The 57,671-nt window shown below is 71.3% G+C and carries 48 protein-coding genes and 1 pseudogene (1 of these 49 running past the window's edge); 25 read left to right on the top strand and 24 right to left on the bottom strand.

Annotated elements, in window-relative coordinates; all coding sequences use genetic code 11:
- The 4 genes in view from KUM49_RS42765 to KUM49_RS42750 are tightly spaced (at most 59 nt apart) and all read left to right on the top strand, a layout consistent with a single transcriptional unit that may run on beyond the window.
- A protein-coding gene (locus tag KUM49_RS42765; RefSeq protein WP_217242341.1) for a 5-(carboxyamino)imidazole ribonucleotide synthase crosses the window boundary here: on the top strand, positions 1-629 show its 3' portion. Its footprint begins 523 nt before the window's first position; only the last 629 of its 1,152 coding nucleotides appear in the window; its start codon lies off the left edge, out of view; its stop codon occupies positions 627-629.
- On the top strand, positions 626-1,150 hold the full coding sequence (gene purE, locus KUM49_RS42760; RefSeq protein WP_217242340.1) for a 5-(carboxyamino)imidazole ribonucleotide mutase: 525 nt from the start codon (positions 626-628) through the stop codon (positions 1,148-1,150). Before KUM49_RS42765 ends, purE begins: the two co-directional genes overlap by 4 nt.
- 5 nt (positions 1,151-1,155) lie before the next feature.
- The gene (locus KUM49_RS42755) at positions 1,156-2,334 is read left to right on the top strand and encodes a dipeptidase (protein WP_217242339.1); all 1,179 of its coding nucleotides are present in this window, start codon (positions 1,156-1,158) and stop codon (positions 2,332-2,334) included.
- Between the two features lie 59 nt (positions 2,335-2,393).
- Positions 2,394-2,753 carry a MerR family transcriptional regulator gene (locus tag KUM49_RS42750; RefSeq protein ID WP_217242338.1) on the top strand — a complete coding sequence of 120 codons (360 nt, stop codon included), beginning with the start codon at positions 2,394-2,396 and terminating at the stop codon, positions 2,751-2,753.
- Positions 2,754-2,761: 8 nt separating this feature from the next.
- On the opposite strand, the gene KUM49_RS42745 is transcribed toward KUM49_RS42750, so the two are convergent.
- A complete protein-coding gene (locus KUM49_RS42745; protein ID WP_217242337.1) occupies positions 2,762-3,445 on the bottom strand; it encodes a response regulator transcription factor in 684 nt (227 codons plus the stop codon).
- 138 nt (positions 3,446-3,583) lie between these two features.
- Between KUM49_RS42745 and KUM49_RS42740 the strand changes: the two genes are divergently transcribed.
- Complete coding sequence (locus KUM49_RS42740) at positions 3,584-4,711, top strand: dipeptidase (RefSeq protein ID WP_217242336.1); 1,128 nt, start codon at positions 3,584-3,586, stop codon at positions 4,709-4,711.
- A 41-nt stretch (positions 4,712-4,752) separates the two neighbouring features.
- Here the strand turns inward: KUM49_RS42740 and KUM49_RS42735 are convergent, their stop codons facing one another.
- On the bottom strand, positions 4,753-5,145 hold the full coding sequence (locus KUM49_RS42735) for a VOC family protein (RefSeq protein WP_217242335.1): 393 nt from the start codon (positions 5,143-5,145) through the stop codon (positions 4,753-4,755).
- Positions 5,146-5,191: 46 nt separating this feature from the next.
- Positions 5,192-5,551: a VOC family protein gene (locus KUM49_RS42730; protein WP_217242334.1), complete on the bottom strand. Its 360-nt coding sequence runs from the start codon at positions 5,549-5,551 to the stop codon at positions 5,192-5,194.
- A gap of 106 nt (positions 5,552-5,657) precedes the next feature.
- Between KUM49_RS42730 and KUM49_RS42725 the strand changes: the two genes are divergently transcribed.
- Positions 5,658-6,149 (top strand): CGNR zinc finger domain-containing protein, encoded by a 492-nt coding sequence (locus tag KUM49_RS42725; protein WP_217242333.1) that lies wholly within the window; start codon positions 5,658-5,660, stop codon positions 6,147-6,149.
- 1 nt (position 6,150) lies between these two features.
- Here KUM49_RS42725 and KUM49_RS42720 read toward each other — a convergent pair whose 3' ends face one another.
- The 6 genes from KUM49_RS42720 to KUM49_RS42695 all read right to left on the bottom strand — a co-directional run bounded on the left by KUM49_RS42720 (position 6,151) and on the right by KUM49_RS42695 (position 12,332).
- Positions 6,151-6,894, bottom strand: coding sequence for a cupredoxin family copper-binding protein (locus KUM49_RS42720; protein WP_217242332.1), 744 nt, complete (start codon positions 6,892-6,894; stop codon positions 6,151-6,153).
- Positions 6,895-6,908: 14 nt separating this feature from the next.
- Positions 6,909-7,442, bottom strand: coding sequence for a hypothetical protein (locus KUM49_RS42715; protein WP_217242331.1), 534 nt, complete (start codon positions 7,440-7,442; stop codon positions 6,909-6,911).
- A 113-nt stretch (positions 7,443-7,555) separates the two neighbouring features.
- Positions 7,556-8,539 carry a plastocyanin/azurin family copper-binding protein gene (locus tag KUM49_RS42710; protein WP_217242330.1) on the bottom strand — a complete coding sequence of 328 codons (984 nt, stop codon included), beginning with the start codon at positions 8,537-8,539 and terminating at the stop codon, positions 7,556-7,558.
- A 27-nt stretch (positions 8,540-8,566) separates the two neighbouring features.
- Positions 8,567-9,904, bottom strand: coding sequence for a copper resistance protein CopC (locus KUM49_RS42705; RefSeq protein ID WP_217242329.1), 1,338 nt, complete (start codon positions 9,902-9,904; stop codon positions 8,567-8,569).
- Positions 9,901-10,569 carry a hypothetical protein gene (locus KUM49_RS42700; protein WP_217242328.1) on the bottom strand — a complete coding sequence of 223 codons (669 nt, stop codon included), beginning with the start codon at positions 10,567-10,569 and terminating at the stop codon, positions 9,901-9,903. The genes KUM49_RS42705 and KUM49_RS42700 overlap by 4 nt, the downstream gene beginning before the upstream one ends.
- Before the next feature lie 419 nt (positions 10,570-10,988).
- Entirely contained in the window at positions 10,989-12,332 is a 1,344-nt protein-coding gene (locus tag KUM49_RS42695) for a UDP-glucose/GDP-mannose dehydrogenase family protein (protein ID WP_217242327.1), read from the bottom strand.
- A 199-nt stretch (positions 12,333-12,531) separates the two neighbouring features.
- On the opposite strand from KUM49_RS42695, the gene KUM49_RS42690 reads away from it, so the two are divergent.
- Both KUM49_RS42690 and KUM49_RS42685 read left to right on the top strand, forming a co-directional pair.
- Positions 12,532-13,689 (top strand): acyl-CoA dehydrogenase, encoded by a 1,158-nt coding sequence (locus tag KUM49_RS42690; protein ID WP_302185579.1) that lies wholly within the window; start codon positions 12,532-12,534, stop codon positions 13,687-13,689.
- A gap of 175 nt (positions 13,690-13,864) precedes the next feature.
- Entirely contained in the window at positions 13,865-14,227 is a 363-nt protein-coding gene (locus KUM49_RS42685) for a four-helix bundle copper-binding protein (protein WP_217242326.1), read from the top strand.
- A 59-nt stretch (positions 14,228-14,286) separates the two neighbouring features.
- Here the strand turns inward: KUM49_RS42685 and KUM49_RS42680 are convergent, their stop codons facing one another.
- A complete protein-coding gene (locus tag KUM49_RS42680) occupies positions 14,287-15,600 on the bottom strand; it encodes an LCP family protein (RefSeq protein WP_217242325.1) in 1,314 nt (437 codons plus the stop codon).
- A gap of 119 nt (positions 15,601-15,719) precedes the next feature.
- Between KUM49_RS42680 and KUM49_RS42675 the strand changes: the two genes are divergently transcribed.
- A complete protein-coding gene (locus tag KUM49_RS42675) occupies positions 15,720-16,277 on the top strand; it encodes an acyl-CoA thioesterase (RefSeq protein ID WP_217242324.1) in 558 nt (185 codons plus the stop codon).
- Positions 16,278-16,779: 502 nt separating this feature from the next.
- On the opposite strand, the gene KUM49_RS42670 is transcribed toward KUM49_RS42675, so the two are convergent.
- On the bottom strand, positions 16,780-18,255 hold the full coding sequence (locus tag KUM49_RS42670; RefSeq protein WP_217242323.1) for an LCP family protein: 1,476 nt from the start codon (positions 18,253-18,255) through the stop codon (positions 16,780-16,782).
- 121 nt (positions 18,256-18,376) lie between these two features.
- On the opposite strand from KUM49_RS42670, the gene KUM49_RS42665 reads away from it, so the two are divergent.
- Entirely contained in the window at positions 18,377-19,420 is a 1,044-nt protein-coding gene (locus KUM49_RS42665) for a glycosyltransferase family 2 protein (RefSeq protein WP_217242322.1), read from the top strand.
- Between the two features lie 43 nt (positions 19,421-19,463).
- Here the strand turns inward: KUM49_RS42665 and KUM49_RS42660 are convergent, their stop codons facing one another.
- The 6 genes from KUM49_RS42660 to KUM49_RS42635 form a co-directional block, all read right to left on the bottom strand.
- Positions 19,464-21,074 carry an LCP family protein gene (locus KUM49_RS42660; RefSeq protein WP_217242522.1) on the bottom strand — a complete coding sequence of 537 codons (1,611 nt, stop codon included), beginning with the start codon at positions 21,072-21,074 and terminating at the stop codon, positions 19,464-19,466.
- A gap of 143 nt (positions 21,075-21,217) precedes the next feature.
- Positions 21,218-22,912 (bottom strand): LCP family protein, encoded by a 1,695-nt coding sequence (locus tag KUM49_RS42655; protein ID WP_217242321.1) that lies wholly within the window; start codon positions 22,910-22,912, stop codon positions 21,218-21,220.
- 113 nt (positions 22,913-23,025) lie between these two features.
- Complete coding sequence (locus KUM49_RS42650) at positions 23,026-24,720, bottom strand: LCP family protein (RefSeq protein ID WP_217242320.1); 1,695 nt, start codon at positions 24,718-24,720, stop codon at positions 23,026-23,028.
- Between the two features lie 76 nt (positions 24,721-24,796).
- Positions 24,797-26,542 (bottom strand): LCP family protein, encoded by a 1,746-nt coding sequence (locus tag KUM49_RS42645; protein WP_217242319.1) that lies wholly within the window; start codon positions 26,540-26,542, stop codon positions 24,797-24,799.
- Between the two features lie 231 nt (positions 26,543-26,773).
- Positions 26,774-28,066 (bottom strand): LCP family protein, encoded by a 1,293-nt coding sequence (locus KUM49_RS42640; RefSeq protein WP_217242318.1) that lies wholly within the window; start codon positions 28,064-28,066, stop codon positions 26,774-26,776.
- A 194-nt stretch (positions 28,067-28,260) separates the two neighbouring features.
- Positions 28,261-29,016: a TIGR03089 family protein gene (locus tag KUM49_RS42635; protein WP_217242317.1), complete on the bottom strand. Its 756-nt coding sequence runs from the start codon at positions 29,014-29,016 to the stop codon at positions 28,261-28,263.
- 126 nt (positions 29,017-29,142) lie between these two features.
- On the opposite strand from KUM49_RS42635, the gene KUM49_RS42630 reads away from it, so the two are divergent.
- Entirely contained in the window at positions 29,143-30,666 is a 1,524-nt protein-coding gene (locus KUM49_RS42630; RefSeq protein WP_254402646.1) for an N-acetylmuramoyl-L-alanine amidase, read from the top strand.
- A gap of 196 nt (positions 30,667-30,862) precedes the next feature.
- On the top strand, positions 30,863-31,945 hold the full coding sequence (locus KUM49_RS42625; protein WP_217242316.1) for an NDP-sugar synthase: 1,083 nt from the start codon (positions 30,863-30,865) through the stop codon (positions 31,943-31,945).
- 809 nt (positions 31,946-32,754) lie between these two features.
- On the opposite strand, the gene KUM49_RS42620 is transcribed toward KUM49_RS42625, so the two are convergent.
- The 4 genes from KUM49_RS42620 to KUM49_RS42605 form a co-directional block, all read right to left on the bottom strand.
- A complete protein-coding gene (locus KUM49_RS42620) occupies positions 32,755-33,780 on the bottom strand; it encodes a DNA-3-methyladenine glycosylase (protein ID WP_217242315.1) in 1,026 nt (341 codons plus the stop codon).
- Positions 33,781-33,963: 183 nt separating this feature from the next.
- A complete protein-coding gene (locus tag KUM49_RS42615; RefSeq protein WP_217242314.1) occupies positions 33,964-35,274 on the bottom strand; it encodes a coenzyme F420-0:L-glutamate ligase in 1,311 nt (436 codons plus the stop codon).
- Positions 35,271-36,230, bottom strand: coding sequence for a 2-phospho-L-lactate transferase (gene cofD, locus KUM49_RS42610; protein WP_217242313.1), 960 nt, complete (start codon positions 36,228-36,230; stop codon positions 35,271-35,273). The genes KUM49_RS42615 and cofD overlap by 4 nt, the downstream gene beginning before the upstream one ends.
- A 67-nt stretch (positions 36,231-36,297) precedes the next feature.
- Positions 36,298-36,810: a cysteine dioxygenase family protein gene (locus KUM49_RS42605; RefSeq protein WP_217242312.1), complete on the bottom strand. Its 513-nt coding sequence runs from the start codon at positions 36,808-36,810 to the stop codon at positions 36,298-36,300.
- Between the two features lie 674 nt (positions 36,811-37,484).
- On the opposite strand from KUM49_RS42605, the gene KUM49_RS42600 reads away from it, so the two are divergent.
- The 3 genes from KUM49_RS42600 to KUM49_RS42590 all read left to right on the top strand — a co-directional run bounded on the left by KUM49_RS42600 (position 37,485) and on the right by KUM49_RS42590 (position 43,078).
- The gene (locus KUM49_RS42600) at positions 37,485-37,748 is read left to right on the top strand and encodes a WhiB family transcriptional regulator (protein WP_010034659.1); all 264 of its coding nucleotides are present in this window, start codon (positions 37,485-37,487) and stop codon (positions 37,746-37,748) included.
- A 186-nt stretch (positions 37,749-37,934) separates the two neighbouring features.
- Positions 37,935-41,591, top strand: coding sequence for a glycosyltransferase (locus KUM49_RS42595; protein WP_217242311.1), 3,657 nt, complete (start codon positions 37,935-37,937; stop codon positions 41,589-41,591).
- Complete coding sequence (locus tag KUM49_RS42590; protein ID WP_217242310.1) at positions 41,588-43,078, top strand: DUF5719 family protein; 1,491 nt, start codon at positions 41,588-41,590, stop codon at positions 43,076-43,078. Before KUM49_RS42595 ends, KUM49_RS42590 begins: the two co-directional genes overlap by 4 nt.
- 24 nt (positions 43,079-43,102) lie before the next feature.
- On the opposite strand, the gene KUM49_RS42585 is transcribed toward KUM49_RS42590, so the two are convergent.
- On the bottom strand, positions 43,103-43,552 hold the full coding sequence (locus KUM49_RS42585; protein WP_217242520.1) for a metallopeptidase family protein: 450 nt from the start codon (positions 43,550-43,552) through the stop codon (positions 43,103-43,105).
- A gap of 253 nt (positions 43,553-43,805) precedes the next feature.
- Here KUM49_RS42585 and KUM49_RS42580 point away from each other — a divergent pair, with 253 nt between their 5' ends.
- From KUM49_RS42580 to KUM49_RS42550, 7 genes and pseudogenes are all read left to right on the top strand, one after another.
- Positions 43,806-44,267: a DUF3499 domain-containing protein gene (locus KUM49_RS42580; RefSeq protein ID WP_217242519.1), complete on the top strand. Its 462-nt coding sequence runs from the start codon at positions 43,806-43,808 to the stop codon at positions 44,265-44,267.
- Positions 44,268-44,437: 170 nt separating this feature from the next.
- Positions 44,438-44,872: pseudogene (locus tag KUM49_RS49480) on the top strand (L-lactate permease); the annotation flags it as partial.
- A gap of 131 nt (positions 44,873-45,003) precedes the next feature.
- Positions 45,004-46,368 (top strand): phosphomannomutase/phosphoglucomutase, encoded by a 1,365-nt coding sequence (locus tag KUM49_RS42570; protein WP_217242308.1) that lies wholly within the window; start codon positions 45,004-45,006, stop codon positions 46,366-46,368.
- Positions 46,369-46,511: 143 nt separating this feature from the next.
- Positions 46,512-46,682, top strand: coding sequence for a Trm112 family protein (locus tag KUM49_RS42565; protein ID WP_020940431.1), 171 nt, complete (start codon positions 46,512-46,514; stop codon positions 46,680-46,682).
- 64 nt (positions 46,683-46,746) lie between these two features.
- On the top strand, positions 46,747-47,874 hold the full coding sequence (locus KUM49_RS42560; RefSeq protein ID WP_217242307.1) for an SIS domain-containing protein: 1,128 nt from the start codon (positions 46,747-46,749) through the stop codon (positions 47,872-47,874).
- Between the two features lie 64 nt (positions 47,875-47,938).
- Positions 47,939-49,090 (top strand): mannose-6-phosphate isomerase, class I, encoded by a 1,152-nt coding sequence (manA, locus tag KUM49_RS42555; RefSeq protein WP_217242306.1) that lies wholly within the window; start codon positions 47,939-47,941, stop codon positions 49,088-49,090.
- Positions 49,091-49,199: 109 nt separating this feature from the next.
- Positions 49,200-50,180, top strand: coding sequence for a cation diffusion facilitator family transporter (locus KUM49_RS42550; RefSeq protein ID WP_217242305.1), 981 nt, complete (start codon positions 49,200-49,202; stop codon positions 50,178-50,180).
- A gap of 90 nt (positions 50,181-50,270) precedes the next feature.
- Here the strand turns inward: KUM49_RS42550 and KUM49_RS42545 are convergent, their stop codons facing one another.
- On the bottom strand, positions 50,271-52,379 hold the full coding sequence (locus tag KUM49_RS42545; RefSeq protein WP_308406997.1) for a fructose-specific PTS transporter subunit EIIC: 2,109 nt from the start codon (positions 52,377-52,379) through the stop codon (positions 50,271-50,273).
- A gap of 467 nt (positions 52,380-52,846) precedes the next feature.
- Between KUM49_RS42545 and ahcY the strand changes: the two genes are divergently transcribed.
- A complete protein-coding gene (gene ahcY, locus KUM49_RS42540) occupies positions 52,847-54,304 on the top strand; it encodes an adenosylhomocysteinase (protein ID WP_217242304.1) in 1,458 nt (485 codons plus the stop codon).
- Between the two features lie 156 nt (positions 54,305-54,460).
- Entirely contained in the window at positions 54,461-55,075 is a 615-nt protein-coding gene (locus KUM49_RS42535) for a hypothetical protein (protein WP_217242303.1), read from the top strand.
- Positions 55,076-55,150: 75 nt separating this feature from the next.
- Here KUM49_RS42535 and KUM49_RS42530 read toward each other — a convergent pair whose 3' ends face one another.
- The gene (locus KUM49_RS42530) at positions 55,151-56,203 is read right to left on the bottom strand and encodes an RDD family protein (RefSeq protein ID WP_217242302.1); all 1,053 of its coding nucleotides are present in this window, start codon (positions 56,201-56,203) and stop codon (positions 55,151-55,153) included.
- Between the two features lie 133 nt (positions 56,204-56,336).
- Between KUM49_RS42530 and KUM49_RS42525 the strand changes: the two genes are divergently transcribed.
- Entirely contained in the window at positions 56,337-57,344 is a 1,008-nt protein-coding gene (locus KUM49_RS42525; RefSeq protein WP_217242301.1) for a stage II sporulation protein M, read from the top strand.
- Positions 57,345-57,671: the final 327 nt, after the last annotated feature.

The following is a 57,671-nucleotide window of genomic DNA, read 5'->3' as shown; positions in this document are numbered from 1 at the left end:
TCGCCGAGGAGAAGGTCGACTTCGTCCGGGAGCTCGCCGCGAACGTCGTACGGTCGCCGCACGGCCAGGCCGTCGCCTACCCGGTCGTCGAGTCCCAGCAGGTGAACGGCGTCTGCGACACCGTGATCGCGCCCGCCCCCGGCCTCGACCGGGCGCTGGCCCTGCGCGCCGAGGAGATGGCGCTGCGGATCGCCAAGGAGCTGGACGTCGTCGGCCACCTCGCCGTCGAGCTGTTCGAGACCCGCAATGACGACGGGTCTTCCGGCGTCCTCGTCAACGAGCTCGCGATGCGCCCGCACAACTCCGGTCACTGGTCGATGGACGGCGCGATCACGTCCCAGTTCGCCAACCACGTCCGGGCCGTGCTGGACCTCCCTCTCGGTGACCCGCGCCCGCGCGCCGAATGGACGGTCATGGTCAACGTCCTCGGCGGCGACTACCCGGACATGTACTCCGCGTACCTGCACTGCATGGCCCGCGACCCCCAGCTCAAGATCCACATGTACGGCAAGGACGTGAAGCCCGGCCGCAAGGTCGGCCACGTCAACACCTACGGCGACGACCTCGACGACGTGCTGGAGCGCGCCCGTCACGCTGCCGGCTACCTGAGAGGCACGATCACCGAATGAGCCCCGTTGTTGGCATCGTGATGGGTTCGGACTCCGACTGGCCCGTCATGGAGGCCGCCGCCCAGGCCCTCGACGAGTTCGAGATCGCGTACGAGGTCGACGTCGTCTCCGCGCACCGCATGCCGCGCGAGATGGTCGCGTACGGCGAGCAGGCCGCCGAGCGCGGCCTGAAGGTGATCATCGCGGGCGCCGGGGGCGCCGCACACCTCCCGGGCATGCTCGCCTCGGTCACCCCGCTGCCGGTGATCGGCGTGCCCGTGCCGCTGAAGTACCTCGACGGCATGGACTCGCTGCTGTCGATCGTGCAGATGCCGGCCGGTGTGCCCGTCGCGACCGTCTCCGTCGCCGGTGCCCGCAACGCCGGACTGCTCGCCGCCCGCATCCTCGCCACGCACGACGAGGAACTCCTCGGCCGGATGCGGGAGTTCCAGCAGGAGCTGAACGACCAGGCCACCGAGAAGGGCAAGCGGCTGCGCGCCAAGGTCGACGGAGCGGGCAACGGCTTCGGCTTCGGGAAGTGACGGCGATGACCTCGCTGGAGGCGGCCCGGGAACTCCTCGCCGAGTTCCCGGTCGCAGACGGGCACAACGACCTCCCCTGGGCGCTGCGCGAACAGGTCCGGTACGACCTCGACGCCCGCGACATCGCCACCCACCAGGGCGCCCACCTGCACACCGACATCCCCCGCCTGCGCGAGGGTGGGGTCGGCGCGCAGTTCTGGTCGGTGTACGTCCGCTCGGACCTGCCCGACGCGGTCCCGGCGACGCTGGAACAGATCGACTGCGTACGGCAGTTGCTGGCGCGCTACCCGCAAGACCTGCGGCCGGCCCGGACGGCCGCGGACATGGAGGCGGCGCGCGCGGAAGGCCGTATCGCCTCGCTGATGGGTGCGGAGGGCGGCCACTCCATCGCCAACTCCCTCGCCACGCTGCGGGGGTTGTACGCCCTCGGTGTCCGCTACCTGACCCTCACCCACAACGACAACGTGGCCTGGGCGGACTCCGCGACCGACAAGCCGGGCGTCGGCGGGCTGTCGGCCTTCGGCCGTGAGGTCGTGCGGGAGATGAACCGGGAGGGCATGCTCGTCGACCTCTCGCACGTGGCGGCCACGACGATGCGGGACGCGCTGGACACCACGTCCGCGCCGGTGATCTTCTCCCACTCCTCCTCGCGGGCCGTCTGCGACCATCCGCGCAACATCCCGGACGACGTCCTGGAGCGGCTGCCCGCCAACGGCGGTGTGGCGATGGTGACGTTCGTACCGAAGTTCGTGCTCCAGGCGGCCGTCGACTGGACCGCCGCGGCCGACGAGAACATGCGCGCGCACGGCTTCCACCACCTCGCCACCACCCCCGAGGCGATGACGGTGCACCGCGCCTTCGAGGAGCGCACCCCGCGCCCCGTCGCGACGGTCTCGACGGTGGCCGACCACCTGGACCACATGCGCGAGGTCGCGGGCGTCGACCACCTCGGCATCGGCGGCGACTACGACGGCACCGCCTTCACCCCGGACGGCCTCAGCGACGTCTCCGGCTATCCGAACCTCATCGCCGAACTGCTCGACCGCGGCTGGTCGAAGCCCGACCTGGCCAAGCTGACCTGGCAGAACGCGGTACGGGTGCTGGGCGCGGCGGAGGACGTGGCGCGTGACCTCCAGGCCACGCGCGGGCCGTCCAACGCGACGATCGACTCGCTCGACGGCTGACCGGGCCGGCCGGATCCAGGTGCCCGCGAACCCAAGTCCCCCGAGGCCCGGAGGCAGTCGTGCGGATCGGTGAACTGGCCCGGCGTACCGGGGTGAGCGAGCGGTCGTTGCGGTACTACGAGCAGCAGGGGCTGCTGGCCGCCGGGCGCACGGCCGGCGGCCACCGCGACTTCGCCGAGGCGGCCGTCGACCGGGTCATCCGGATCCAGGAACTGTTCGCGGCCGGACTGCACAGCGCGAAGATCGCGCGGCTGCTGCCCTGTATGCGGGACGCGGACGGCGGCCCCTCCGTCGTCGCCACCCCGAGGCTCGTCGCCGACCTCACCGAGGAACGTGACCGCATCGACCGGATGATCGCCGAGCTGGTGCGGTCCCGGGAGACGCTCGACGAGGTGATCGACGCGGCTCGGGAGCCCTGAGCCGTGCGTCAGCCGCGCGGCATGGTGTAGCCGACGCCACGCACCGTTCTGATCAGCGACTGGTCCTCGTCCTTCAGCTTGCGGCGCAGGTAGTAGACGTACGTCTCGACGGTCCCGGTGCGGAACGGCACGCCCCAGACGCGGTCCAGGATCTGCTTCTTCGTGACGACCTGGCCCGCGTTGTCCAGCAGGTAGCCGAGGAGCGCGAACTCGCGGGCCGACAGCTCGATGCGGGCCTCGCCCCGCCAGACCTCGCGGCGCCACGGGTCGACCGCCAGGTCCCCGTGCCGCAGCAGCCGGCTCTCGTCGGCCCGGTCGCGGGCCAGGAGTGCCCGCACGCTCGCGATCGCGCGGGGGAGCTCGAAGGGCTTGGTGACATGGCCGTCCGCGTCCGTCATCAGGCGCCGCGCCCGCGCCCCGGCCGCGCTGTCGTCGCGGGCGGAGAGGAACAGCAGTGGCGCGTGGACGCCGACGGCGCGCAGCCCGTCGTACGTCTCGACGGCGTCGCCGTCCGGCAGGGCCATGTCGAGGACGACGAGGTCGGGCCGTACGGAACGGCCGACGGGGGTCGCGAAGCGGCCGCGGCCGGCCGCGTACGTCTCGAAGCCGAGTTCGCCGAGCGCTGCTATCAGGGGCCGGGTGCCGGGGTCGGCGTCCACGACGAGGACACGGACCGGTCTAGGAACGTTCACAACCTGAAGGACGAAGATCCATGGCCAAAGGTGCCCGTTCCTCATACCCCGAACGCCCCGCCCACCAGGAAGGCGCCCCGCCTCCGTGCGACGGTGACCGTACGGCGATCAGGACGATCACGACGTACGGAGCCCGCCATGGCAGACCTCCAGGACGAACTGCACACCACCACAGAGGTCGGCGAGTTCGACGACCTGCCGGAGCCCCTTCCCGAGCCCGTCCCGGCGGAGCCGTACGTCCCCGTCGCCGTCCCCGGCTCTACCCGGCTCGAGCAGGCCCGGGCGATCCTCGGGGCCCACCCCGTCGCCGACGGCTACAACGGCCTGCCCTGGGCGCTGCGCCACCTGCCCTGGTACGACCTGGAACTCGGCGAGAGCGCCGTCGACACGGACGTGCCGCGGCTGCGCGAGGGCCATGTCGGCTCACTGCTGTGGTCGCTGCACCTGCCCGAGGGTCTCGACGGAGACCGGGCCGTCGGCGCCACCCTGGACCAGCTGGACCTGGTCAACACGGTCGTGCGCAACCACCCCGAGGGCCTGCGCCTCGCCTGCACCGCCGGCCAGATGGCCGACGTACGCAACTGCGGCCGCGTCTCCGTCCTGCTGGGCCCCGCCGGAGCCGCCGCACTCGGCGACTCCCTCGGCATCCTGCGCGCCCTGCGCGCCCTGGGCCTGCGCTTTCTCACCCTGACGGGAGTGTCCTGGGCGAGCGAGCCCGGACTCACCCGGTTCGGCGAGGAGGTGCTGCGCGAGATGAACCGGCTCGGCGTCATCGCCGACCTCTCGGGCGCCTCCGCGGACACCGTCCGCCGCGTGCTGGCGGCGTCCAAGGCGTCGGTGGTGTGGACCCGGTCCGCCGCCCGCGCCCTGCGCCCGCACCCGGCGAACCTCCCCGACGACCTGCTCGCCGAGCTGGGCGAGGCCAAGGGCCTGTGCATGGTGCCGCTGACCGCCGAGCAGACCGGCCCGACCGTCCGGGACGTCGCCGACCACCTCGACCACGTCCGTAAGGTCGCGGGCGCGGAGTGCGTGGGCCTGTCCGGCACCTTCGACGTCGGCACCGCCCACCCCCAGGAGCTCGGTGACGCCTCCTGCTACCCGCAGCTCATCGCCGAACTCCTGCGCCGCGGCTGGCCCGAGGCCGACATCGCCCTGCTGACCTGGGGCAACTTCCAGCGCGTGCTGCGCGGCGCGGACTTCACCGCCCGCGCGGCACAGATGCGCCGGGAACCGTCCACGGCGAAGATCGCCGACCTGGACGGATAGACGGGACGGACAGACGGGACGGACGGACCGGGGCCCGCGACCTACAGCGGGTCGATCCGGCAGAGGCAGAAGGGGTGGCCCGCCGGATCGGCGTACACCCGGAAGTCCTTCTTCTCGAAGTCCTCCCGGTCCAGGATCCGCGCCCCCAGGGCCAGCACCTTCTCCTCGGCCGCGTCGATCTCCTCCCAGGTGGTCCCGCCGTCGAAGTCGACGTGGAACTGCTGCGAGTTGCGGTCCGCGCGCGGCCACTCCGGCGGGATGAAGCCGGGCGCCCGCTGGAAGGCGAGCCGAGGCCCGTCCGGGATCCGCAGGACGACCCAGTCGTCGTCCTCGGCCTCCGGCGTGCCGCCGCCGACCTGGGCGTAGAACGCGGCGAGCGCGTGCGGGTCGGGGCAGTCGATCACGACGGAACGGAAGCGGGCCACGGGTGCCATGGAATCCTCCTGGCTCGACGGAACGATCAGGGCGTCGATGGGTCGGTCAGCCGGCGCAGAGACAGAACGGGTGCCCCGCCGGATCCGCGTAAACCCGGAAGCTCCGCGAGCGGTCCTCCGCGTCCAGCGGCTTCGCACCCAGCGCCAGCACCTCCTTCTCGGCCGCGTCCAAGTCCGGCACGTCCAGATCGAGGTGGAACTGCTGCGAGTGGTCGGGTGCGGGCCACTGCGGCGGTACGTACCCGGGGGCGGCCTGGAAGGCCAGCGTCTGGCCGTCCGGCAGCTTCAGGTCCACCCACTCTCCCTCGTCCTTGACGGTGCCGCCGAGCACGTCGGCGTAGAAGCCGGCGAGGGCGCGCGGGTCGGGACAGTCCAGGACGACGCAGCCCAGCTTGGCGAGAGCCATGACTTCCTCCTCGAAGTCGGAGTTACCCCCCTCGGGGGTTACCTGTAGAGCAGAGTAACCAGTAACGGTTACTGCATGCATCCCTATTGGCGGTAACGTCGCTGGCATGAGTGAGAGATCCCCCGCGCCCGGGGGTCTGGCCCTGATCCAGTCCCTGGTCAACACACTGGACATCGAGTCGGGCGTCGACTCGCTGGGCGGGGCGGAATTCGGGCTGCCGGAGGACGGTCTCCCCGCCGCCCGCGAACTGCGCGAGTCCCTGCGCGCGGCCCTGCTCGCCCACGCGGGCCACCCGCCGCACCGCACGGTGACCCCGCTGGGCGAGCTGCTCGCGCGGGCGCCCCTGGTGGTGACGGTCGACGAGGGCGACGGCTCCGCCGCCCTCGCCCCGGCCGACGAGGGCCCGCTGCTCTCACGGGTCGCGGCAGCCGTCGCCCACGCCCTCGTCGAGGGCACCTGGACCCGGCTGAAGGCCTGTGAGGCCGCCGACTGCCACTGGGCGTACTACGACCGCAGCCCGGCCGGCCGGGGCCGCTGGTGTTCGATGCAGGTGTGCGGGGCCCGCGCGAAGATGCGCCGCTACCGGGCCAAGGACTGACCTACGCCCCCGCCTCCTCCTCACCCCGGGGCACCGCCGCCCGGGACCCGACGACCAGCAGACACAGCACGGCGACGCCGGCGACGATGCCGGCCAGCACGAGCAGCGGGTCGAGCGGGCGGACCGAGGAGGCGGCGGCCTGGGGCTGGGCCAGCTGTCCCGGCTGCGGTGACGTGGGTGCCTGCGGTACGGCCGCCCCCGGGGCGGTGGACGCCGGCGACGACGCCGGCATGCTCATCGTCGGCGTCTTGCCGCCCGCCGTCGTACGGCTGGGTGAGGACGCCTCGTGCTCCGCGTGACCCGCCGAGGAACCCGAGGAACCCGACGTACCGGATGAGCCGGATGAGCCGGATGACTCCGAGTGGTCGTGCGTGGGCGCGGCCGTCGTCGCTGGTGCCGCCGCCCTGACCGTGATCCGGGCTGTCATGTCCGGATGGACCGTGCAGTAGTAGCCGTAGGACCCTGGCGTGCCGAAGGTGAAGCTCCAGCTCTGCCCCTTGTTCAGCATGGGCGAGTGGATCGAGACCGGGCCCGAGGTGGTCTTCACGTCGTGCGGTGCCGTGTCCTGGTTGGTCCAGGTCACCGTGGACCCGACGGGGACGCTCAGGGCCGCGGGCGAGAAGGCGTACCCCTTCATCGCCACGCTGTACGAGGCCGCCGACGCCTGCCCGGACGGCAGCAGCGGCAGGGCGAGGAGGGCGAGGGCGGCGGACGCGGCGGCACCGCGGGCCGTACGCCGTGTCATGAGCCGGGCCGCCCTCACGCGAACTCCGCCGCGACGAGCAGCCGCAGCCGGGTGGCCGGCAGCCGCCACGGCAGCCGGAAGCCGGTGGCCCGGCGCAGCAGCCGGTACGGCAGCCGGGCGGTGCCCACGGTGAGCAGCCGGTCGTCGGCCCGCTCGACCACGCGCAGCCGCAGCAGGACGGGGAAGGCGACGCCGTCGAGGTCGAGGTCGCCGGTGACCTGGAGACGGCCGTCGGACTCGTCGACCCGTTCCGAGGCGAACGCGGCCTTGAGGTGCGGGCCGTCGAACCCGAAGCGGAAGAGGGGGGTGTCGGCTTCGGTGAAGACGGTCTGCGGGTCGATGCCGGACCGGGGGTCGGACACGGTGAGGGAGGCCCCGGTGAGCGGGACACGACGACGTCGGGTCGGCAACGGGCCGTACCAGGCGGTGAGTTCGACGAGTGAGCGGCCGGGGGCGACCGTGTACCGGCCGGGCAGGGGCAGCAGCCGGCCGGTGCCGGCGCGGGCTTCCGGCGGGGGAGGGACGGTGGGCAGGGTGACGGTCGTCATCCCGGACTCCTTGGAAAGCGGTTCCCGAAGCGTGGTGAAGGCGTGGAGAATGGGAGGGCGCCGCTCCGGCCGGCTGAGCCCCGGCCGGAGCGGCGTCCCCGTGTCACGGATCGTCAGCAGCTGGTGGTGAGGAAGTCCGTGGTGGGCGTGAGCATCTGCCCGGCCCAGACGGTGTGCATCTTCACGTAGCTGTCGACATCGAGCAGGTCGGTGACCTGCTGTCCGAGCGATTCCTCCAGGTGCGCCTTGTTGACGTGGTTCAGCAGCACGCCGAGCGTGTCGTCGAGCACCGAGCCGCCGCCTTCGAGGGCCGGCTTGAGGATGCTCTCCACCCACACCGTGTGCATCTTGAGGTACGAGTCGAGCGCGAGCGCGTCCTGCACCTGCTCGCCCGGCGACCGCTCCAGGTGCGCCACGTAGAGGTGCTGGAGGATCGGCAGCAGCACGTTCTGGACGCTGGCGCACTGCTCGTCGTCACCCGAGCCGCCGCCGGAGCCGCCTGTGGGAGTGGGAGTGGGAGTAGGTGTGGCGGTCGGCGGCGTCGTGGGTGTGGGGCCGGTCGTGGGCGGGGCCGTGGGGGTCGGCGTGGGCGTGGGGGCCGGTGTCGACCCGCCGCCGTCGCCGGCGACGACCTTCACGGACGCCACCATGTCCGGGTGCACCGCGCAGTAGTACTCGTACGTCCCCGCCTTGGTGAAGGTGTAGGACCACGAGTCGCCCTGCTCCAGCGTCCCGGAGTCGAACTTCACCGGGGCCTTGGTGGTGGTGACCGTGTGCGGCACGCTGTCGTGGTTGGTCCACTGGACCGTCTGGCCGACCTCGACGACGAGTTGCTTCCCGTCGCCGAACTTGTTGCCCATGATGTCGACCTGGTAGTCGGCCTTGGCGGCCGCCACGGGCTGCGCCTCGGCGGCGGCAGCGGGCGCCTGAGCCGCGCCCGCGGCCTGCTCCGAGGAGCCAGTGGAACCCGAGGCCGCGTTCAGCAGCCCGAGACTGAGCACGGCGGCCAGCGCCGCGCCGAGTCCGGCGACCAGCAGGCCCCGGTTCCCGGCCGGCGGCCTGCGCCGCCGCTCACCGGTGTTGTTGCTCTCTTTCACTTCGACTCCTTTGTGCATGGGGGAAGTTCAGCGGCCGGGGTCGGCCGTGACCAGCAGACTCGTCACGACGAGCACGACGAGGACGAGCCCCGTCTCGGCCGCGACCGAGTAACCGAAGGGCCGCACGGTCGCGGCGTCACCGCGCAACAGCACGGCGAGATCGAGGCGCGTACGCACCCATTGACGGCTGGCGTACGCGGCGAGGAGGACGGTGGCGAGGACGGCCGTCTTGATGAGCAGGAGGTGTCCGTACGAGCTGTGCAGCAGGGCGTCGTACGACCCCACCACCTGCCAGGTGAGCACCAGCCCCGCGGCGACGATGCCCGTGACGCTCACGGCCGCGAGCCGCGAGTAGCCCGGCAGCACCGCGGCCAGCTCACCGACCCGCCGGCGCGGCAGCACGGCCAGGGTGAGCATGGTGAGCCCGCCGATCCACAGCGAGGCGCCGAGCAGATGGACGAAGTCGGCGACGGCGCCCCAGGTGGGCTCGCTGCCGTCGGAGTTGTGGCCCGCCATGCCGGTCGTCCGCAGCAGCCCGAACGTCACCGCGAGGGCGCCCACCCGCCAGCCGGGGGAGCGGGAGGTGCCCGGACCGCCCTGCATCAGCGCGCCCAGCACCACGGCCGCCAGCACCCACAGCAGGCCGCGCGCGGCGAGCACCACGCCGGGTTCGGTGGCCAGCACGTCGGCGTACGCCGCCGGGCGCAGCGCGTCCCGCAGGCCGCCGAGCGCGGTGTACGCGCCCTGCAGGCCGACGGCGGCGACCGTCGTCAGCATGCCGCCCGTCCAGGCGAGCGTGAGCAGTGCCCGGGCCCGTGGCTCGTGCGCGCCGCGCGGCCACAGCAGGGTGACGAAGGCCAGCCCGCCGACGAACAGCGCCAGTGACAGGTAGCCGGCCCATCGGACGGCGACGAGGCCCTTGCGGACCGAGGGGGACGGTGCGGGAGCGGGGGACGCGGCCTCGTCACCGGCTTCGGCGGCCACCGGCTGTGCGCCGACGCCGAAGGCGATCCGGCCGGAGGAGGCGTGCCCGTCCTCCTCGTCGACCACCGACCAGACGACCGCGAGCCGGCCTCCCGCCGGGGCGGCGAGGGCGACCTGCACGCTGTCGGTACCCGCGCCCGGGGTCCGGGACACCGGAAGCCGGTTGCCGTCGATGGTCAGCACGCGCACGTCGGCGAGGTCGACGGGCTCGTCGAAGGTGAGGGTGAGGTGGCCGGGTGCCTCGGCGAGTTCGGCGCCGTCCTTGGGGGAGGAGGCGACCAGGTCGGTGTGGGCGGAGGCCGCCTGGGGCGCGCCGGCCAGGGCGTACAGGAGCGGGGTGAGGACGAGCAGGAGCAGGGCGCGGCGGAGGTTCCGGGTCACGGGGTCGCCTCCGGCAGCGGGGAGGCGCTGATGCCGAGAAGCCCGGTGACGGAGACGGGGGCGAGCCCGACACAGGGAGAGGGCTGCGGCTCGGGCGTTTCCTCGGTGCCGGTGCCGGTGCCGGTGCCGGTGTCGATGCTGCCGCTGCCGTTCAGGATGCCGAACAGGGGCTCGGAGAGTCCGTCGAGGAGCGGCCGTACGAGGGTGACCTCGCCGTCCTGGCAGGTGCCGGCGTCGGGGACGGTCGGCGACAGGGTGGGCGTGGGGGTGGGGGTGGTGCTCCCGGGGGGCGGCGAGGTCTCGTGACCGGAGTGGCCGGAATCGCCCGTGCCGCCGCCGGTGTAACCGCCCTGGCCGCCGGTGCCGTAGCCGGTGCCTGGGCCGACCCCGCCGACGCTGCCGTGCGACGGCAGCTCACCCGTACCGAATCCGCCGCCCGAGCCGGTGCCGGTGTCCTGCGCGCCGGAGCCGCCCGGAGCGACAGGGCTCGCCGGGGCCGTGGCCGCGGGTGGCGAGGTGGGGGGAACGGCGGCCTCGGCGGTTCCGGAGGGGGCACCGATGCCCGAGGCGTATCCCAGCACGATCACCACGGCGCCGACGAGCGCGCCCGCCACCACTTCGTCGCGATGGTCGCGTGGCCACTCCACCCTGCGGAACAAGGGCATGAATCACTCCTGGCATGGTCTGGTCAAGCCAATGGAAGGTGTGGCGAATGACGACCAGTGGAGTGGAACGTAAATTCCGCTTGGCTACGCGTTTGTTAAGCCGCCGTTGCTTACCTCTCTTTCACAGGGGCCCCCTGTGTGAGAACGGTCAATTCCGCATGGTGCTCGAAAGGGAATCGAACTCGTGTTGAGGATTTCGGGGACGACGGGCATATGCGGCCCTCGGAAAGCGTGCACACCATGTGGGACATGGTCCGGGCGGGGGTCGGTGCGGGGCCGTGGACGGGGTTTCCCGCGACGGTCCTCCAGAAAATCACCGTAATTGCAGCCGGTCCTTCACCGATCCTGTGGGAATTCCCGGAGTTTCATCGAACCCGTCCGGAATTCATGGAACCGGCCTTTCGGGGCCCGAATTCCTTTCAGGCGGTCGGCCGGCCCATCGCCCGGTACCGCCACCCGGCCCGCCGCCACACCTCGGGGTCGAGCGCGTTGCGCCCGTCCAGGATCACCCGGTCCGTCGCGACCTCGCCGAGCGCCGCCGGGTCCAGCTCGCGGAACTCGCGCCACTCGGTGAGGTGGAGGACGACATCGGCGCCGCGCACGGCGTCGACGGCCGAGTCGGCGTACCCGAGGGTCGGGAAGAGCCGGCGGGCGTTGCCCATGCCCTTCGGGTCGTACACCGTGACCTGGCCGCCCTGGAGGTGGATCTGCCCGGCGACGTTCAGCGCGGGCGAGTCCCGGACGTCGTCCGAGTCGGGCTTGAAGGTGGCGCCGAGCACGGCGACCCGCTTGCCCAGGAAGGAGCCGCCGCCCAGCGCCTGCCGGGTCAGCTCCACCATCTGCCCGCGCTGGCGCATGTTGATCGAGTCGATCTCGCGCAGGAAGGTCAGCGCCTGGTCGGCGCCCAGCTCACCGGCGCGGGCCATGAAGGCGCGGATGTCCTTCGGCAGACACCCGCCGCCGAACCCGATGCCCGCCCGCAGGAACTTCTTCCCGATCCGGTCGTCGTACCCGATCGCCTCGGCCAGCTTGGCGACGTCGCCGTCGGCGGCCTCGCACACCTCCGCCATCGCGTTGATGAAGGAGATCTTGGTGGCCAGGAAGGAGTTCGCGGACGTCTTCACCAGCTCGGCGGTCGGGAAGTCGGTGACCACGAAGGGCGTGCCGTCGGAGAGCGGCGTCGCGTACACCTCGCGCATCAGCTTCTCCGCCCGCTCGCTGCGCACGCCCGCCACGATCCGGTCCGGGTGCAGCGTGTCCTGCACGGCGAAGCCCTCGCGAAGGAACTCCGGGTTCCAGGCCAGCTCGGCGTCCTCGCCGGCCGGGGAGTTCTCGGCCAGGTAGCGGGCCAGCCGGTCGGCGGAACCGACCGGGACGGTCGACTTGCCGACGACCAGCGCGGGACCGGTGAGATGCGGTGCGAGCGAGGCGATGGCGGATTCCACGTACGACATGTCGGCGGCGTACTCGCCGTGCCGCTGCGGAGTGTTCACGCAGACGAAGTGGATGTCGCCGAACGCCGCCACCTCGGCGAAGTCCATGGTGAACCGTAGCCGCCCGCTGGACCCCTCGATCCCGGCGACGTGCTTGCGCAGCAGATCCTCCAGCCCCGGCTCGTACATCGGGACCTCGCCCCGCTGGAGTTTCTCGATCTTCTCCGGTACGACGTCCAGCCCCAGCACCTCGAACCCCAGTTCGGCCATGGCGGCGGCGTGCGTGGCGCCGAGATAGCCGGTGCCGATCACGGTGATCTTGAGGCTCATGTGGTGCTCCAGGGGGACGGCCGGGGGGTGCGTCGGGTGCGCGGGAAGAGCATAGTCGGGGCATGGCACGGCCTCTCGGCGGGCAACTTTCCCCTTGTCGCCAAGCTCACGTATCACTCCGGTGGGCGGGCCCTTAAAATTTGAGTTACTTAACGGTAATTAGCGCCAGCACCGCAGCGTTTTTTGGAGCGTGAGCACCTTGGCCGGATCGGCTGACTTCGACCTGTACCGCCCGTCCGAGGAGCACGACATGCTCCGTGACGCGATCCGTTCGCTGGCCGAGGCGAAGATCTTGCCGTACGCCGCATTGGTGGACGAGGAGTCCCGCTTTCCCCGGGAGGCGCTGGAGGCCCTGGTGGCCGGCGACCTGCACGCGATCCACGTACCCGAGGAATACGGCGGCGCGGGCGCGGACGCGCTGGCCACGGTGATCGTGATCGAGGAGGTGGCGCGGGTGTGCGCCTCCTCCTCCCTGATCCCGGCCGTGAACAAGCTGGGCTCGCTCCCGGTGATCCTCTCCGGCTCCGAGGACCTGAAGAAGAAGTACATGACCCCGCTCGCCAAGGGCGACGCGATGTTCTCGTACGCCCTCTCCGAGCCGGACGCGGGCTCGGACGCGGCCGGCATGAAGACGAAGGCGGTCCGCGACGGCGACCACTACGTCCTGAACGGCGTGAAGCGCTGGATCACCAACGCGGGCGAGAGCGAGTACTACACGGTCATGGCGGTGACCGATCCCACCAAGCGCTCGAAGGGCATCAGCGCCTTCGTGGTCGAGAAGTCCGACGAGGGCGTCTCCTTCGGCGCCCCGGAGAAGAAGCTCGGCATCAAGGGCTCCCCGACGCGCGAGGTCTACCTCGACAACGTCCGCATCCCCGCCGACCGCATGATCGGCGAGGAGGGCACCGGCTTCGCCACGGCGATGAAGACCCTCGACCACACCCGCATCACCATCGCCGCCCAGGCCCTCGGCATCGCCCAGGGCGCCCTCGACTACGCCAAGGGCTATGTCCAGGAGCGCAAGCAGTTCGGCAAGCCCATCGCCGACTTCCAGGGCATCCAGTTCATGCTCGCCGACATGGCCATGAAGATCGAGGCGGCCCGTGCCCTGACGTACCAGGCCGCGGCGAAGTCCGAGCGCGTCGACGCGGACCTCACCTTCCAGGGCGCGGCGGCGAAGTGCTTCGCGTCGGACGTGGCGATGGAGGTCACCACGGACGCGGTTCAGCTGCTGGGCGGGTACGGCTACACCCGTGACTACCCGGTCGAGCGCATGATGCGCGACGCGAAGATCACCCAGATCTATGAGGGCACGAACCAGGTCCAGCGGATCGTCATGGCCCGCAACCTGCCCTGACGCCCGCCCGTCCGCCGTACCCCGTCGCCCTTCGCCTCCCATCGAGGCGGAGGGCGACGCGCGTGCGGCCCCCGCTGCGGAATTTCCGCGCCCGCCCGATGGCGCGGTCCGGTGGACAGGCGTAGGACGGAAGGGCACGGGGCCCGCCCCGGGCTCCCGCACCCCAGGAGGAGCCATGACCCAGCCCGGAACCACCACGGCGATGAGCAGGCAGATGCAGGATTGCGTCGAGGCGTGCATGTCCTGCCACACCGTCTGCGAGGAGACCATGAGCTCCTGCATGCAGATGGGCGGCCAGGCCCAGATGCAGATCATGCGCACCCTCATGGACTGCGCCGAGACGACCCGCATGTGCGCGGACATGATGATGCGCCGCTCGCCCATGTCGGCTCAGATGTGCGCGATGTGCGCCGAGGCGTGTGCCATGTGCGCCGAGGCGTGTATGTCCATGCCGGACGATCCTCAGATGATGCGCTGCGCGGAGGCGTGTCGCCGCTGCGAGGCAAGCTGCCGCGCCATGGCGGGCGCCACGATGTGATCCCCGCACCCGACCGCGTTCAAGGGCACCCGCGCACGGGTGCCCTTGTCCGGGGCGCTTCAGCCGTCAGCTGCCCTGACCGTGACCTTCTCGTCGTTCTTCAGCTCGTCCACCAGGGTCTTCAGCTTGGTCTTGTCCCAGATGAGGTTGCCGGAGCTGGTGGAGCCGGAGGTCGGCATGTTCATCGACGTGCCGTCGCCGCCGTTGACGCCCTTCATCGCCCAGAACATCGAGGCCAGGTCGTACAGACCCATGTCCTTGTCGACGATCAGCGAGTCCAGGCCCGAGCCCATGGTCGGGTACAGCTTGAACGGGTTGAGGATCGTGCTCGGGGTCGCGACCTGGTTGGCGAGAGCGTTGAGGAACTTCTGCTGGTTCTTCGTCCGGTCCAGGTCGGAACCCTTGAGCGCGTACCGGGTACGGACGAAGGCGAGCGCCTGCTCGCCGTCCAGGGTCTGCTTGCCCGCCTCGAAGTCGGCGCCGGACTTGGTGTCCTTCATGCCGCCCTTCGGGATGTCGATCTCGACGCCGCCGACCGAGTCCACGATGTTCGCGAAGCCGGCGAAGCCGATCTCCACGTAGTGGTCGATGTGCAGGCCGGTGTTGAACTCGACCGTGCGGACCAGCAGTTCGGGGCCGTCCTCGGCGTAGGCGGCGTTCAGTTTCACGTGACGGCCGGTGCCCTGGTACGTCTTGCCGGACTCGGATCCCTTGAACGTCGGGATCTCCACGTCCGAGTCACGCGGCAGCGAGATCAGCGTGTCGCCGTTGCTGCCGACGTGCAGGATCATCATCGAGTCGGTGCGCTTGCCCTCGGCGGAGCCGGTGTGCAGCTTCTTCTTCTCCTCAGCGGACATACCCGCGCGGCTGTCGGAGCCGACGATCAGGTAGTTCGTGCCCTCCCCCGCGTCCGGCCGGTCGATGACCTTGGACAGGTCGACCTCGCGGTTGAGCTTGGAGTCGGCCCAGAAGTACGTGCCGACGGTCGTCACGACCAGCACGGTCAGCACGATGACCGTGGTCAGCTTGATCCGGCGGCGCCAGTTCGGCGCGGGGCGCGGGCCACGGCCGCCGCCGACGGGACCGCCGGGGCCACCGCCGCCGTAGACCTGGCCCGTGTTGTAGCCGCTGTTGTACCCGTCGTCGTAGACGGTGTCGTCACCGCCGTTGACGTACGACGGCTGCTGCGGGACGCCGCCGTACGGCGGGGCGGGGGCGCCGGGGCCCCCGTACCCGCCCTGCCCGGGCGGAGCCGCCTGGCCGCGGCGGACCTGCCGCATGACGCGGGCGCTCTCGGGCTGCGCGCTCGAGCTGCCGCGTCCGTACCGGCTGCCGCGGTTGTCGTCGGACCATGCCTCGGGCCAATCGTTCATGGGCCCCAGTGTGCAGGGCACTGGTATGTCCCTTACAAGGTTCGTCGGAAAATAAGGGCACTGCTGTTGCGAAGCTGACACAAAATCCCCGGTTGTCACCTCGGCATAAGGTGGAGGCCATGACAGACCAGGCCTCCACAGCGGTATCGGAGACTCCGGATATCCCGGGCAAGCCGACCTCGGCGTCCCGGACCACGCTCAGCCACATCATGACCAACGCCGACACGAACCTCCTGGGCACCGTGCACGGCGGCGTGATCATGAAGCTGGTCGACGACGCGGCCGGTGCCGTGGCCGGCCGGCACAGCGGCGGGCCCGCCGTCACCGCGTCCATGGACGAGATGGCGTTCCTGGAGCCGGTCCGGGTCGGCGACCTCGTCCACGTGAAGGCCCAGGTCAACTGGACCGGCCGGACCTCGATGGAGGTCGGGGTGCGGGTGCTGGCCGAGCGGTGGAACGAGTCCAACCCGGCCACCCAGGTCGGCTCCGCCTACCTCGTCTTCGCCGCCGTCGACGCAGACGGCAAGCCGCGCCGGGTCCCCCCGGTACTCCCGGAGACCGAGCGTGACAAGCGCCGCAACCAGGAGGCCCAGATCCGCCGCACCCACCGTCTGGCCCGCCGCCGGGCGATCATGGAACTCCGTGAGCGCAGGGCGGCGGACGGCTTCGAGGACTGAGCACTACCCGTCGCCCCGGGCCTCCGCCGACTCCCGGCCCGTCCCCTGACCGCCACCCCATGATCGTCGGCCCCCCGCAAGCACCGCCTGCGCCCCCCATGACTCCCAGGCCACCCGCGACACCGAGCCATCCCATGTCCGCCCTGGCCGCCAGTCCAGGCCGCCCCGAGTCACCACGACCGCCCGAGCCCTCCATGCCCCGGGGCCACCAAACGCCCCGCCCGGACCGCCTACGACCGACAGGGCCACCCGTTGCTCCCGGGCCATGGAGCGTCCGCCCCGGCCCGCCACCCCATCCGGGCCACGTAACGACCGCCCGGGCCAACTCCCGGGCCCCCTGACGACCGCCCAGGCGCCTGCGACCGCCCGTGCCGTTCAAGACCCCTGGGCCGCCTACCGACCGACCGCCCAGGCCACTCCACGACTGCCCAGGCCACCCGCAACCACCCCAGCCGAGTCGCAGGGCAGTACGCCGCCGAGGTCCATGACCCAGGCCGCCGACCTACGGGCACAGCGCCTCGTCGCCCCGCATGACCCCGAACGCGCCCTGCGCCGGATTCACCGCCCGCACCCTGCGCACCTCTCGGAAGTCCGTCCCGGCGATCACCTTCAGCGTCGCCCCCAGCCCTTTCACCGCCCGCAGCTCGCTGCCCGGCAGCGCGGCCGCGAGGGACTTCGCGGAGCGGTCCCAGCCGGGGTCGTAGGCGACGACCGTGCGCTTCACCGTGCGCTTCACCGTGCGGTCGGCCGCGTTGACCGGCAGGCGCGTCGTACGGAAACCGGTCGCCGCCAGCGCCGCGTCCACGCGCTTGCCGAGGCCGGCCGTGGCGGTGCCGTTCTCGACCTGGACGCGGATCTGCTGAGGGGCGACGTCCACGCGCAGGACCTTGCTCTGCGGCTTGCGTGCGGACAGCGGCTTGTCCTCGCGGAGGGCCCGGAAGAGGCGGCCGGCCTTGCGGGCGTCCCATTTCAGCGTGGAACCGACGCCCTTGACGGCGTATCCCATCTGCCCGATCGGCACGGTGGTGAACTCGGAGGAGGAGGGGGAGAAGCTGCGCATGGCCCGGCCGAGGTCGAGCAGCTCGTGCGTGCCGAAGCCCTTGTCGGCTCGTACGGAGCCCAGCACGGCCCGGGTGATGTCCCGGAACTTCATCGGGTTCAGCAGGATCCCGGAGGACGTGGCACGGTCGATCAGGGCGGCCATGAAGCGCTGCTGGCGCTGCATCCGGCCGAGGTCGGAGGTCCCGTCGACGTGACGGGAGCGGACGTACTGGAGGGCCTGGCCGCCCTGGATGGTGTGGGTGCCGGGCGGGAGGTCGAGGCCGGTGTAGGTGTCCTTCAGCGGCTCGGTGGTGCAGATCTCGACCCCGCCGAGCACGTCCACCGTCTTCATGAAGCTGGTGAAGTCGACCTCCAGGTAGTGGTCGATCTTCACCCGGGTCATGCTCTCGACGGTCCGCACGGTCAGCTGCGGGCCGCCCTCCGCGTACGCCGCGTTGAGCTTGAGCGGATGTCCGTGGTGCCGTTTGCCGGTCGTCCGGTCGGTGTGCGCGGGCGTCACGGCGTACGAGTCGCGCGGCAGGCTCACCACGCTCGCCCGCTCCCGGTCCTCCGAGATGTGCACGATCATCATCGTGTCGGTGCAGCGGCAGGGGGCGCCGCCGAGCCGGTACTTCCGCCGCTCGTCCTCGCTGATCTTGTCGCGGCCGTCCGTGCCGACGAGGAGGACGTTCATGCCGTGACCGGCCCTCGGGCGGTTCTTCATGTCCTTGAAGGGGTCGACCCGCGTGATGTCCGCGTCGAGGCTGGTGACCACCGCGTGGCCGATCCCGGCCGCGGCGAGCACGACCACGGAGAGGGTCGTCACCGCCCGCATGGCCCAGCGCGGCTTTTTCCGTCGTACGGGGGGTCGCACCGACCGCGGTGGCTGCGGGCGGCGCTGGGGCCGGGCGGCGGGGGAGCGGGGCGGCGTGGGCATGGGGGGACACCTCCGCGTGCGTGGGATCGTGAGCACCGTAGGCCCATACGATCTGCTGCCCGGTGCACCGCCCCGGGCAGGGCGCACTCGTGTCCCCCATTCGCGGTAACGTTTGGGCCCTATGAACGCCAAGCCCGACGTGCAGCTCCCCGCCGTGTCCGTGATCATGCCCGTCCTCAACGAGGAGCGGCATCTGCGCGGAGCCGTCCAAGCGATCCTCGCGCAGGAGTACGCCGGCGAGATGGAGGTCGTGATCGCCCTCGGTCCGTCCACGGACCGTACGGACGAGATCGCGGCCGAGCTCGTCCGCGAAGACCCCCGCGTGCACACCGTGCCGAACCCCACCGGCCGTACGCCGGCCGCGCTGAACGCCGCGATCAAGGCCTCCCGGCACCCGATCGTCGTGCGCGTCGACGGCCACGGCATGCTCTCGCCGAACTACATCACCACCGCCGTACGGCTCCTGGAGGAGACCGGCGCGCAGAACGTCGGCGGCATCATGCACGCCGAGGGCGAGAACGACTGGGAGCACGCGGTCGCCGCCGCCATGACCTCGAAGATCGGCGTGGGCAACGCCGTCTTCCACACGGGCGGGCAGGCCGGCCAGGCCGAGACGGTGTACCTCGGGGTGTTCCGACGCGAGGCGCTGGAGCAGCAGGGCGGGTACAACGTGGAGTTCATCCGCGCCCAGGACTGGGAGCTCAACTTCCGGATCCGGGAGGCGGGCGGGCTCATCTGGTTCTCGCCCGAGCTGAAGGTGTCGTACCGGCCCCGGCCGAGCGTGCGCGCCCTCGCCAAGCAGTACAAGGACTACGGCCGCTGGCGGCACGTCGTCGCCCGCTACCACGAGGGCTCCATCAACCTGCGCTACCTCGCCCCGCCGACCGCGGTGTGCGCGATCGGCGCGGGAATCGTGCTGGGCGCCCTGGTCAGCCCGTGGGCTCTCGTCGTCCCCGGCGGCTACCTCGCGGCGATCGTCCTCGGGTCCGTCCCCGCGGGCAGGGGACTGCCGCTGAAGGCACGGCTGCAGATCCCCGTCGCCCTCGCCACCATGCACATGTCGTGGGGCTGGGGCTTCCTGACCAGCCCGCGCTCGCTCGCCCGCAAGGTGATCGCGAGCCGGCGCCCCGCGGTCCACGCGGGCGCCGGCGAGCTCACCGCCTGAGGCAGACTCAGGGCCCCGGCTGGGGCCCGGCGCGGGGCCCGGCTCAGGACCAGGTGAACCCCGGGTTCACGTGCATGCAGGCGTCCTCGTCGGCGCCGTTGAGTGCCTGCGCCGACTCCGGGGTCCTGTCGTCCTTCTCGGGCGCCTTGTACGTCGTACCGTCACGCCAGTCCGCGCCCACGACGAGCGTGACCCCGGAGACGTCCGTCGACCGCTCCACCGAACCCGCCGGAATCCCGAGGGACGTGGCGACCCGCTCGGCGTCACCCTGCAGCTCGGCGCTCGGGTAGCGGACGACCGTGCGGTCCTCGCTCAGCGCCGACGTGGTGTCCGCGTCCGCCTTGGTGAAGCCCTTCTCCACGAGCAGCCCGGCCACCGTGCTCGCGCGTCCGGACGCCGCGCGGAGCGTGTCGGTGCGGGTGCCGTTCTGGACGAGGACCCCGATCTCGTCGTCGTCGGCGGCCTGGTCGCCGGACGCGGTCGCCGACGGGGCCGGGCTCGCCTTCCCCGCGTCCTTGCCGTCCAGCGCGATGTCCTCCCTCACCAGGCGGAACAGCTGCTCGGCGTCCTCGGTGGGCTCGACGCGGGCGCCCACGTACCGGTTGGGCATCGTGGTCATGGTGATGCGCTCCGGCTTCACCTTGCGCAGCTCGTTGCTGAGGTCGTAGAGCTTCTTGACGGTGTCGAGGCCCGGGTCGACCGTGAGGGCCTCGGTGGCCTCCTCGGCGAGCTTGCGGAGTTTGTTCGGGCTGCTGAGGGTGGCGTTCTCGCGCAGCGTCCGGACCATCGAGTTCATGTACATGTGCTGGGCCTTGGCGCGGGCGAGGTCGCTGCCGTCCTCGAAGCCGTAACGCGTCCGCAGCCACTGCAGTGCCTGCTCGCCCTTCACCGGCGTGGTGCCCTTCTCCAGCTTCAGACCGGAGCCGTGGCCCTGGCTGTCGCGGGAGAGGATGTTGGCGTCCACGCAGACCGGGACCCCGCCGACGGCGTCCGCCATCGACACCACGCCCGCGAAGTCGACCATCACGAAGTGGTCGATGTGGATGCCGGTGAGCTCCTGCCAGGTGGCCACCGTGCAGCCGGGGCCGCCGTGGCCGAGGCTCCGGTTGGTCATGACGCGGCCCTCGCTCGCCGGGTACTCCTTGTCGTCGTCCGGGTCGGTGCACTTCGGGATCTTCACGAGGGTGTCGCGGGGCATGCTGACGACCGACATGTTGGAGCGGTCGGCGGACAGGTGCACCAGCATCTGCACGTCCGCCAGCGGCGTCGAGCCGAACGTCTCGCGGGCGCCGCCGAGTTGCTGGTTCTCCTCGGTGTCGCGGGCGTCAGAGCCGATGAGCAGGAGGTTCAGCGGGGTCTGGCCGGCGGCGTTCGGCGTCGGCTCGGCGACCTTGTTGTCGCCGAGGTTGAGTTCGTCCTTCTTGATGTTCCCGTTGAGATGCCGGTAGTAGAGGTAACCGGCGGTGGCCGAACCCAGTATCAGCACGGCGAGGGTCGTCGCGGACCAGCGCAGCAGCCGGCGCGCCCGCGGTGAGCGGCGTGCGCCGTGCCGGCTGTCGCCGACGACGCCGACCTTCTCGGCGACTGGTTCGACATCCCGAACACTGTTCCGCGTCACTTCGAGTCCTCCCCGACCATCCCGCCCTCGCGCCATGGCGCGGCCCGCCGTACGTCCTGGAGACATACGACGGGCCCGTCAGGTTGCTCTGTTTCGTCAACTAACGCGCTTGAGCCGTCAAGGAACGCGCTTGAGCCTCAGCCAACTCGCCTGAGCGGTCAACTGACGTGCACGGAGCGTCAACTCGCGCACACGACCTTGTCGGCTGTGGACCTCTCCACGTCCGGCGTCTCGGCCGAGGCGCCGTTGATCTTCACGCCCGCACCCTTGAAGTCCTTGCCGAGGATCAGGGTCATCGTCGGCTGGCCCTGGGAGTTGGTCACGCTCTCGCCGGGCTTCATCGCCGAGCCCGACAGGCCCATGATGTCGGCCAGCCGGCGGGCCTGGTCGGCCTGGTCAGGCGCGTACTCGAGGGTCGTCTTCGCCTGGTCGACGTCCGCGTTGCCCGCGTTCTCCGACTTGACGACGCCCGCGCTGTTCTGCAGCCAGTCCAGCTGCTTCTGCGCGCTGCCGGACGCGGCACCGCCGTTGAAGACCTGGACCCGCACCTCGGAGGCGTCCGCCTTGGTGCCCTTGAGACGGGCGGCGACCGCGGCGGCCTCCTTCTTCTTCTGCGCCTTGACCTCGGTGAACGACACGTCGTTGACGATCATGTCGAAGACCTGGGGCGCCCTGGTCTCGTCGACGACCACCGTCGCCTTGATCGCCTCGGCGGGGTTGTCCACCACCGGGATGGTGGCGAAGGTGATGTTCTTGGTGGGCACCTGCTTCAGCTCCAGGGCCATGTCCTTGAGCGTGGTGACGTTGCCGATCGCGGAGTCCACGGTGAGCGCGCTGGTGGCCGCCTCGGCCAGCTTCAGCAGCTTCTTGGGGTTGGTGAGGGTGTCGCTGGAGGACATCTTGCGCATCAGCGACCCCAGGAACTGCTGCTGCACCTTGATGCGGTCGAGGTCGCCGCTGTTGCCGAAGCTCTTGCGGGTGCGCAGGAAGGCGAGGGCCCGCTCGCCCTCGACCGTGGACTCGCCCTTGGGCAGGACGAGCTTCGACTGCTTGTCGTTGACGGCCTCGGTCACACACACGTCGACGCCGTCCACCGCCGTCGTCAGCGTCTTGACCGCGTTGAAGTCGGCCATCATGAAGTGGTCCGGCTGGATGCCGGTGGCCTCCTTCACCGTCCGCATGGTGCAGCCCGCGTCCCGGCCGCTCTCGCCGAGGCTCCGGTTGAAGCGGACACCCCGCTGCGCCGCCACGGTCACCTCGGTGCCGTCGTCCTTCGTGGCCGGGCACTCGGGGATGTCGACGATCAGGTCACGCGGGATGCTCAGCGCGGTCGCGTTCGAGCGGTCCTTGGCGACATGCAGCAGGATCGTGGTGTCGGCGTGGCCGACGCTGCCGGCGTCGCCGTAGCCGTCGTTGCCCTCGCCGGTGCGCTTGTCGGTGCCGATGACGAGGACGTTGAAGGCCTCGTCCTTCTTGAAACTGCTCGCGCCCGCGTCGCCGACGTCCGTTGTCTTGACGTTGCCCTCGAGGTGCTTGAGGTAGAAGTAGCCGGCGCCCGCGGTGGCGACCAGGACGAACGCCATGGTGCCGCCGGTCCACAACAGGCTCTTCTTCGCCTTCGACGTCTTCTTGACCGGGCGGCGGCCACGCCGCCCCGGCAGCGGTTCCTCGGGGACCGGCCCCCGCCTGCGCGGGGGCGGGACCTCGCGTCTGGGGGCAGCGGGAGGCGCCGAACGGCCGCCACGCGGCTGCGGTACGGCCCGGCGTGGTGCGGCGGGCGTCAGCCGCAGTTCGTATTCGCCGGTGTTCGGATTGAGTACCCACTGGTCTGCGGGATCGACGTGCTCCGCCCGCTCACGGCCTGGTGCGTCCAAGGTTGTCCGAATCCTCCGTCAGGGCAAGCGCCTTCCCCACTGGATCGCTCACACTATCCGCACGATTCGGCGGCGAGTGAACTTTCCCCGCTTTCTTCGATCGGCGCAGGGCGCTACCAACGGTACGGCGGGTACACGTCCATGCACTTGGTCTCCGAGCCGTTGAGAGCGTCGGCGTTGCTCGGCAGGTCCCCGGCCCGAGGCGTCTTCTGCTTCGGATAGGTCGTACCGGAACGCCAGTCGGCGCCGACGGCGACGGTGACACCGGAGACGTCCGTCGACTTCTGCACCGAACCCACCGGAATCCCCAGGGACTTGGCCACCGCCTCGGCGTCGCCCGCCAGTTCGGCGCTCGGGTAGCGCACCAGGGTCCGCGCCTCGGTGAGCGCTGTCGAGGTGTCCTTCGTCGCCTTGGTGAACCCCTTGCCCACGAGCGCCTGCGCGATCTCGCCCGCCCGGCCGCTGACCGGGCCGAGGGTGGCGGACTGCGTGGCGTTCTGCACCAGCACGCCGATCTGGTCGTTCGCCGCGGCGGGGTCGTCGGTGGTCTTGGCGCCGGCCGCACTGGCCGTGCTCGCTGCTTCGGCGTCCGCCTTCGCGCCCTTGCCGCCCTTGGCGCCCTTGTCGTCGAAGGGCACGTCGTCGCGGAGCATCGCCCACATCTTCTCGGCGTCGGCCCCGGCCGGCAGCAGGTGGTTCACGTCCTCGTTGTCCTCGACGGTCGGCATCGTCGTCATGGTGATGCGGTCCGTGGGCACCGTCTTGAGCTGCATGCCGAGGTCGTACAGGTCCTTGACGGTGCCGATCTCCTCCGAGACCTTCAGGGACTTGGTGGCCGCCTCGGCCAGGTCCATCAGGCGGCCGCCGTCGGTGAAGACGTTCTGGTCCTTCAGCGTGCGGATCATCGAGTTCATGTACATGTGCTGGGCCCGGGCCCGCAGCGGGTCGCTGCCCCAGGCGTGCCGGGTGCGCAGCCACTCCAGGGCCTGCTTGCCCTCGACCTTCTTCTTGCCGGCCTTCATCTTCAGGCCGGAACCGCCGGGCACGCCCGGGAGCGGGTGGTCCCACACGTTCTGGTTCACGCAGACCTCGACGCCGCCGATGGCGTCCGCCATGCTCACCACGCCCGCGAAGTCGATCGTCATCCAGTGGTCGATGTAGATCCCGGTGAGGTTCTCCCACGTGGTCAGCGTGCAGCCGGCCCCGCCGCGGCCCAGCGTCCTGTTGATGATGTCGTTGGTCGCCGGGTACGTCTTGCCGGTGTCCGGGTCCTTGCACGCCGGGATGTCGACCCGGGTGTCCCGCGGAATGCTCACCACCGCGGCGCTCTTGCGGTCCGCGGAGAGGTGGATGAGCATCTGCACGTCGGCCAGCGGCGGGTTGCCCCGGGTGTCCTTGCCGCCGCCGAGCGCCACGTTCGCGTCGGACGCACGGCTGTCCGAGCCGAGCATCAGGATGTTCAGCGGCGTCTGCCCGTCGGCGTTCGCCTCGGTCTTGCGCGCCTTGGAGTCGCCGCCGCTGCGCCGGCCCTTCTCGATGTTGCCGTTGAGGTGCTGGTAGTAGAGGTATCCGGCGCCGGCCGTCCCCAGTATCAGCACCGCGAGGGTCGTCGCGGACCAACGGAGCAGCCGGTGCTTGGCCTTGGCCCGGCGCCGGCTGCGCCGCCCGCCGTGCCCGCCCCCCGGGGAACCGTCGGGTCTGCCGGAGCCGTCGCCGTCGTCCCCACGACGGCCGTCCTCCCGCCCTGCCCCACTCGCGTGCCGGACGCCCGGTCGCGTCCCCTCCCCGTGCACACTGCTGTGCGTCATCCCCTGTCTCCCCACCCTCGCGCCATCGAACGGGCCGGCCTCTGCGCCCTGTGAGACGTGAGGCAGGCCCGTCAGGTCACTTGGCGCACTCGACCTTGTCCGCGGTGGACTGCTGAACCCCCTCCGGCGCCTTCGTCGGAGTGGTGAGCGACTCGCCCGCGCCCTTGAAGTCCTTGCCCAGGGTCAGCGTCATCGTCGGCTGGCCCTGGGAGTTGGTCACGCTCTTGCCCGGCTTCATCGCCGAACCGGAAAGGCCCATGATGTCGGCCAGCCGACGCGCCTGGTCGGCCTGGTCGGGAGCGTACTCGAGCGTGGTCTTGCTCAGCTCGGTATCCGCGTTGCCCGCGTTCTCGGACTTCAGCACGCCCTCTTCGTTCTGCAGGTACTCGAGCTCGGTCTGCGCACTGCCCGCCACCGCACCGCCGTTGAGGATGCGCACCCGCACCTCGGAGGCGTCCGCCTTGGTGCCCTCGAGACGGGCGGCGACCGCGGCGGCCTCCTTCTTCTTCTGCGCCTTGACCTCGGTGAACGACACGTCGTTCTTGATCATGTCGAAGACCTGGGGAGCCGACGACGGGTTGACCACGACGGTCGCCTTCACCTTCTCCGCCGGGTTGTCGATCACCGGAACCGTGGTGAACGTCAGGTTCTTGACGTTGAGCTTGCCCAGCTCCAGACCCAGGTCCTTCAGCTTGTTGATGCTGTCCAGCTGGGAGTCGACGGTCAGCGCCTTCGTCCCCGCCTCGGCCAGCTTGATCATCTTCGCGGGGTTGGTCAGCGTGTCGTTGGACTTCAGCTTGCGCATCAGCGCGCTGAGGAACTGCTGCTGCAGTGTGATCCGGCTCAGGTCGCCGCCGAACCCGACCGCGTGCCGGGTGCGCACGAACGCGAGCGCCGTCTCGCCCGAGATGTGCTGCGTCCCCTTCTTCAGGTCGAGGTGCGAGTCCGGGTCCTTGATGTCCTTGGCCAGGCACACGTCGACCCCGCCGACCGCCGTGGTCAGCGTCTTGACCGCGTTGAAGTCGGCGACGATGAAGTTGTCGGGGGTGATCCCGGTCAGCTCGGTGACGGTCCGCATGGTGCAGCTGGGCGTACGGTCGTCCTGGCCCAGGCTGGTGTTGAAACGGACGTCGGTCGTGCCCTTGATGACGTCCTGCGAGCCGTCCTCCTGGGTGGTCGGGCAGTCCGGGACGTCGACGATCAGGTCACGCGGGATGCTCAGCGCGGTCGCGTTGGAGCGGTCCTTGGAGACGTGCAGCAGGATCGTGGTGTCCGCGTGGCCGACGCTGCCGGAGTCGCCGTAGCCCTCGTTGCCCGAGCCGGTGCGCTTGTCCGTGCCGATCACCAGGATGTTGATGGCCTTGTCCTTCTGGAAGCCACCGGTGCTCGCGCCGTCGTCGGCGACGGAGGTGATGTTGCCGTTTAGGTGTTCGATGTAGAGGTACCCGGCGCCCGCCGCGGCCACCAGGACGAATGCCATGGTGCCGCCGGTCCACAGCAGGATCTTCTTCGCCTTGGACTTCTTCTTCACCGGCCGGCGCCCGCGCCGCCCCGGCAGCGGCTCCTCGGGCACGCCGCGCCGTCTGCGCGGCGGCGGCACCTCACGGCCGGGGGGCGCGGGAGCCGCCGGGGCTGCTGTACGACCGCGCGGGGAGGCGCCCGCTCTGGCGGTGGCCGCTCTGCGGGGTCCGGGAACAGCCGACCGCGGTGATTGCGGTGCGGAAGGGGTCAGTCGCAGTTCGTATTCACCAGTGCTCGGGTTGAGTACCCACTGGTCTGCGGGGTCGATGTCGTCCGCCCGCCCACGGCCTTGCGCGTCCACGGTTGTCTGAACCCTCCGTCGGGGCCACGCGGCGCCTTTCCCCTCCAAAGGCGCTCGGGTCTCGGTCACACAGTGCTCGACCCCAGGACGGACCTCTGGCCGGATGCACCGGATCGCTCACACTAACCGCCTTGTTCGCCTGCCAGCGACGCCGGTGATTAATTCCACTTCCCTACAACCGGGCAATACGCCCATTTGATCGGCCAGCGGTTCATCACCTTGACAAGCGCTTTACGTGCACGTGTCCTCGGCCGCCGTGTTACCCCGGAACGTCGGCGCGGGTGAATTGACGGCAGAGGGCTCGCCGTCCTGCTCACTGCCCGCCCCTTCATCCCTCTCCTCACCCGCGCTCTCGACGCTTTCCCCGTCATTCTCGGCCGGATTGCGGCTTTTGGTCGTCGACTCCGTTGATTCCGCCGAGTCCCGGGGCGCGTTCCGCGTCACCTCCACGGGCGCGTCCGAGCGCAGCCGTTCGAACAGCCTTTCCGCTTCGGGTTCCACAAGCTGGTCGCGATTGGCGTTGTAGACGTACGACTCCCTCGGGACCGTAAGGAATTGCACACGTTCGGTGGGGATGTCGCGCAGCCCGCGCACGAGTTCGTACAAACCGCGCAGGCTCGCCAGATCCGGGTCGGTCGTGAGGGCGGAAGTGGCCGCGTCCAGCACCGGATAGAGCTTCACCGGATTCAGCAGGACGTCATTGCTCTGCACCTTGTTGACCAACGCGCCGAGGAACCGCTGCTGACGGTCCATCCGGTCGGTGTCGCTGCCGTTGCCCAGCGACTTGCGGGCCCGCACATACCCGAGGGCCTGCTCACCGTTGAGCGTCACCCGCCCCGCCGGGAGCCTCAGCTTGGCCGCCTTGTCCCGGATCGGTTCCGCCAGGCACACCTCGACGCCGTCGACCGCGTCGACCATGTCCTTGAACCCGTGGAAGTCGACGACCACGTGATGGTCGACACGGATGTTCGTCAGCCGCTCCACGGTCCGGATCGTGCAGGCCGTGCCGCCCACCTGGAAGGCGTAGTTGAACATCGTGAACATGGGCTCGGTACGGCTGCCGTCCGGCCGTGTGCAGCCCGGCACGTCCACCATCAGATCCCGGGGCAGCGACACCGCGGTGGCACTGTCCCGCCCCGCGGCCAGATGCAACAGGATGGTGGTGTCGGACCGCTCGGTCCCCGAATCCCGCCCGTACCGCCGGTTCCCGGTCCCGGACCGCGAGTCCGAACCGATCACCAGGATGTTCTGCGCGCCCCGCACCAGCGAGGTGGGCCGGTCCCTCTCGTACCGGGCCAGTTCGGCCGCCGCCGCGTTGTCCGACGTGATGTTCCCGTCCAGCTTCGCGTAGACGGCCCACCCGGCCCCGCCGGCCGCCAGCACCAGGACCGTGACCGCGATCCCGGCCCCTCGCACACACCGTCGGCGGCGCCGCCGTATCAGCCCCCCGCCGGTCGCCGAGGCCCCCGCCCCCGGCCCGAGCGGTCCGGAGGGCGCGGACGGCGCGCCTGCGGTGTCGGTCACGTCGGAATCCACCCCTCATGGCGAACGAGTCACGTGGCGTACGAGCGTGTCGTGCGAGCTGCTCCTACGACCATGGCGTGGATGAGGGCCGGGGGGCGGGTGGAGGGGGCCGAATGGGGGACGCGCTGGTGCGGAGGCCCGGGGCAAGACCCCAGGGTGGGTGCAGGAGTCCGGTACCTGAGAGCGGACGGTGCCTACCGAGCCGTGGCCGTGACCCGCTCACTCTCGATCCGCTTGGCCAGCGCCTCCTCGCCCAGCCGGTCCAGATTCCGGCACAGCACCACGGACCCACCGGTGGCGAGCGGCGCGTACAGCCCGGCGTTCAACCCCTCCCAGGTGTCGTACGGCAGCCCCGACAGCAGCCGGGACCCGGGCCCCGTGAGTCCCACCCTCGTCGCCTCCGCCCCGGCCCGCTCGACGACCTCCGCCGCACTGAACTCCCGCCCGGCCACGATCAGTGCCGGCTCGTCGGGATCCACCGGCGCGAACGGCACGAACCGGTCGCCCTGCCCCGGCACCTCGACCGCGTAGTCGGCGAATCCGGCCGGCGGCTGCGGAAAGCGTCCGCCGAGCGGCCGCAGGGCCAGCGCGACCCGTTCCCCGGAGCACGCCCGCGCCGCCTCCAGCGCATCCGGCCCGCTCACCACCACGTCGGCCACCGCCGCGTCACCGCCCACGTCGGCGATCACGCCCACCGACGAACACGCCAGCAGCCACACCGCGGTCTGCCAGTGCGCGGGCAGCAACAGCGCGACCCGGTCGCCGGGACCCGCGGCGAGGTCGCCCTGGAGGAGGTTGGAGGTCTTGGCCACCCAATTGGCGAAGGTGGCCACGGACAATTCGACACGTTCGCCCGTGGAGTCGTCGTAGAAGGTCACCAGCGGGCGTCCGGGATCCGCGGCGAGCGCGGAACGCAGCAGGTCGGCAGGGGTGCGGTCGGTGGCGTTCACCCGAAGAAGCGTACGCGGGCCCGCGACCGCCCACCGGCGGGCGGGGCCACGGATCGCCGCCGGTACACCACCGGTTCGGCGGAGCACGGCCCGACAGCCCGTCAAATCCCCGATGGACAGATATGTATGACTATGTCCAAGATCAGGGGCATGCACGGATTCCTTGCTTCCTCGATCGGCGTCACCTGTGCGGCCGCCCTGGCCCTTCCGCTGACCCCGCCCGCGGCCGCGGCGAACCTGCCGGCCACGGCGGCTGTCCTGTCCGCAAGATCGCCGGCGGTGAGCACGCCGGCCAAGGCGAGCGCGAGACCGGCGGGGACCGCGGAAGCGCCGGGCAGCACCCAGTCGCTCCCCCTCGTGCCCCTCATCCGGGACCGAGCGGGCGGCCTCGCCCCCGAACAGGGCCTGACCCGCCGGGACGTACGGCACTTCTCGCTCGTCGGCGTGATCTGGGACGACCCGGACGTCGAACTCCACGGCCAGGTCCAGGTCCGTACCCGCGAGGCCGCCACCGGCACCTGGTCAGGCTGGCAGGACGTCGAGACGCACAACGCCGACCACGCGGCCGACCCGGACACTGCCGAGCGCACCTCCGGCCGGGTGCGCGGTGCGACGGCACCGCTGTGGGTGGGGGACTCGGACGGCGTGGAGGCACGCGTCCGCGCGGACGCCGAGTCCCCCGCCCACCGGGTCGAGGAGACCGCCCGCGGCCCCCGTACGGCGACGGCCGCCACCCCGCTCCCCACCGGTATGCGCCTCGAACTGGTCAACCCGGGCGAACCCGACGACCCGCCCCAGACGGTTCCGGCCGACGCCGACGATCCACCCCAGGCCGTTCCGGCCGACGCCGCCGGCGCTCCGCGTGCCGGCGTCCCGACCGCCGAGCCCGCCAAGGCCCTGGCCGCCATGGACGCGTCCGCCGCCAACACCGACCTCGCCCCGCTCGGAGCCACCGAGATCCCGGCCCTGACCCGCGCCGAGACTGCGCGGGAGCTGTTCACCCCGCGGATGACCGAGCCGGCGGAGGGACCGCGGGTGAAGCCGAAGATCGGCCCGCGTCCGCGCATCGTCACCCGGCGCGGCTGGGGCGCGAACGAGAGCCTTCGGGAGAGGACCTTCGTCTACACGAAGAAGGTCAAGGCGGCCTTCGTGCACCACACCGCGTCCGGCAACGGGTACCGCTGCGCGCAGGCTCCCTCCGTCATCCGCGGTATCTACCGCTACCACGTCCTGAGCATGGGCTGGCGCGACGTCGGCTACAACTTCCTCGTCGACAAGTGCGGAAACATCTACGAGGGGCGCGCCGGGGGCGTGGCGAAGCCGGTCATGGGCGCCCACACGCTGGGTTTCAACACCAACAGCATGGGGATCGCCGTCCTCGGCGCCTTCGGCTCCAAGAAGCCGTCCGCCGCCGCCGTGAAGGCCATCGCCCGGCTCACCGCGTGGAAGCTCGGCCTCCACGGCGCCAATCCACGCGGCAAGACATATCTGAAGTCAGGCGGTGGCAACCTCTACCCCAAGGGCAAGAAAGTACGACTGAATGTGATCTCCGGTCACCGGGACGGCTTTCCCACGGCCTGCCCCGGCTATCAGCTCTACCGCAAGCTCGGCACGGCCCGTTCGACCGCCGCCCGCTACCAGGGCCGGTAGCGCCGGGACCTGCTGAACCTGCCCGGGAACCGTTCGGACGCCACCGGAGTCTGTCCGGCCGTAGGACACATTCACCGCCGTCGGGGGGCAAGGGGCGGAATGCCGCACGGCCGTCGAAGGCACCGCGCAACGGTCTGCATACACTGGCCGGCCGAAAGACAGTTCGGCCGGTCCCGGCAGGAAGCAGAGACGACAGGTGACAGAAGCGATACTCCTGGTCGGCGGCAAGGGCACCCGGTTGCGCCCGCTCACGGTGCACACACCGAAGCCCATGGTCCGCGCGGCCGGGGTCCCGTTCCTCACGCACCAACTGGCGAGAGCGAGAGCGGCGGGCGTCGACCACATCGTGCTCGCCACCTCCTACCTGGCCGAGGTCTTCGAGCCGTACTTCGGGGACGGCTCCTCCCTCGGACTCCACATCGAGTACGTCACCGAGGACGAGCCCCTCGGCACCGGCGGCGCGATCCGCAACGTCGCCTCCCGCCTGCACTCCGCCCCCGACGACCCGGTCCTCGTCTTCAACGGCGACATCCTGACGGGCCTCGACATCAGGGCGCTGGTGGAGACCCACGAGCGGACGGCCGCGGACGTCTCCCTCCACCTCACGCAGGTCACCGACCCGCGCGCCTACGGCCTGGTCCCCACCGACGGGACGGGCAGGGTCCTGGCGTTCCTGGAGAAGCCGCAGACCCCCGAGGAGATCGTCACCGACCAGATCAACGCGGGGGCGTACGTCTTCCGCCGCTCGGTCATCGACACGATCCCGCACGGCCGCCCGGTCTCCGTCGAGCGCGAGACCTTCCCCGACCTCCTGGCGGCAGGAGCCCACCTCCAGGGCATGGTTGACTCGACGTACTGGCTGGACCTCGGCACCCCGGCCGCGTTCGTCCGCGGCTCCGCCGACCTCGTCCTCGGCCGCGCCCCGTCCCCGGCCGTCCCCGGCCGCTGCGGCGACCGCCTCGTCCTCCCGACGGCACGGGTCGCCCCCGACGCGAAACTCGCGGGCGGCACGGTGGTGGGCGAGGGCGCCTTCGTCGCCGAGGGCGCCCGCGTCTTCGGCAGCACGATCCTCCCCGGCGCCGTCATAGAACCCGGCGCCGTCATCACCGACTCCCTCATCGGCACGCGGGCCCGCGTAGGCGAACGCTCCGTCCTCACCGGCACGGTCATCGGCGACGGCGCGATCATCGGCCCCGACAACGAGCTCCGCGACGGCATGCGCATCTGGTGCGACGCCCAGATCCCCCGAGGCGCGGTCCGCTTCTCCTCGGACCAGTGACCCACGACACCAACGCCGGGCAGCCCACCGAATCCTGCCCGGCACGGGCGACCCAGGCTCCGGCCGCTCTGGCTCCGGCGGCCCTGGCTCCGGCGGCCCAGGCAGTGACGGCGTCGGCACCGACCGTCCTGGCATCGGCGGCCCTGGCACGGGCAGTCTGGGCATCGGCGGCCCTGGCACGGGCGGCTCTGGCTCTGGCTCCGGCGGCCCAGGCAGTGACGGCGTCGGCACCGACCGTCCTGGCATCGGCGGCCCAGGCTCCGGCAGTCTGGGCATCGGCGGCCCTGGCACGGGCGGCTCTGGCTCTGGCTCCGGCGGCCCAGGCAGTGACGGCGTCGGCACCGACCGTCCTGGCATCGGCGGCCCGGGCACGGGCAGTCTGGGCATCGGCGGCCCTGGCACGGGCGGCTCTGGCCCTGGCTCCGGCGGCCCAGGCAGCGACCGCCCCGGCGCCAGCCGCTCCGGCCCCGACCAAGGCCCTTCACCCGACCGACTTCCGGACGGCCCTCTGCGACGCCGACCCACGCGCCTGAGCCAGCCCGTCGTCCGGGGACGGGGACGGGGACGGGGCCAGCGGTGCCGAGCCCCCGCCCACCCGCTGGGGGCGCCCCTTGCGAGGCCGGTCCGCTTCACCCAGCCCGTCCGGCGTTTGAGGACGAGGCCCGTTCAGGGCCGACAGCGGGGGGCTGGGGGCGCAGCCCCCAGGGCGAGGTCCACCTCTCGACCGACCGAGTCGGGTGGCAGCGTGGGCACAGGCCCGGGGGGTCTGGGGGCGGAGCCCCCAGGACGGCACCGAGACGCCACCCACGTCACAACCGGCCGATGTCCCCCCGGGGCATCCGCGGCGCCCGCCTCGCCGGAACCCTCCCGCTCAACAAGATCAACCGAGCCGCCCGATGCCGCTGCCCGGCATAAGGCTCCAGCAGCTCCAACATCACCGCGTCATCCGCGTCCCGGTCCCCGGCCAACGCCCACCCCACGATCCCCGGCAGATGCAGATCCCCCACCGTCACCGCATCCGCCGCCCCGTGACTGCGCTGCACAACCTCCGCCGACGTCCACGGCCCCACCCCCGGCACCACCTCCAGCCGAGCCTGCGCGGCCTCCGGCTCCATCCTCACGGCCTCCTCCATCCGCGCGGCGACCCGAACCGCCCGCAGGATCGTAGAGGCCCGCTTGTTGTCCACCCCGGCCCGATGCCACTCCCACGACGGAATCAACGCCCATGTCCGTGGCACCGGCATCACCCAAAGCCGCCCACCCGCAGCCGACCCCGCCCCCGCAGGCCCCGGCGCCGGCTCCCCGAACTTCCGCACCAGCAACCGCCACGCCCGATACGCCTCGTCCGCCGTGACCTTCTGCTCCAGAATCGACGGAATCAACGACTCCAGCACCAGCCCGGTCCGCGTCAACCGCAACCCCGGCCGCCGATGCCACGCCCCTGCCACCACCCGGTGCCGAGGCGTGAACGCGGCCGGATCGTCCTCGGCCCCCAACAGCCCCGGCAACCACTCCAGCAGCCACTCGGCCCCCGGCCCCCACGCCTCCCCGCGCACCGCCCCACCGGCCATGGCGACCCGCAGCGTCCCGGGCCCGCCGGGCGTGAGACTGGCCCGCCACACCGACCCGTCCGGCATCGCCCGGAACGTCGGATCCCCCGGACCCCGCCGGAGCGGCCCGAGCACCAGCCCGAGATCGAGCGGCCCGTCCGGCACATACGTCCGCACGAGCCCCGCTGCCGAAGCAGGCCGCGAGGCCCCGCGCGCGGCAGGCACACCGACCTCCCCACCGCGCACAGTCGTACGCGTGGGCCGGGGAGCGAATCGTCCTGCCACGAGTGAAGTCCCGGAGAAGTCGAAGTACCAGTCGGTCGTACAGCACCGGCGGCGGCCGTGCGAGCCCGGCGGCGGCCGTACGAGCCCGGCGGCGGCCGTACGAGCCAGGCGGCGGCCGTACGAGCAAAGCCGCCCTACGAGACTAGGCGCCCGTACGACGCCACAGCGGCGGTATGACCAGGCTCACCGCACCTCGATGAAGGCCCCCGCCTCCCGCTCGGCCCGAGCCGGCGGCTCCTGTGCCGCATGCCCGACCGCCACGGCCCCCATCGGATCCCACCCCTCCGGCAGCCCCAGAACCTCCCGCACGACCTCCCGGCAGAACATCGTGGACGACACCCACGCCGACCCCAGCCGCTCCCCGGCCAGTGCGACCAGGAAGTTCTGCACACCGGCCCCCGTGGCGACCACGAACATCTCCCGCTCGGCAGCGTCCCGCCGCGTGTCCCCGTACGTGTGCGACCCGTCCATCACCAGACACGGCACCACCAGGTACGGCGCCTTCCGCAGCACATCCCCCCGGCGCACCCGCTTCGCGATCGACTCCTCGCTCTTCCCGTCCCGCCGCAGATCCGCGACCCAGGCATCACGCATGGCGTCCAGCAGCCCGGTCCGCGCGGCCTGCGACTCCAGCAGCACGAACCGCCACGGCGTCGTGTGGTGCGGTGCCGGCGCCGTGACCGCCGCGGCCACCGCGCGCCGTACGGCCCCGGGGTCGACGGGCTCGTCGGTGAAGGCCCGTACGGTACGGCGCTGCGTGACCGCCTCCCGTACCGCCTCCGAGGTCCCCAGCCGGAACATGTCGTCGTGCGCGCCGCGCACCATGGCCCGCGCCCCCTCGCCGTGGTCCTCGGTCAGCACGTGCGACAGTCCGCGCACCACGGCGACGGGCAGCCCGGCGGCCTTGCCCTTGACCAGATCACCGGCCGCGGCCAGTTCGTCGGCCGTCGCCACGACCGTCGCGCTGAGCGGATTGCCGTACGCGTCCGTGCCCCCGCGCAGATCGTCCAGCACGTGCACCCCGGCGGCCCCGATCGCGACGTCGGTGAGCCCCGTGCGCCAGGGCCGCCCGAAGGTGTCCGTCACGACGACCCCGACGTCGACCCCGAGGGCGTCCCGCAGCCCGTCACGGATCGCCCGCGCGGACGCGTCCGGGTCCTCGGGCAGCAACAGCACGGTCCCCGAAGGCGTGTTGGAGGCATCCACCCCGGCGGCGGCCATCACGAGCCCCTGCCGGTTCTCGACGATCCGCAGCGCACCGCGCCGCGCCACCACGCGCACGCTCTCGGCGTCTATCGCGGCCTCCCGGTCCACCGCCTCGACGATCCGCCCCTCCGCCTTGGACACGATCTTGGAGGTGACGAGCAGCACGTCCCCGTCCACCAGACCGGGCTCGGCGGCGGCGATCAGCTTGGCGAGATCGTCCCCCTGCTGCACCTCGGGCAGCCCGGGCACGGCCCAGACCCGGTAACCGTCGACCGTTACGCCGCTCACAGCGCCCGCACCTCCTCCGCCAGCACCAGCGCCTCACGCGCCATCTGCGCGGACGCGTCCACGTCGGTCATCATCAGCGGCACGGCCCGGCACAGGATTCCGGCGGCCTTCACCCGGTCCACCACACCGGCGTCGACGGTGTCGACCAGCCAGCCGTCCAGCAGTCCCGAGCCGTAGTGCTCGGCGACCGCCGCGGCCGTCGACTCCACGCCCACCGCCGCGAGCACCTTGTCGGCCATCCCGCGCACGGGCGCGTCCCCGACGATGGGGGACAGCCCGACCACCGGCACTCCGGCGTCGGCGATCGCCTCCCGGATGCCGGGCACGGCGAGGATGGTGCCGATGGACACGACCGGGTTGGACGGCGGGAACAGCACGACGTCCGCCTCGGCGATCGCCTCCAGCACGCCCGGCGCCGGCTTCGACTGCTCCGCACCCACCGGCACGATCGCCTCGGCCGGCACGGAGGCCCGCAGCCGCACCCAGTACTCCTGGAAGTGAACGGCCTTGCGCTCCCCGTCGACCTCGACGGCGACATGCGTCTCGACCCGGTCGTCGGTCATGGGGAGCAGCCGTACGCCCGGCCTCCACCGGTCGCACAGTGCCTCGGTCACCGCGCTCAGCGGATACCCGGCACCGATCATCTGCGTCCGCACGATGTGTGTGGCGAAGTCCCGGTCGCCGAGCCCGAACCACTCGGGCCCCACGCCGTACGCCGCGAGCTCCTCCTTGACGTGGAAGGTCTCGTCGGCCCGCCCCCAGCCCTGTTCCTCGTTGATGCCGCCGCCGAGCGTGTACATCACCGTGTCGAGGTCCGGGCAGACCTTCAGCCCGAAGAGGTGGATGTCGTCCCCGGTGTTGCCGATGACCGTGACGTCCGCGTCCGGCGCGGCCTGCTTCAGACCGCGCAGGAACCGGGCACCACCGATGCCGCCTGCCAGAACCACAATGCGCATGGGAGCAAGTCTTGCAGGCGGGTACGACAACGCGTCAGGCGGTTACGACGACCCACGCCTCCATGCGTCAGGCGGTGACGACGTCCGCCTCGTCGTACGCAGCCGGGGCCGAGCACTGGGGCGCGTGCATCTGCATCTCGGTCAGGCCCGGGTAGTAGACGTGCAGGCTTACGGCCGGCTCCAGCGTGTCGTTGACCACCTCGTGCACGTACCCCGGCGCGAACACCCGCTGCGCGCCCGCCTCCAACGCGCGCGTGCCCCGCCCGGTCCGCTCGGTCAGCTTTCCGTCCAGCACGGTCAGAACACCGGAGGACCGGCCGTGGTCGTGCAGTCCGCTGCCCTGTCCGGGTACCCAGGACAGCAGCCACACCTCGTAGCCGGGGCCGGTGCGCAGCCGGTGGTACCAGCGGGTGGTCGCGTCGTACTGGACGAGGTGCTCCCACTGGGCGCGGTCGGCGGCGATGGAGCGGGACAGCCCGGCGAACTCGGCGACGGTGGCCGGGTGCTCGCGCGCGGGCTGGAGCAGGTGCGGGACTTCGAGGATGTCGCCGGCGATCTGGAGGTCGCTGTCGCTGTTCATGGAGTGCGGTGGTCCTCGGCGGAGAGTGTGGGGGATGGCTGGGTGTCACGTACCGTCCGCCCGGGTCACAGGAGGACAGAGGAGCCCTGGTCCGGGCGTGGAGAACAGGCAGCCGAGTCGCGGTGGACTCAGAGGCAGCCGGAGCGCGCTTGGCTCAACAGCTGGGACGGCAACAACAGCTACAGCGAGCGTGGGCAGCACCGGGGGACCCGGCGGAGCGGGTCGAGGTGAGTGCCAAGTTCGCGAGCATGCCCACAAGGACAGCGGTTCACACGTTGACTGTCAACTCGACGCCCGGTATGTGGGACATGTTTCACCTCATCCGGTTCATCTCCCAGGTGAAAGGTTTGTTCACGCGGACGCGGGACACATGGCGCACAACCAGGCGCGCGAGCCTCGGAACGAGATCGAACTCATGGGCGTCCTTCTCCGTACAAGCCCCCCAAGGAGCGGTGCGGGAACGGAGCCCTTCAAGGGTCTCCTCTGCTTGTCAAGGTTTATGCCGATTTGAACACTTTCCGCTAGGCCTTGGTTCCGCAGAGTGAATAAGGGGCCCAATAGCAGATCTCGGCTTGACTCGCCCGGAGCAGCACACTTGTAATTTCACTCGTGTCGTTCAGCCGATATCGGTACGGCTACATCACGGGGACGCGAAAGACAGACGAGGGGCGCACATGACCGAGACGGTGCAGCAACTGCTGGTCGACGACGCGGACGAGGAACTCGGCTGGCAGGAGCGCGCGCTGTGCGCCCAGACCGACCCCGAGTCCTTCTTCCCCGAGAAGGGCGGCTCCACCCGCGAGGCCAAGAAGGTCTGCCTCGCCTGCGAGGTGCGCTCCGAGTGCCTCGAGTACGCCCTCGCCAACGACGAACGCTTCGGAATCTGGGGCGGCCTGTCCGAGCGCGAGCGCCGCAGACTGAAGAAGGCCGCGGTCTGACCCGAGGGGCATGTCCCGCGTCCGCCCACGCATACGTTACGAACGGCTCGTCGCAGGTGGGTTATCCACAGGCGGCGGGCCGCCGTCATGCCCAGCCGCTAGTGTGGGCGCTCGTCCGAGACGCCCCGCTGCCCCCTGGGGGCACAGGCGTCCACCACAGTCCACCGAACCGGGGCCCGTACCTCGATGTCCGTGCACAGCCACACGGCAGCCCAGCAAGACACCGCTGCCACCCCTGAGTTTCCGCGTCACGTGGTGACGGCGGTCCTCGTCTCCCACGACGGCGCCCGCTGGCTGCCCGACGCGCTCGCCGGGCTGCTCGGCCAGGAGCGCCCCGTGCAGTTCGCCATGGGCGCCGACACCGGCAGCGCGGACGACTCCGCCCAGCTGGTCACCGACGTCCTCGGCGCCGACCGCGTGCTGCACCTCGCCCGGCGTACCGGCTTCGGCCAGGCCGTCGAGGAGGCGGGCCGCACCGCCCCCGTCCTCACCCCGGACGAGCTGCCGTACCTGAAGCGGCCCAGCGGCTGGGACCCCGTCACGCGCACGTGGCGCGACGACGCCTACGACATGCCGGAGCTCCCGCACGGAGAGCCGGTGCAGTGGCTGTGGCTGCTGCACGACGACTGCGCCCCCGAACCCGACGCCCTGGCCCAGCTGCTGCGCGTCGTGGAAACCGAGTACGACCTGGGCCGGGACGACGTGGCCGTCGTCGGCCCCAAGCTCCGCGGCTGGTACGACCGGCGGCAGCTGCTGGAGGTCGGCGTCAGCATCGCCCACTCCGGCCGCCGCTGGACCGGCCTGGACCGCCGTGAACAGGACCAGGGTCAGCACGACCACGTCCGGACGGTGCTGTCCGTCTCCACCGCCGGCATGCTGATCCGCCGTGACGTCTTCGAGCAGCTCGGCGGCTTCGACCGCCGACTGCCCCTGATGCGCGACGACGTCGACCTGTGCTGGCGGGCGCACGCGGCCGGCTACCGCGTCCTCATCGCCCCGGAAGCCGTCGTCCGACACGCCGAGGCCGCCTCGCGCGAGCGCCGCGCCGTCGACTGCGCGGGCCGCACCACCGCCTCCCCGCACAAGGTCGACAAGGCCGGCGCCGTCTACACCCTGCTCGTCAACTCGCGTACGGCCCTGCTGCCCTGGGTGCTGGTGCGGCTGGTCCTGGGCACCCTGCTGCGAACCGTCGCCTACCTCGTCGGCAAGGTCCCCGGACAGGCCGTCGACGAGATCCGCGGCCTGGTGGGCACCCTGCTGCGGCCCGAGCGCATCCTCGCCGGGCGCCGCAGGCGCGGCCGAGCGGCCGTCGACAAGGACGAGATGCGGCCGCTGTTCCCGCCACCGGGTGCGACCGTCCGCGCCACGGTCGAGCAGGCCGCGACCAGCCTCTTCGGCAGCTCCGACCCCGAGGTGACCTCCGGGGCGGGCCGGCACGGCGGCGCGGTCGAGTCCGGGCCCGGCGGCGACGACGCCGACTTCCTGGAGGTCGAGCAGTTCGTCCGCATCAAACGCATCGCCCGCAAGCCCGGCCCGGTGCTCTTCCTGGTGCTGCTGCTGGTCTCCCTGGTCGCCTGCCGGGCCCTCCTCGGCGGCGGCGCGCTGGCGGGCGGCGCCCTGCTGCCCGCCCCGGCCGACTCCAGCGAACTGTGGTCGCGCTACCTGGACGCCTGGCACGCGGTGGGCACCGGGGGCACCCCGGCCGCACCGCCGTACCTCGCGCTCGTCGCGATGTTCGCCTCCGTGCTGTTCGGCTCGACCGGCCTCGCGGTCACCGTCCTGATGGTCTGCTCGGTGCCGCTGGCCGGGTTCGCCGCCTACTTCGCCTCCCGCCCGCTCGTCGAGTCACGCCTCCTGCGCGCGTGGGCGGCCGTCGTCTACGCCTTCCTGCCCGCCGCCACCGGTGCCCTCGCCGGCGGCCGCATCGGCACCGCCGTCCTGGCCATCCTGCTGCCGCTCATGGCGCGCGCGGGCATCGCGGCCAGCGGCCTGGCGCACGGCTCGGGCGCGCGGGGCAGCTGGCGCGCCACCTGGGCGTATGCCCTGCTGCTGACCATCACCACCGCGTTCACGCCGATCGTGTGGCCCATCGCGCTGATCCTCGGCATCGGCCTGCTGGCCGTGCGCCGCACCGAGATCACCGCCTACGGCCCGCGCTTCGTGGCCCAGCTCGGCACGCCCCTGCTGATCCTCGCCCCGTGGTCGCTGTCCCTCCTCCCGTTCGGCTTCTTCCAGGAAGCCGGGATGGAGTACGGCGCCTCGACCGCCTCCGCCCTCGACCTGCTCGGCATCAGCCCCGGCGGCCCGGGCACGGTCAGCGGTCTGATGCTCATCGGCGTCGTCCTGGCCGCGCTCGCCGCCCTGCTGCGTTCCGAGCGGCAGTCCGGCATCCGGACCGCCTGGGCCGCCGCCCTGGTGGGCCTCGTCTTCGCCGTCCTGTCCAACGCCTCCACCTGGGCCGGCCCCGCGACCCTCGTCTACGGCCTCGCCCTCCTCGCCGCCGCCGCGCTCGGCGCCGACGGGGCACGCGCGCGCGTGGCCGAGCAGAGCTTCGGCTGGCGTCAGCCGGTCGCCGCCCTGATCGCCTTCGCCTCGGCCGCGGGCCCGCTGCTCGTCGCCGCCGGCTGGATGCTCGGCGGCGCCGACGGACCGCTGGAGCGCCGCGACCCGGTGCAGGTGCCCGCGTTCGTCGCCGAGGAGAGCGGCACCCGCGACCAGGCCCGCACCCTCGTCCTCGACAGCGACTCCGCCGCCCACGTCGGCTACATGCTGGTGCGCGGCTCCGGCGCCCGCCTCGGTGACGCCGAACTGGCCGCGGCCGACGGCGAGAACAGCGACCTCGACAAGACCGTCGCCAACCTCGTGGCCGGCTCCGGCGCCGACCAGGCCGATCAACTCGGCAAGTTCGCCGTGCGGTACGTCCTGGTCCACAAGGGCGCGCCCCGCGAGGTCACCCGCATCTTGGACGCCACACCCGGCCTTTCCCGGCTCAGCCAGCAGGACGGCAGCGGCCTGTGGCGGGTCGACCAGGAGGTCGCGCGCGCCACAATCGTCCCCCCGTCGGGTGCTCCGCAGCCCGTCGCCGCCGGCCCCGTCGAGATCCACACCACGATCCCGCCCGGCGCCGACGGCCGTGTCCTGCGCCTCGCCGACACCGCCGCCGAGGGCTGGACGGCCACCCTGGACGGCAGGCCGCTCACCCGCACCACGGTCGACGGCTGGGCCCAGGGCTTCGAACTCCCCGCCTCCGGCGGCACGCTGGACGTCACCTTCGACGACCCGATCACCCACACCGCCTGGCTGTGGGCCCAGGGCGCCCTGGCCGTCGTCCTCGTCGTCCTGGCCCTGCCGGGCCGCCGCCGCGACGTCGACGACGACCTCCCCGAGGAGCCGGACGTGCCCGCCCAGGCCGTCGCCGGCGAGGGCCGCCGCGCCCGCCGCCTGCGCGCCCAGGCCGAGGCCGAGGGCGAAGAGGGCGGCCGGCCCGAGGAGTTCCCGCCTCCCCCTCCGGAGGCGGCCCCCGCCGTCCCGCAGCAGCAGTCCTACGGCGAGACCTCGAGCTACGCGGGCACCGAGTACGCCGGAGGCTACGGCGAGCAGCAGTACCAGGGCGTCCAGCAGCACTACCCGGCGGGCGGCTACGACCAGCAGCCGTACCAGACGGACCCGTACCAGGGCGGTCAGTACGACCCGTACGCGTACGGCGGCCAACCCCAGCAGGCGCCGTACGAGCAGGGCTACGGCCCGCAGTATGACCAGCAGGGCTACGACCCGGCGTACGACCCGACGCAGCCGCCCCCGCACGGCAACGGCAGTGAGCGCCCCGACGGGAGTCAGCAGTGAACCGCACCACCCTGTCCCTGATCGCCGGCACCGCCGCGCTCGCCGCCGTCACCGGATTCGCCGTGCTCACCACGCCGGACGCCGCCGGCACGGACACCGCCGAGGCGGCCGCCGTACTCCCCGTGGAGCGCACCAGCCTGCTGTGCCCGGCGCCCAGCCTCTCCGACCTCGCGGACACCTCGTACACGTCCTTCACGCCTGTCACGAAGGGCACGGAGAGCGACGGCAAGGCCGAACTCCAGTCGGCCGCGGAGCAGTCGGCGGACGACAGGAGCGAGGGCAAGAAGAAGGCCGACAAGCCGGTCCTGACTCCGAAGGAGCCCGGCACCCCGGTCACCGGGGACACCTCCGGGGGCGACGCGCCCGCGCTCGTCGGTACCGCCGAGGGGAAGTTCGCGCCCGGCTGGACCGTCCAGGAGACCACCGAGGTCGCCGCGGGCAGCGGCCGCGGTCTCCAGGGCGTCAACTGCACCGCGCCGGACACGGAGTTCTGGTTCCCGGGAGCCAGCACGGCCGCCGACCGCACCGACTACGTACACCTGACCAACCCCGACGACTCCGCCGCCGTCGTCGACATCGAGCTCTACGGCAAGGACGGCGCCCTGGAGTCCACGGTGGGGGAGGGCATCACGGTCCAGCCGCACTCCAGCGAGCCGGTCCTGCTGTCCACGCTCACGGACGAGAAGCAGGAGAACCTCACCGTCCATGTGAACGTCCGCAGCGGGCGGGTGGGCGCCGCCGTACAGGCCCTGGACGACAAGCTCGGCGGCGACTGGCTGGCCGCGTCCACCGACCCGACGGGCAGCCTGGTCCTGCCCGGCATCCCCAAGGACGCCACCGCGGTGCGCCTGGTCGCCTTCACCCCCGGCGACTCCGACGCCGACCTGAAGGTGCGACTCTCCTCGCCGTCCGGACAGATCACCCCGGCCGGCAACGAGACACTGCACGTCAAGGCGGGCATGACCAGCGCGGTCGACCTCGGCGACCTCACCCGCGGCGAGGCCGGCTCCCTGATCCTGACCCCCACCGACCGGTCCGTGCCGGTGGTCGCCGCGCTGCGGGTCGTCCGCGGCAAGGGAGAGAAGCAGGAGACGGCGTTCATTCCCGCCACCCGCCCGGTCGGCACGCGCGCGACGGCCGCCGACAACAGCGCCAAGGGCACCACGCTCGCCGTGGTCGCACCAGGCCGGACGGCGCAGGTCAAGGTCACCGCGTCGGCGGGCAGTGACGGCGGTACGGCCGTCTCGAAGACGTACACGATCAAGGCGGGCACGACCCAGAACATCGAGGCCCCGGCCCCGAGCGGCGGAAAGGGCACGTACGCCCTGACGATCGAGCCGGTCTCCGGCGGCCCGGTCTACGCCTCCCGGACACTGACGGCCACGGAGGACGGCGTCCCGGGCTTCACGATCCAGACCCTCCCGGACGACCGGGGAACGGTGGCGGTGCCGGAGGCGGACCAGGACCTGTCGGTGCTGCAGAAGTAGGCCGGGCGCGCGATCCGCGGGCGGTCAGTCCTCGCCGTACCGCGGATCCACGGTCTCCGGAGTCAGCCCCAGCAACTCGGCGACCTGCTCGACCACGATCTCGTGCACCAGGGCTGCGCGCTCGTCCCGCCCTTTCGTGCGGATCTCCACCGGGCGCCGATAGACGATCACCCGAGCGGGCCGTCCCTCGCGGGAGGCGATGGTGCCGCCCAAGGGGACCGTCTCGTCGCTCCAACCCTCGCCGGGCGCGTCCAGCTGAGGTACCTCGAGCACCAGGAAGTCGATGTCGGCGAGCTGCGGCCACCGCCGCTCCAGACGCTCCACGGAGTCCTGCACCAGATCCGCGAACACCTCGGCACGGCTTGCCGCCAGCGGCACCTGCGGGGGCGCGATCGGCCCGCGCATGCCCCGGCCGTGTCGATCACGACGGCGGGGCCCGGGGTCGGCGGCACGGGGCGGTACGGGGTTGTCCATCACTGGTGAAGCGTAGTCCCCGCCCGGGCCGCACGCCCCGCCCCACGCGGCATCATGGGCCCTGGGCGTCAGTCCTGTACGGCACGTCGGCAGTTGACCATTCAAGCCAAGGTTGGGCTCGATTCCATGTCTCCCCGAGACCGTCGTCCGCAAGGCAATTGCCATGGTTTGTGCCAAGTGGTGACCGCTTTCAGAACCGCTCGGTCTCTCGGTCGCCTCTGTCCATGCAGGTCAGGCCGGTGTGCCCGGAGTGATGTGTGGGGCGTTTCACAACGCGACACGGTGGAGTGACCTGAGGGGGAGTCGTCGCGGCCCGCTCAAGAGTGCGGTACCGTCCAACGTCGTGAGCCCTGTACGTCGCTGTTCGCGCACCGCTTGCGGCCGTCCCGCCGTCGCGACGCTGACGTACGTCTACGCCGACTCGACCGCGGTCCTCGGCCCGCTCGCCACCTACGCCGAGCCCCACTGCTACGACCTGTGCGCCGAGCACTCCGAGCGCCTCACCGCCCCGCGTGGCTGGGAGGTCGTCCGGCTCCTCGACGCCTCGGCCCCCGCCCGGCCCAGCGGTGACGACCTGGAAGCGCTTGCCAACGCCGTACGCGAGGCGGCCCGTCCGCAGGAGCGGGCGGCCGGCGGCGGCGGGGGACGCGGGGCCGACCCGATGGAGGTCGCGCGCCGCGGTCATCTCCGGGTGCTGCGTTCCCCGGACAACTGACCTTCTCCGCCCCGTTCTTGCGAAAGAGGTTTCATCGTGTGATGCCCTCCCGCTGAACGGGCGGTTGGCGCCGACGCGGCCATGCCGTCTACGCCGATACGAGAAATCGCTTTCCGCGTGTCGTCCAGGAACCTCAACCGGTCGCCGACTCGCTCGGCTTGTCCGCCCTGATGGAGGCCCTCCCCTCGTGATCGACCTCGTCCTGCTCGGCGGTGTCCCCGTGAAGGCGCACCTGGCAGGCCTCACGGGGCTCTGGCAGCCACGCCGGTCGCCTGGCTTGCCTGCGGGCACGCCGCTGGGTCAGGCCGTCTCCAGAGCCGCCCAGGGCGCCGGGCAGCAGGACTTGGGGCCGGTGTCGCCGCGTCTTCGGCGTCTTCCTCATCCTGTGGCTCGTCGTCAACGCCCCCTGGGTGTACGGATGACGGTCCGCACCCGGCACTTCGACACCCAGCGCCGCTCCTTCGGACGGCTCTCCGACGACCCGCGCAACAGGCCCTCGTCGTCGCCTTCTGCTTCGGGGCCCTCCTGGAGGCCTGAGCCCGGTCGCGCACACCGCACCGGCCGCCTTCGGCGCCAGGGGCACGCCGGTCGTGCTGCGTGCAAGGGCCCGCCCTGACCGCCCCGTTCCGCTTCTGACCTGAGGTTACGGCTCGGAGTCCACTCGGCTACCGCACGGCTCCCTGTCCGCGGGTGCGAGTAGTTTGTGGTGACCAGAGGACTTTCAGAAGGGGTGGCCGTGGCCGCTGATCTCTCCCAGCTCGTGAAGGCGTACGACGTGCGGGGGGTCGTTCCGGACCAGTGGGACGAGCCCCTCGCCGAACTCTTCGGGGCCGCGTTCGTCCAGGTGACCGGCGCGAGCGCGATCGTGACAGGGCACGACATGCGGCCCTCGTCGCCCGGGCTGTCGGCCGCCTTCGCGCGCGGGGCAGCGGCCCAAGGCGTGCACGTCACCGAGATCGGCCTGTGCTCGACCGACCAGCTGTACTACGCCTCCGGCGCGCTGAACCTGCCGGGCGCCATGTTCACGGCCTCGCACAACCCGGCCCAGTACAACGGCATCAAGATGTGCCGCGCGGGCGCCGCCCCGGTCGGCCAGGACACGGGCCTCACCGAGATCCGCGAACTCGTCGAACGGTGGAGCGAGTCGGAGGCCCCGGTCCCCGCGGCCACGACCGGCACGATCACCCGCCAGGACACACTGGCGGACTACGCGGCCCACCTCCGCTCCCTCGTCGACCTGACCTCCATCCGCCCCCTGAAGGTCGTCGTCGACGCGGGCAACGGCATGGGCGGCCACACCGTCCCGACGGTATTCGAGGGCCTGCCCCTGGACCTCGTGCCGATGTACTTCGAGCTGGACGGCACCTTCCCCAACCACGAGGCCAACCCCCTCGACCCGGCCAACCTCGTGGACCTGCAACAGCGTGTCCGCGAGGAGGGCGCCGACCTCGGCATCGCCTTCGACGGCGACGCGGACCGCTGCTTCGTCGTCGACGAGCAGGGCGACCCCGTCTCCCCGTCCGCGATCACGGCCCTGGTGGCCTCCCGTGAACTCGCCCGGCACGGCGGCAAGGGCATCGTCATCCACAACCTGATCACGTCCTGGTCGGTGCCGGAGGTCGTCAAGGAGAACGGCGGCACACCGGTACGCACGCGCGTGGGCCACTCCTTCATCAAGGCCGAGATGGCCAGGACCGGCGCGATCTTCGGCGGCGAGCACTCCGCGCACTACTACTTCGCGGACTTCTGGAACGCCGACACGGGCATGCTCGCCGCCCTGCACGTCCTCGCCGCCCTCGGCGGCCAGGACGGCACCCTCTCCGCCCTCGTCGCTCAGTACGACCGCTACACCGGCTCCGGCGAGATCAACTCCACGGTCGACGACCAGACCGGCCGCCTGACCGCCGTCAAGGCCGCGTACGAGAGCCAGGAGGACGTCATCCTGGACGAACTCGACGGCCTCACCGTCACCGCCGCCGACTGGTGGTTCAACGTCCGCGCCTCCAACACGGAGCCTCTCCTGCGCCTGAACGCCGAGGCGAGGGACGAGGCGACGATGGCGAAGGTACGGGACGAGGTGCTGGGCATCATCCGGGACTGACCGTCGGCAGGGGTGCCCCCGTGACGTGCACGGCGGCACCCCGCCCGGCCGAACCCCACCGCCCCACCCCCACCGGCGGTACGCTGACCAGGCACATCCGCACAAGCAAGCGCACGCGACCCCGCCCCCGAAGGGAAAACCCCATGCCGCTCGAAGCCGGCCTCCTGGAGATCCTCGCCTGCCCGGCCTGTCACGCCCCCCTCAAGGAGCAGGACGCCGAGCTGATCTGCACCGGCCAGGACTGCGGCCTGGCGTACCCCGTCCGCGACGGCATCCCCGTCCTCCTCGTCGACGAGGCCCGCCGCCCCGCGTAAGCGACGACCTGGCGACCCGGAGACCCGCGAAACCGACGACCCGGCGACCGGAGGCTGCCCGCCCATGCTCGACGAATCGCTGCTCGACAACCCCGAGGCACTCTCGGAGGCCGACCACCGCGGCCTGCTCCGTGGCGCCGCCGAAGCCGGCGCCCGCGTCCGCACCGCCGCCCGCCACGCCGCCGAGGCCGGCGTGGGCGACCTCAAACCCGACGGCCGCCCCCGCGCAGTCCTCATCGCGGGCCCCGGTGCCGCCGCCACCCACGCCGCCGACCTCCTCGGCACGCTCGCCGGCGCCGGCAGCCCCGTCACCCGACTGGCCCCCACCGGCGTCGCCCCCGCGGCGGGCGCCATGCGCTGGGAGTTGCCCGGCTGGGCCGGCTCCGTGGACCTGCTGCTGATCGCGACCCCCGACGGCAGCGAGCCGGGCCTGTCCCTGCTCGCCGAACAGGCCTACCGCCGAGGCTGCAGCGTCGTCGCCGTGGCCCCGTCCCACTCGCCGCTCGCCGAGGCGATCGACGGCGCCCACGGCCTGTTCGTACCGATGGCGACCGCCCCGTACGACCAGGACGAACCCCTCGCCGCGTCCGCCCCCGGCGTGCTGTGGGCGCTGCTCACGCCGCTGCTCGCGCTCCTGGACCGCACCGGCCTGCTGACCGCCCCGCCCGACGCCCTGGGGAAGGTCGCCGACCGCCTCGACCAGATCGCCGAGCGCTGCGGGCCCGCCATCGCCACCTACAGCAACCCGGCCAAGACCCTGGCCGCCGAACTCGCAGACGCCCTCCCGGTCATCTGGACCGAGGGCACCTCCGCGGGCCCCGCCGGCCGTCGCTTCGCCGCCGCCCTCGCCGAACTCTCCGGCGCCCCGGCCGTCGTCGCCGAACTGCCCGAGGCACTCGCCGCGCACAGCGCCCTGCTCGCGGGCCGGCTCGCCGCGAGCGCCGACCCCAACGACTTCTTCCGCGACCGCGTCGATGAGCCGCCCGCCCTGCACGCGCGCGTGGTGCTGCTCCGCGACCGCCCGATCGGCGGCCTCACCGCCGCCCCCGCCGCCCGCGACCTGGCCCTCGGCCACGACACGCCGATCAGCGAACTGGAGCCGGAGACCGGTGGCGAACTGGAGACCCTCGCGGAACTGATCGCCGTCACGGATTTCGCCGCCGTTTACCTGGCGCTCGCCTCAAGGGCCTGATCTGGTCCCGCGCCTTCCGACCAGAGCCCGCCGAGCAGCGTACGTACGGAGACAGAGACACAGCATGGACCGCCTCGACAACACCGTCCGCCCCTACGCCTGGGGTTCCACCACAGCGATCCCGAAGCTGCTCGGCACCGAGCCGACCGGCGAACCGCAGGCGGAGATGTGGATGGGCGCCCACCCGGGTGCCCCCTCGCGCACCGCCCGCGGCACGCTCGTCGACGTCATCGAGGCGGCCCCGGAACGGGAACTGGGCGAGAAGGCCGTAGCCAAGTTCGGCCCCCGCCTGCCCTTCCTCCTCAAAATCCTCGCCGCCGGCGCCCCGCTCTCCCTCCAGGTGCACCCCAACCTCGCCCAGGCGAAGGAGGGTTACGAGGACGAAGAGCGCCGCAACATCCCCGTGGACGCCGGGCACCGCAACTACAAGGACGCCAACCACAAGCCCGAACTCATCTGCGCGCTCACCGAGTTCGACGGACTGTGCGGCTTCCGCGACCCGGCGCAGGCCGCCGACCTCCTCGACCAGCTCGGCGTCGACTCCCTCAAGCCGTACGTCGACCTGCTGCACGCCCACCCGGAGGAGGCCGCCCTGCGCGAGGTCCTCACAGCGGTCCTGACCGCGGACCCCGAGGAGATGGCCCGCACGGTCGCCGAGGCCGCGACCGCCTGCACCCGACTCGGCGGCGACCACGCGTCCTACGCGGACATCGCCCACCACTACCCGGGCGACCCCGGCGTCATCGCCGCGATGCTCCTCAACCACGTCCGACTCCAGCCGGGCGAGGCCCTGTTCCTCGGCGCCGGCATCCCGCACGCCTACCTGAGCGGCCTCGGCGTCGAGATCATGGCCAACTCCGACAACGTCCTGCGCTGCGGCCTGACCCCCAAGCACGTCGACGTCCCCGAACTCCTGCGCGTCGTCCGCTTCGAGGCCGGTGACCCGGGCGTGCTGCGCCCGGAGGCGTCCCCCGACGGCGAGGAGGTCTACGCGACCCCGATCGACGAGTTCCGGCTCTCCCGGTACGTCCTCCCCGAGGGCGCCACCGGCCGCGACCTCACCCGCGCGACCCCGCAGATCCTGCTGTGCACGGCGGGCACGGTCCGCGCCGGCGATACGAAACTCGCCCCGGGCCAGTCCGTGTTCGTACCGGCGGGAGAACACACAGAGGTGTCCGGGACCGGCACGGTCTTCCGGGCGACCGTCATCGTCTGAACGACCACTTGGCGCCCTGGCGCGCCACCGTCCTGCCGGGCTGCAACAATGGCCCACCGCAAAGGACGGGCAAAGCCCGGGACGGCGTACGAAGGGACAACGCGAACACATGAGCGCGTCAGGCGGCACCAAGGCGATCGTGGCGGCACTCGCCGCCAACCTCGCGATCGCGGTAGCGAAGTTCGTGGCGTTCCTCTTCAGTGGATCGTCATCGATGCTCGCCGAGTCCGTGCACTCACTCGCGGACTCCGGCAACCAGGCCCTGCTGCTCGTCGGCGGCAAGAAGGCCCAGCGCGAGGCCACGCCGCAACACCCCTTCGGCTACGGCCGCGAGCGGTACATCTACGCCTTCCTCGTCTCGATCGTGCTCTTCTCGGTCGGTGGCATGTTCGCGATCTACGAGGGCTACGAGAAGATCAAGGACCCGCACGAGATCGAGCACTGGTACTGGCCGGTGGGCGTCCTCGTGTTCGCGATCATCGCGGAGACGTTCTCCTTCCGGACGGCCATCAAGGAGTCCAACCCGCTGCGGGCCGGGAGGTCGTGGAAGGACTTCGTCCGCCATGCCAAGGCTCCTGAACTGCCCGTGGTCCTCCTTGAGGACCTGGGCGCCCTCGTCGGCCTGATCCTGGCCCTCGTCGGTGTGAGCCTGGCCCTGGCGACCGGCGACGGCGTCTGGGACGGCATCGGCACCCTGTGCATCGGTGTCCTCCTGATCCTGATCGCGCTGATCCTGGCCGCCGAGACCAAGTCCCTGCTGCTCGGTGAGTCCGCGGGCATCGAGGACGTCCACAGGATCGAGGCGGCCATCGTCGACGGCGACACCGTCACCGGCATCATCCACATGCGCACCCTCCACCTCGGCCCCGAGGAACTGCTGGTCGCCGCCAAGATCGCCGTACAGCACGACGACACGGCCACCGAGATCGCCGCCGCCATCAACGCCGCCGAGTCCCGCATCCGCGCGGCCGTCCCGATCGCCCGCGTCATCTACCTCGAACCGGACATCTACAGCGAGACCGAGGCCGCCAAGGGCGCCGACCGCGAGGCCGCCCCAGGCGGCCCGACGCCGCACGACGCCGGCCACTGATTCCGAACGTCTTTCCCGTACGGACATCTCGTACGGCGGTCTCGTCCGTAGCGGGGTCCACCGAGTCGCTCGGTGGACCCCGCCGCGCGTTTACCGGATCTCGCCGAGCACGCCGAGAACGGCCGCCTCATCGGCGGCCGCCGTCAGCCGCGCACGGAACCCGGCGTCCATCAACTTCCGTGACAGCAGCGCCAGAATCCGCAGATGCTCGTCACTCGCGTCCGCCTCCGGCACGGCGATCATGAAGACCAGCTTCGCCTTCGTCCCGTCCAGGGAACCCCACTCGACCCCCTCGACGGACCGCGCGAACCCGACCACGGGCGCGGTCACCGCGTCCGTCTTGGCATGCGGAATCGCGATCTCCTCGCCCAGCCCGGTCGTGCCCTGCTCCTCGCGCCGCAACGCCGTCCGCACCAGCTCGTCCCCGTCCGCCACCTTGCCGCTCCGCGCGAGCAGACCTGCCATCTCCCGGACGGCGGCCTCCTTGTCACGCGCGTCGAGCGAGACCTTCACGGTCCGCCCGGTGAGGTAGCCGGAGAGGACCGGGCCGCCGCCGTCGGGGTCGTCGGCTGCGGGCGGCGCGGCCCCTGCCTTCCCCGCGGTCCCCGCTGCCTCCCCGGCGGAGGCGCTCACGCCAGTGGCAGCGGCCCCGGTCATGGCCTGCTGCGATACGGCGGGATCGACGCCCGCCCCGACCAGCGCGGGCTCGGCCCCCGGCGCACCTCCGCCGGCGACCGCCGCACCTCGCCGCTTCCGCTCGCTGATGTCGACAAGCGTGACCGTCGTCAGCGCGGTGACCATCGTGCCGATCACCACAGCCACGAAGAACATCGGCACGCCGCTCACCGCGCCCAGCACCGCGACGACCGGTCCGCCGTGCGGCACCGCGTCCTCCACACCGGCGACCCCGGCGACCGCACCGGCCACCGCGCCGCCCAGCATGTTGGCCGGGATGACCTGTGCGGGCCGCGCCGCCGCGAACGGGATCGCACCCTCGGAGATGCCGAAGCAGCCCATGAACAGCGAGGCCAGGCCGGTCTCGCGCTCCTGCTCGGTGTACAGCCGCTTCCGTATCAGTGTGGCCAGCCCCTGGCCCAGCGGCATGACCGGGATCGCTGCCGCGCACATGCCCATGACCGTCTGGTTGCCGGTCGCGATGAGCCCGGAGCCGAAGAGGAACGCCGTCTTGTTGACCGGTCCGCCCATGTCGAAGGCGATCATGAGGCCGAGAATCGCGCCGAGCAGGATCGCGCTCGTGCCCGTCATCCCGCTGAGCCAGTCGGTCAGGTGCTCGAACACCCACGAGATCGGCTTCCCGATGACGTAGACGAAGAACAGCCCGAGCGTCGTGGTCGCCACGATCGGGATCACGATGATCGGCATGATCGGCTGCACGAACTTCGGGACCTTGACCTTCTTGATCCACAGCACCAGATACCCGGCGAGGAACCCGGTCACGATCGCCCCGATGAAACCGGCGCCCGCCTTCGAGTCGTACAGCGACCCCGTGTTGGCGATCCAGCCACCGATCATGCCCGGCACGAGCGCGGGCCGGTCCCCGATGGCGTAGGCGATGTATCCGGACAGGATCGGCACCATCAGCGTGAAGCCGATGACGCCGATGTTGTTCACGTCCATCCAGAAGGAGTCCTCCGGGATGACGAGGCCCCCGGAGGGGTCGGTGTGCCCGCCGAGCGACAGCGAGACGGCGATCAGCAACCCGCCGACCACCACGAATGGGATCATGTAACTGACCCCGTTCATCAGCGCCTTGTACGCGACACTCCGCTCCTTGCCGCCTTCCTGGGAGGCAGGCCTGACCGGATCACCCCCGGTGTGAACCGGCGCCGACCGCACCCGCTCGATCAGCCGCTCGGGGTGGCGAATGCCCTCCGCCACGCCGACGGTGAGGACCCGCTTGCCCACGAAACGGCTCAGGTCCACATCCTTGTCCGCGGCGACGATGACACCGTCCGCATGATTGACATCGTTGTCATCGAGTACGTTTTCAGCCCCGATGGATCCCTGCGTCTCCACCTTCATGTCGATACCGCGGCTCTCGGCGGCCTGGGCGAGTTTCTCCGCCGCCATGTACGTGTGCGCGATGCCAGTCGGGCACGCGGTCACCGCGAGCAGCTTCAGCCGCCCGCGCTCGCCATCGCCGCTGCCCGTGGGGGGAGGGCCGGCCGGAATGGTCACATCGATCTCCTCACGCCTTCGTCACGCGAGACGCCGTCCCTGACGCCCCGCCGGATCGATCAGAGGTTCCGATCTCCTGGCATCCTGCAACACCCGCACCCAGGCTCAAAGGCGCGAGAGCACCCCTTGTCCTGGTCCGCTGCCTCCTGTCCTCCCCTTCGTGAGTGTCCTGTTACCGCCCCTGCGCCAGCCGATCACCGACGCCTGCGCCGATCGGTGATCGGCGCAATGTGTTCGGAGGCGGACTGGGGACGGCCGGGCTCACCGTGTAGCTTGGGTGGGAGCCAGACGTCGCTGCTGATGGCGGTCGGGCGGTCCCACCGCGGACCGGCCGAGGGAGAGAGGGCCTCCGACGGACTGCGCTGCGCGCACGCGGGCATGCTGTGTCCTCCTTCGGGGCACCCCTGTGTCCGCCGCCGCGCAGGCCAGCCGTACCCACCTCGCCCCAATCCCGAGGAGCAGCTCGAATGACGACTGTCGAAAACCGACAGGACTTCAAGGTCGCCGACCTCTCCCTGGCCGAGTTCGGCCGCAAGGAGATCACCCTCGCCGAGCACGAGATGCCCGGCCTGATGTCGATCCGCAAGGAGTACGCGGAAGCGCAGCCCCTGGCCGGCGCCCGTGTCACCGGCTCCCTGCACATGACCGTCCAGACCGCGGTACTCATCGAGACCCTCACCGCCCTGGGCGCCGAGGTCCGATGGGCCTCCTGCAACATCTTCTCCACCCAGGACCACGCGGCCGCCGCCATCGCCGTCGGCCCGAACGGCACGCCCGACAACCCGCAGGGCGTCCCGGTCTTCGCCTGGAAGGGCGAGACCCTGGAGGAGTACTGGTGGTGCACGGAGCAGGCGCTGACCTGGCCGAACACCCCCACTGGCGGCCCGAACATGATCCTGGACGACGGCGGCGACGCCACGATGCTCGTCCACAAGGGCGTCGAGTACGAGAAGGACGGCAAGGTCCCGGACGTCGAGACCGCCGAGTCCGAGGAGCACGGGGTGTTCCTCCAGCTGCTGACCCGCACGGTGGCTGAGAGCCCGCAGAAGTGGACGCAGGTCGCCTCCGAGATCCGCGGCGTGACCGAGGAGACCACGACCGGTGTCCACCGCCTGTACGAGATGCAGCGCGACGGCACCCTCCTGTTCCCGGCGATCAACGTCAACGACGCCGTCACCAAGTCGAAGTTCGACAACAAGTACGGCTGCCGCCACTCCCTGATCGACGGCATCAACCGCGCCACCGACGTCCTCATCGGCGGCAAGACGGCGGTCGTCTTCGGCTACGGCGACGTGGGCAAGGGCTGCGCGGAGTCCCTGCGCGGACAGGGCGCCCGCGTCATCATCACCGAGATCGACCCGATCTGCGCCCTCCAGGCGGCGATGGACGGCTACCAGGTCACGACCCTCGACGAGGTCGTCGACAAGGCCGACATCTTCATCACCACGACCGGCAACAAGGACATCATCATGGCCTCGGACATGGCCAAGATGAAGCACCAGGCGATCATCGGCAACATCGGCCACTTCGACAACGAGATCGACATGGCCGGCCTCGCCAAGATCCCCGGCATCGTCAAGGACGAGGTCAAGCCGCAGGTTCACACCTGGAAGTTCCCCGACGGCAAGGTGCTCATCGTCCTGTCCGAGGGCCGCCTGCTGAACCTGGGCAACGCCACCGGTCACCCGTCGTTCGTGATGTCCAACTCCTTCGCGGACCAGACCCTGGCCCAGATCGAGCTGTTCACCAAGCCCGACGAGTACCCGACCGGCGTCTACGTGCTGCCCAAGCACCTCGACGAGAAGGTCGCCCGCCTCCACCTGGACGCGCTGGGCGTGAAGCTGACCCAGCTGCGCCCCGAGCAGGCCGCGTACATCGGCGTCGAGGTCGACGGCCCGTTCAAGTCGGACCACTACCGCTACTGAGCCCGTACCTCGGCTCGCGGCGAGCACGTCCGTGCACTGACGCGCTCCCGCAACAGCAGGTTTTCAGAGGCAGGCCCCCGCACCCCCGTGTCGGGGGCCTGCCCCTTTGCCCGCCGAGGCCGGACCAGCCCGTCAAGCCCCACGACCAGGACCCCCATGCCCCGCGGCCGTTATTCGCTCCACGATCCGCACGATCACACCCCCCTCGCAGAAGAGCACTTCCACTGCGCCCCCGGCCCCTCCGGCTGGCGCTACGTCTCCCAACTCACCACCCCCTCGGGCGACCACAGCGGCTCCGTCGACCTCACCCTCGACCAACTCGGCCGCCCCATCCGCCTGGAACTGCATGCCGCGAGCTGGCAGGTCCGCGGTGCCGCCCTCGACGGCGTCACCTGGGTCCGCACGGACCCGTCCGGAACGCATGCGACTGAAGGCAACGTCGCCGCCCACGCCTTCACCGGCACATCCCCCGCATTCCTAGTCGCCACCACCCGTCTCCTCCGCCTCACCCCTTCCGCCACAGCAACGCGCGTACGCCTCGTCGCCTTCACGGACCCGGTCCTCGCACCGCGCACCGTGGACCAGTCCTGGGCCTTGCTGAAAAGAGAAGCACACGGCACTGACAACGGCCCTTTGACCGTGGAGGAGTACCAGGTCACAGCCCTGGACACGGGCGAGCAGCACACCGTTCACATCGCCGGCGACGTGGTGCTCGCGGCACCCGGAATCGAGCTGGAAGACCTCGAGTCCCCGCCGTCGGCATCGACCTGAGCATGGGCTGGCCGCACAGGTCGAGACGGCCGGCTGACCGAGCGACACGCCACCCTCAACCGCTGCTCTCCACCGTCAGGCGGGCGGTACGAACCCGGTGCCGGGCCGATCGGCAGCCGGCGTCTGCTGTGGCGTCTCCTGAGGCTGGGGCGGCCGCACCGACGCAGTCCCACCGACAGCCCGACTGCTCGGGGCCGGAGCCACGGTTTCCCCCTCCCCTGTCGGAGCGGACCACGCGCTGTACGGGGCGGGCTGAGCGACGGCCGCCGAGGGCTGCGCCGCCGGAGGCCCGTACATACCCGGCGCACCAGCTACGTGCGGCGCACCGCCGGCGCCCAGCGCACCACCACCGCCCGGCGAGCCACCCGGATACCCCGCACCAGCGCCGAAGGCGCGGCGAACCTCCCGCGCCTGCCGCTCCTGCACCACCGCCGCCAAAAACACGGCCGGCGGCACGCCCTGCGGCGCCGGAGCTCCCGTACGAGCTGTGAGATCAGCGGCGAGCCGCTCCGCCATGGCCCAACCGACCTGCGGATCCAACTGCTGCATCCGCGTCAGGTACTGGCGGATCGCCAGCCACAAGCCGTCCGGCACCGCCGACAGGTCAAGCGCCGAGAAACGCCCGGTCAGCCAGGGCGGAGGCGGGGGAACGAAGCCTGTCCGCGCGGCCGGCACCCGTTCCCGTACGACCAGAGTCCCCGCGAACACGTCACCGAGCCGACGCCCTCGAGCCGAGACGAGGGAAGCGATACAGGCGACGACCCCGAACGTCATCAGAATCTCGACCGCACCGATCGCCCCCCGCACCAGCGCATGCCGGAACCGGATCGGCCCACCGTCGTCCCGCACCACCCGCAGCCCGCACGCCAGCTTCCCGAGCGAACGCCCATGGCTGAGCGTCTCGACCGCGATCGGGGCCCCCACCAGCACGAGAAGAAACGCCGCGATCGACAACGCGACCTGCGCCGCCTCGTCCAGGGAAGCGGTGGCGGCAACCAGAGCGATGGTCACGACGACATAGGCGGTCACGGCCACGAACAGATCGATCAGTACCGCCAACCCTCTGCTGGGCAGCTTCGCGGGGCGCAACTCAAGCGCCACCGCCTCGCCCGTCACCAGATCACTCACGTCAGTCCGCCGTCCTTCCCCTGGCCTGCCCCGAGAACCGCCAGTCTGCCAAGCTGAGGGCGCGGCGCACCGCAGTACGACAAGCTGACCCCGCGACGAACCGCCGACGACCAGCCGAGGAGCAGGCAGACCGATGGACCTCGACGTCTTCGTCACCGCCCACCGGGCCGAATGGGACCGCCTCGACGCGCTGCTCCGGCGTCAGCGCCGTCTCACGGGCGCCGAGGCCGACGAACTCGTCGCTCTCTACCAACGCACCGCCACCCACCTGTCCCTGATCCAGTCCAGCGCCCCCGACCCGCAGCTGACCGGTCGGCTCAGCCAACTGGTGGCACGCGCGCGTAGCGCCGTCACAGGAACCCGCCGCGCCTCTTGGCGCGACGTCACCCGCTTCCTGACCCACGGTTTCCCGGCCGCGGTCTACAAGTCGCGCCACTGGTGGGTACCCACAGCGCTTCTGTCGACGGCCGTGGCGGCCCTCCTGGGCTGGTGGATCGGCACGCATCCCGAAGTACAGGCCTCGATCGCGGCCCCCACCGAACTGCGCGAGCTCACCCGCCCGGGCGGCCAGTACGAGACGTACTACTCAAGCCACCCTGCGGCCTCCTTCGCAGCTCAGGTCTGGACGAACAACGCCCAGGCCGCAGCCATGTGCCTGGTCCTGGGGGTCTTCCTGGGCCTTCCGGTCCTGTGGATCCTCTTCCAGAACATGCTCAATATCGGCGTCGGGTTCGGCCTGATGTCCTCAGCGGGGCGCCTCGACACCTTCCTCGGCCTCATCCTCCCTCACGGCCTGCTCGAGCTCACCGCAGTCTTCGTCGCGGCCGGCACAGGACTGCGCCTCGGCTGGACGGTGATCGACCCGGGCCCGCGCTCCCGACGCTCGGCTCTGGCCGAGGAGGGCCGAGCCGCCGTGGGCATGGCGATAGGCCTGGCGCTGGTCCTCTTCGTCTCCGGCGCCATCGAAGGCTTCGTCACCCCTTCAGGCCTGCCCACCTGGGCCCGCATCGGCATCGGAATCGCCGCTGAACTGGCCTTCCTCGCGTACGTCTATGTCCTGGGCGCCCGAGCGGTCCGCGCCGGAGACACCGGCGACGTCCAGGCAGCCGAGAGCAGCGCCACCGTGCCGACGGCTGCCTGATGTGCGCGCACCTCCGTTGAGCTGCTACTATCTCCTTCGCCCCGGAAGAGCCGTTGACACGGAGCTGGCGGGGAGGTAGATTCAAACAGTTGTCTGGAGCTCGGTAGCAATCTGGCTCGGCAACAGTGAGTGTCTGTCTGCTTCTAGAAACCTTGATTTCGAAGAAGCCCCTTCCCGATGAATCGGAAACGACGGCCGGTCAGACCGGCTCAAAAGTTCTGATAATGTTGGAACCGCCGGAAAGGGAAACGCGAGAGCGGGAACCTGGAAAGCACCGAGGAAATCGGATCGGAAAGATCTGATAGAGTCGGAAACGCAAGGCCGAAG

It is taken from the genome of Streptomyces sp. AC555_RSS877, assembly GCF_019049245.1.
Taxonomy (GTDB): Bacteria; Actinomycetota; Actinomycetes; order Streptomycetales; family Streptomycetaceae; genus Streptomyces.
The sequence above is the reverse complement of the archived record's forward strand: the minus strand, read 5'-3'. Positions and strand labels throughout refer to the sequence as shown.

Excerpts from the sequence above, each read along its gene's own strand:
- KUM49_RS42660 (WP_217242522.1), bottom strand. The coding sequence starts at position 21,074 with ATGGCGCGAGGGCGGGATGGTCGGGGAGGACTCGAAGTGACGCGGAAC.
- KUM49_RS42715 (WP_217242331.1), bottom strand. The coding sequence starts at position 7,442 with ATGACGACCGTCACCCTGCCCACCGTCCCTCCCCCGCCGGAAGCCCGC.
- KUM49_RS42720 (WP_217242332.1), bottom strand. The coding sequence starts at position 6,894 with ATGACACGGCGTACGGCCCGCGGTGCCGCCGCGTCCGCCGCCCTCGCC.
- KUM49_RS42695 (WP_217242327.1), bottom strand. The coding sequence starts at position 12,332 with ATGAGCCTCAAGATCACCGTGATCGGCACCGGCTATCTCGGCGCCACG.
- cofD (WP_217242313.1), bottom strand. The coding sequence starts at position 36,230 with ATGCGCATTGTGGTTCTGGCAGGCGGCATCGGTGGTGCCCGGTTCCTG.
- KUM49_RS42550 (WP_217242305.1), top strand. The coding sequence starts at position 49,200 with ATGAGCGCGTCAGGCGGCACCAAGGCGATCGTGGCGGCACTCGCCGCC.
- KUM49_RS42675 (WP_217242324.1), top strand. The coding sequence starts at position 15,720 with ATGACAGACCAGGCCTCCACAGCGGTATCGGAGACTCCGGATATCCCG.
- KUM49_RS42735 (WP_217242335.1), bottom strand. The coding sequence starts at position 5,145 with ATGGCACCCGTGGCCCGCTTCCGTTCCGTCGTGATCGACTGCCCCGAC.
- KUM49_RS42740 (WP_217242336.1), top strand. The coding sequence starts at position 3,584 with ATGGCAGACCTCCAGGACGAACTGCACACCACCACAGAGGTCGGCGAG.
- KUM49_RS42680 (WP_217242325.1), bottom strand. The coding sequence starts at position 15,600 with ATGAACGATTGGCCCGAGGCATGGTCCGACGACAACCGCGGCAGCCGG.
- KUM49_RS42565 (WP_020940431.1), top strand. The coding sequence starts at position 46,512 with ATGCCGCTCGAAGCCGGCCTCCTGGAGATCCTCGCCTGCCCGGCCTGT.
- purE (WP_217242340.1), top strand. The coding sequence starts at position 626 with ATGAGCCCCGTTGTTGGCATCGTGATGGGTTCGGACTCCGACTGGCCC.
- KUM49_RS42600 (WP_010034659.1), top strand. The coding sequence starts at position 37,485 with ATGACCGAGACGGTGCAGCAACTGCTGGTCGACGACGCGGACGAGGAA.
- KUM49_RS42650 (WP_217242320.1), bottom strand. The coding sequence starts at position 24,720 with ATGACGCACAGCAGTGTGCACGGGGAGGGGACGCGACCGGGCGTCCGG.
- KUM49_RS42580 (WP_217242519.1), top strand. The coding sequence starts at position 43,806 with ATGTGTGGGGCGTTTCACAACGCGACACGGTGGAGTGACCTGAGGGGG.
- ahcY (WP_217242304.1), top strand. The coding sequence starts at position 52,847 with ATGACGACTGTCGAAAACCGACAGGACTTCAAGGTCGCCGACCTCTCC.
- KUM49_RS42725 (WP_217242333.1), top strand. The coding sequence starts at position 5,658 with ATGAGTGAGAGATCCCCCGCGCCCGGGGGTCTGGCCCTGATCCAGTCC.
- KUM49_RS42665 (WP_217242322.1), top strand. The coding sequence starts at position 18,377 with ATGAACGCCAAGCCCGACGTGCAGCTCCCCGCCGTGTCCGTGATCATG.
- KUM49_RS42535 (WP_217242303.1), top strand. The coding sequence starts at position 54,461 with ATGCCCCGCGGCCGTTATTCGCTCCACGATCCGCACGATCACACCCCC.
- KUM49_RS42670 (WP_217242323.1), bottom strand. The coding sequence starts at position 18,255 with ATGCCCACGCCGCCCCGCTCCCCCGCCGCCCGGCCCCAGCGCCGCCCG.
- KUM49_RS42585 (WP_217242520.1), bottom strand. The coding sequence starts at position 43,552 with ATGGACAACCCCGTACCGCCCCGTGCCGCCGACCCCGGGCCCCGCCGT.
- KUM49_RS42730 (WP_217242334.1), bottom strand. The coding sequence starts at position 5,551 with ATGGCTCTCGCCAAGCTGGGCTGCGTCGTCCTGGACTGTCCCGACCCG.
- KUM49_RS42525 (WP_217242301.1), top strand. The coding sequence starts at position 56,337 with ATGGACCTCGACGTCTTCGTCACCGCCCACCGGGCCGAATGGGACCGC.
- KUM49_RS42605 (WP_217242312.1), bottom strand. The coding sequence starts at position 36,810 with ATGAACAGCGACAGCGACCTCCAGATCGCCGGCGACATCCTCGAAGTC.
- KUM49_RS42630 (WP_254402646.1), top strand. The coding sequence starts at position 29,143 with ATGACTATGTCCAAGATCAGGGGCATGCACGGATTCCTTGCTTCCTCG.
- KUM49_RS42700 (WP_217242328.1), bottom strand. The coding sequence starts at position 10,569 with ATGCCCTTGTTCCGCAGGGTGGAGTGGCCACGCGACCATCGCGACGAA.
- KUM49_RS42755 (WP_217242339.1), top strand. The coding sequence starts at position 1,156 with ATGACCTCGCTGGAGGCGGCCCGGGAACTCCTCGCCGAGTTCCCGGTC.
- KUM49_RS42560 (WP_217242307.1), top strand. The coding sequence starts at position 46,747 with ATGCTCGACGAATCGCTGCTCGACAACCCCGAGGCACTCTCGGAGGCC.
- KUM49_RS42685 (WP_217242326.1), top strand. The coding sequence starts at position 13,865 with ATGACCCAGCCCGGAACCACCACGGCGATGAGCAGGCAGATGCAGGAT.
- KUM49_RS42595 (WP_217242311.1), top strand. The coding sequence starts at position 37,935 with ATGTCCGTGCACAGCCACACGGCAGCCCAGCAAGACACCGCTGCCACC.
- manA (WP_217242306.1), top strand. The coding sequence starts at position 47,939 with ATGGACCGCCTCGACAACACCGTCCGCCCCTACGCCTGGGGTTCCACC.